The sequence below is a fragment of the Amycolatopsis eburnea genome (assembly GCF_003937945.1).
In the GTDB taxonomy this organism is placed as follows: domain Bacteria; phylum Actinomycetota; class Actinomycetes; order Mycobacteriales; family Pseudonocardiaceae; genus Amycolatopsis; species Amycolatopsis eburnea.
The window spans coordinates 113,137-169,017 of the sequence record NZ_RSEC01000039.1 but is presented as its reverse complement, the minus strand read 5'-3'; the positions used below and the strand labels follow the sequence as shown (position 1 = coordinate 169,017).

General features: G+C 71.3%; 59 protein-coding genes (2 of these 59 cut by a window edge). 47 read left to right on the top strand and 12 right to left on the bottom strand.

The genetic code is table 11. From position 1 onward, the window contains the following. On the bottom strand, window positions 1-147 hold the 5' end (the start) of the coding sequence (locus EIY87_RS19755) for a winged helix-turn-helix transcriptional regulator (RefSeq protein ID WP_225439946.1). Its footprint begins 183 nt before the window's first position; only the first 147 of its 330 coding nucleotides appear in the window; its start codon is at window positions 145-147; its stop codon lies off the left edge, out of view. Window positions 148-187: 40 nt separating this feature from the next. Here EIY87_RS19755 and EIY87_RS19750 point away from each other — a divergent pair, with 40 nt between their 5' ends. The 5 genes from EIY87_RS19750 (at window position 188) to EIY87_RS19730 (ending at window position 3,733) form a co-directional block, all read left to right on the top strand. Next, on the top strand, window positions 188-748 hold the full coding sequence (locus tag EIY87_RS19750; protein WP_125310269.1) for a carboxymuconolactone decarboxylase family protein: 561 nt from the start codon (window positions 188-190) through the stop codon (window positions 746-748). Window positions 749-930: 182 nt separating this feature from the next. Continuing rightward, complete coding sequence (locus EIY87_RS19745; protein ID WP_013222402.1) at window positions 931-1,146, top strand: helix-turn-helix domain-containing protein; 216 nt, start codon at window positions 931-933, stop codon at window positions 1,144-1,146. A 155-nt stretch (window positions 1,147-1,301) separates the two neighbouring features. Further along, complete coding sequence (locus EIY87_RS19740) at window positions 1,302-1,403, top strand: 30S ribosomal protein bS22 (protein WP_007030867.1); 102 nt, start codon at window positions 1,302-1,304, stop codon at window positions 1,401-1,403. 255 nt (window positions 1,404-1,658) lie between these two features. Next, window positions 1,659-2,702: an NAD-dependent epimerase/dehydratase family protein gene (locus tag EIY87_RS19735; RefSeq protein WP_125310267.1), complete on the top strand. Its 1,044-nt coding sequence runs from the start codon at window positions 1,659-1,661 to the stop codon at window positions 2,700-2,702. Next, a complete protein-coding gene (locus tag EIY87_RS19730) occupies window positions 2,699-3,733 on the top strand; it encodes a lysophospholipid acyltransferase family protein (RefSeq protein WP_191984184.1) in 1,035 nt (344 codons plus the stop codon). The genes EIY87_RS19735 and EIY87_RS19730 overlap by 4 nt, the downstream gene beginning before the upstream one ends. A 3-nt stretch (window positions 3,734-3,736) precedes the next feature. Here EIY87_RS19730 and EIY87_RS19725 read toward each other — a convergent pair whose 3' ends face one another. From EIY87_RS19725 to EIY87_RS19715, 3 genes are all read right to left on the bottom strand, one after another. After that, the gene (locus EIY87_RS19725; RefSeq protein WP_225439945.1) at window positions 3,737-4,624 is read right to left on the bottom strand and encodes an HAD family hydrolase; all 888 of its coding nucleotides are present in this window, start codon (window positions 4,622-4,624) and stop codon (window positions 3,737-3,739) included. Window positions 4,625-4,721: 97 nt separating this feature from the next. After that, window positions 4,722-5,792, bottom strand: a complete 1,071-nt coding sequence (locus EIY87_RS19720; protein WP_125310263.1) for a DUF5667 domain-containing protein — start codon at window positions 5,790-5,792, stop codon at window positions 4,722-4,724. Window positions 5,793-5,905: 113 nt separating this feature from the next. Beyond that, window positions 5,906-6,598 carry a sigma-70 family RNA polymerase sigma factor gene (locus tag EIY87_RS19715; RefSeq protein WP_125310261.1) on the bottom strand — a complete coding sequence of 231 codons (693 nt, stop codon included), beginning with the start codon at window positions 6,596-6,598 and terminating at the stop codon, window positions 5,906-5,908. Between the two features lie 314 nt (window positions 6,599-6,912). Here EIY87_RS19715 and EIY87_RS19710 point away from each other — a divergent pair, with 314 nt between their 5' ends. From EIY87_RS19710 to EIY87_RS19605, 22 genes are all read left to right on the top strand, one after another. Continuing rightward, window positions 6,913-8,424, top strand: coding sequence for an AMP-binding protein (locus EIY87_RS19710; RefSeq protein ID WP_125310259.1), 1,512 nt, complete (start codon window positions 6,913-6,915; stop codon window positions 8,422-8,424). A 10-nt stretch (window positions 8,425-8,434) separates the two neighbouring features. Continuing rightward, window positions 8,435-8,677 carry a glutaredoxin family protein gene (locus EIY87_RS19705; RefSeq protein ID WP_125310257.1) on the top strand — a complete coding sequence of 81 codons (243 nt, stop codon included), beginning with the start codon at window positions 8,435-8,437 and terminating at the stop codon, window positions 8,675-8,677. Between the two features lie 58 nt (window positions 8,678-8,735). Beyond that, window positions 8,736-10,313: a molybdopterin-dependent oxidoreductase gene (locus EIY87_RS19700; RefSeq protein WP_125310255.1), complete on the top strand. Its 1,578-nt coding sequence runs from the start codon at window positions 8,736-8,738 to the stop codon at window positions 10,311-10,313. A gap of 741 nt (window positions 10,314-11,054) precedes the next feature. After that, window positions 11,055-11,969 carry a redox-sensing transcriptional repressor Rex gene (locus EIY87_RS19695; protein ID WP_125310252.1) on the top strand — a complete coding sequence of 305 codons (915 nt, stop codon included), beginning with the start codon at window positions 11,055-11,057 and terminating at the stop codon, window positions 11,967-11,969. Beyond that, window positions 11,966-13,273 carry a glutamyl-tRNA reductase gene (locus EIY87_RS19690; protein WP_125310249.1) on the top strand — a complete coding sequence of 436 codons (1,308 nt, stop codon included), beginning with the start codon at window positions 11,966-11,968 and terminating at the stop codon, window positions 13,271-13,273. Before EIY87_RS19695 ends, EIY87_RS19690 begins: the two co-directional genes overlap by 4 nt. A 20-nt stretch (window positions 13,274-13,293) precedes the next feature. Beyond that, window positions 13,294-14,223: a hydroxymethylbilane synthase gene (hemC, locus tag EIY87_RS19685; RefSeq protein ID WP_125310328.1), complete on the top strand. Its 930-nt coding sequence runs from the start codon at window positions 13,294-13,296 to the stop codon at window positions 14,221-14,223. Window positions 14,224-14,299: 76 nt separating this feature from the next. After that, on the top strand, window positions 14,300-15,832 hold the full coding sequence (locus tag EIY87_RS19680; protein ID WP_125310247.1) for a bifunctional uroporphyrinogen-III C-methyltransferase/uroporphyrinogen-III synthase: 1,533 nt from the start codon (window positions 14,300-14,302) through the stop codon (window positions 15,830-15,832). 97 nt (window positions 15,833-15,929) lie between these two features. Continuing rightward, window positions 15,930-16,901, top strand: a complete 972-nt coding sequence (gene hemB / locus EIY87_RS19675; RefSeq protein WP_125310244.1) for a porphobilinogen synthase — start codon at window positions 15,930-15,932, stop codon at window positions 16,899-16,901. An 18-nt stretch (window positions 16,902-16,919) separates the two neighbouring features. Beyond that, a complete protein-coding gene (locus EIY87_RS19670; protein ID WP_125310242.1) occupies window positions 16,920-17,456 on the top strand; it encodes a hypothetical protein in 537 nt (178 codons plus the stop codon). Then, the gene (locus EIY87_RS19665; RefSeq protein WP_125310240.1) at window positions 17,453-17,899 is read left to right on the top strand and encodes a hypothetical protein; all 447 of its coding nucleotides are present in this window, start codon (window positions 17,453-17,455) and stop codon (window positions 17,897-17,899) included. The genes EIY87_RS19670 and EIY87_RS19665 overlap by 4 nt, the downstream gene beginning before the upstream one ends. A 13-nt stretch (window positions 17,900-17,912) precedes the next feature. Continuing rightward, entirely contained in the window at window positions 17,913-18,251 is a 339-nt protein-coding gene (locus EIY87_RS19660; protein WP_125310238.1) for a hypothetical protein, read from the top strand. 62 nt (window positions 18,252-18,313) lie between these two features. Then, window positions 18,314-19,609: an efflux RND transporter periplasmic adaptor subunit gene (locus EIY87_RS19655; protein ID WP_125310236.1), complete on the top strand. Its 1,296-nt coding sequence runs from the start codon at window positions 18,314-18,316 to the stop codon at window positions 19,607-19,609. Then, entirely contained in the window at window positions 19,606-20,310 is a 705-nt protein-coding gene (locus tag EIY87_RS19650) for an ABC transporter ATP-binding protein (RefSeq protein WP_125310234.1), read from the top strand. Before EIY87_RS19655 ends, EIY87_RS19650 begins: the two co-directional genes overlap by 4 nt. Beyond that, window positions 20,307-21,509 (top strand): ABC transporter permease, encoded by a 1,203-nt coding sequence (locus tag EIY87_RS19645; protein WP_125310232.1) that lies wholly within the window; start codon window positions 20,307-20,309, stop codon window positions 21,507-21,509. Before EIY87_RS19650 ends, EIY87_RS19645 begins: the two co-directional genes overlap by 4 nt. Before the next feature lie 9 nt (window positions 21,510-21,518). Continuing rightward, window positions 21,519-22,025 (top strand): hypothetical protein, encoded by a 507-nt coding sequence (locus EIY87_RS19640; protein WP_125310230.1) that lies wholly within the window; start codon window positions 21,519-21,521, stop codon window positions 22,023-22,025. A 19-nt stretch (window positions 22,026-22,044) separates the two neighbouring features. Continuing rightward, window positions 22,045-23,346, top strand: coding sequence for a glutamate-1-semialdehyde 2,1-aminomutase (gene hemL, locus EIY87_RS19635; RefSeq protein WP_125310228.1), 1,302 nt, complete (start codon window positions 22,045-22,047; stop codon window positions 23,344-23,346). Further along, window positions 23,343-23,969, top strand: a complete 627-nt coding sequence (locus EIY87_RS19630) for a histidine phosphatase family protein (RefSeq protein WP_125310226.1) — start codon at window positions 23,343-23,345, stop codon at window positions 23,967-23,969. The genes hemL and EIY87_RS19630 overlap by 4 nt, the downstream gene beginning before the upstream one ends. Beyond that, the gene (locus EIY87_RS19625; protein ID WP_125310224.1) at window positions 23,966-24,538 is read left to right on the top strand and encodes a redoxin domain-containing protein; all 573 of its coding nucleotides are present in this window, start codon (window positions 23,966-23,968) and stop codon (window positions 24,536-24,538) included. Before EIY87_RS19630 ends, EIY87_RS19625 begins: the two co-directional genes overlap by 4 nt. Before the next feature lie 209 nt (window positions 24,539-24,747). Further along, entirely contained in the window at window positions 24,748-25,521 is a 774-nt protein-coding gene (locus EIY87_RS19620) for a cytochrome c biogenesis CcdA family protein (RefSeq protein ID WP_125310222.1), read from the top strand. Beyond that, window positions 25,518-27,113: a cytochrome c biogenesis protein ResB gene (gene resB / locus EIY87_RS19615; RefSeq protein ID WP_125310220.1), complete on the top strand. Its 1,596-nt coding sequence runs from the start codon at window positions 25,518-25,520 to the stop codon at window positions 27,111-27,113. Before EIY87_RS19620 ends, resB begins: the two co-directional genes overlap by 4 nt. A gap of 3 nt (window positions 27,114-27,116) precedes the next feature. Beyond that, window positions 27,117-28,085, top strand: coding sequence for a c-type cytochrome biogenesis protein CcsB (gene ccsB / locus EIY87_RS19610; RefSeq protein ID WP_125310218.1), 969 nt, complete (start codon window positions 27,117-27,119; stop codon window positions 28,083-28,085). Between the two features lie 77 nt (window positions 28,086-28,162). Continuing rightward, the gene (locus EIY87_RS19605; RefSeq protein WP_125310216.1) at window positions 28,163-29,497 is read left to right on the top strand and encodes a MinD/ParA family ATP-binding protein; all 1,335 of its coding nucleotides are present in this window, start codon (window positions 28,163-28,165) and stop codon (window positions 29,495-29,497) included. A gap of 32 nt (window positions 29,498-29,529) precedes the next feature. On the opposite strand, the gene EIY87_RS19600 is transcribed toward EIY87_RS19605, so the two are convergent. Then, window positions 29,530-29,712, bottom strand: a complete 183-nt coding sequence (locus EIY87_RS19600; protein ID WP_086865237.1) for a hypothetical protein — start codon at window positions 29,710-29,712, stop codon at window positions 29,530-29,532. 151 nt (window positions 29,713-29,863) lie between these two features. Next, complete coding sequence (locus EIY87_RS19595) at window positions 29,864-30,076, bottom strand: BldC family transcriptional regulator (protein ID WP_003081896.1); 213 nt, start codon at window positions 30,074-30,076, stop codon at window positions 29,864-29,866. A 280-nt stretch (window positions 30,077-30,356) separates the two neighbouring features. On the opposite strand from EIY87_RS19595, the gene EIY87_RS19590 reads away from it, so the two are divergent. Genes EIY87_RS19590 through EIY87_RS19580 form a run of 3 tightly spaced genes read left to right on the top strand, consistent with a single transcriptional unit; the run spans window position 30,357 to window position 32,205 of the window. Then, window positions 30,357-30,830, top strand: a complete 474-nt coding sequence (locus EIY87_RS19590; RefSeq protein ID WP_191984181.1) for an Lrp/AsnC family transcriptional regulator — start codon at window positions 30,357-30,359, stop codon at window positions 30,828-30,830. Between the two features lie 11 nt (window positions 30,831-30,841). Continuing rightward, window positions 30,842-31,129, top strand: a complete 288-nt coding sequence (locus EIY87_RS19585) for a DUF4229 domain-containing protein (protein ID WP_125310214.1) — start codon at window positions 30,842-30,844, stop codon at window positions 31,127-31,129. After that, window positions 31,126-32,205: an L-cysteine desulfhydrase Cds1 gene (locus EIY87_RS19580; protein ID WP_125310211.1), complete on the top strand. Its 1,080-nt coding sequence runs from the start codon at window positions 31,126-31,128 to the stop codon at window positions 32,203-32,205. The genes EIY87_RS19585 and EIY87_RS19580 overlap by 4 nt, the downstream gene beginning before the upstream one ends. Here EIY87_RS19580 and EIY87_RS19575 read toward each other — a convergent pair. From EIY87_RS19575 to EIY87_RS19565, 4 genes are all read right to left on the bottom strand, one after another. Next, on the bottom strand, window positions 32,202-33,071 hold the full coding sequence (locus EIY87_RS19575) for a 1,4-dihydroxy-2-naphthoate polyprenyltransferase (protein WP_191984180.1): 870 nt from the start codon (window positions 33,069-33,071) through the stop codon (window positions 32,202-32,204). The two genes, EIY87_RS19580 and EIY87_RS19575, sit on opposite strands and share 4 nt — an antisense overlap. A 155-nt stretch (window positions 33,072-33,226) precedes the next feature. Then, window positions 33,227-33,370 carry a hypothetical protein gene (locus tag EIY87_RS48075; protein WP_166640064.1) on the bottom strand — a complete coding sequence of 48 codons (144 nt, stop codon included), beginning with the start codon at window positions 33,368-33,370 and terminating at the stop codon, window positions 33,227-33,229. A 51-nt stretch (window positions 33,371-33,421) separates the two neighbouring features. Next, a complete protein-coding gene (gene menE / locus EIY87_RS19570) occupies window positions 33,422-34,546 on the bottom strand; it encodes an o-succinylbenzoate--CoA ligase (protein ID WP_191984190.1) in 1,125 nt (374 codons plus the stop codon). A gap of 1 nt (window position 34,547) precedes the next feature. Next, complete coding sequence (locus EIY87_RS19565; RefSeq protein ID WP_125310207.1) at window positions 34,548-35,471, bottom strand: 1,4-dihydroxy-2-naphthoyl-CoA synthase; 924 nt, start codon at window positions 35,469-35,471, stop codon at window positions 34,548-34,550. 96 nt (window positions 35,472-35,567) lie between these two features. On the opposite strand from EIY87_RS19565, the gene menD reads away from it, so the two are divergent. The 3 genes from menD to EIY87_RS19550 all read left to right on the top strand — a co-directional run bounded on the left by menD (window position 35,568) and on the right by EIY87_RS19550 (window position 39,336). Beyond that, on the top strand, window positions 35,568-37,244 hold the full coding sequence (gene menD, locus EIY87_RS19560) for a 2-succinyl-5-enolpyruvyl-6-hydroxy-3-cyclohexene-1-carboxylic-acid synthase (RefSeq protein ID WP_191984179.1): 1,677 nt from the start codon (window positions 35,568-35,570) through the stop codon (window positions 37,242-37,244). Between the two features lie 117 nt (window positions 37,245-37,361). Beyond that, window positions 37,362-38,873: a M1 family metallopeptidase gene (locus EIY87_RS19555; RefSeq protein WP_125310205.1), complete on the top strand. Its 1,512-nt coding sequence runs from the start codon at window positions 37,362-37,364 to the stop codon at window positions 38,871-38,873. Between the two features lie 22 nt (window positions 38,874-38,895). Next, a complete protein-coding gene (locus tag EIY87_RS19550) occupies window positions 38,896-39,336 on the top strand; it encodes a DUF3592 domain-containing protein (protein ID WP_125310203.1) in 441 nt (146 codons plus the stop codon). 255 nt (window positions 39,337-39,591) lie between these two features. Here the strand turns inward: EIY87_RS19550 and EIY87_RS19545 are convergent, their stop codons facing one another. Beyond that, entirely contained in the window at window positions 39,592-40,428 is an 837-nt protein-coding gene (locus EIY87_RS19545) for an inositol monophosphatase family protein (protein ID WP_125310201.1), read from the bottom strand. A gap of 177 nt (window positions 40,429-40,605) precedes the next feature. Between EIY87_RS19545 and EIY87_RS19540 the strand changes: the two genes are divergently transcribed. Continuing rightward, on the top strand, window positions 40,606-41,676 hold the full coding sequence (locus EIY87_RS19540) for a glycosyltransferase family 4 protein (protein ID WP_318531895.1): 1,071 nt from the start codon (window positions 40,606-40,608) through the stop codon (window positions 41,674-41,676). Window position 41,677: 1 nt separating this feature from the next. Continuing rightward, window positions 41,678-42,781, top strand: a complete 1,104-nt coding sequence (locus EIY87_RS19535) for a glycosyltransferase (RefSeq protein WP_125310198.1) — start codon at window positions 41,678-41,680, stop codon at window positions 42,779-42,781. 3 nt (window positions 42,782-42,784) lie between these two features. On the opposite strand, the gene EIY87_RS19530 is transcribed toward EIY87_RS19535, so the two are convergent. Continuing rightward, the gene (locus EIY87_RS19530; protein WP_125310196.1) at window positions 42,785-43,237 is read right to left on the bottom strand and encodes a MarR family winged helix-turn-helix transcriptional regulator; all 453 of its coding nucleotides are present in this window, start codon (window positions 43,235-43,237) and stop codon (window positions 42,785-42,787) included. A gap of 53 nt (window positions 43,238-43,290) precedes the next feature. On the opposite strand from EIY87_RS19530, the gene EIY87_RS19525 reads away from it, so the two are divergent. The 12 genes from EIY87_RS19525 to nuoI form a co-directional block, all read left to right on the top strand. Further along, on the top strand, window positions 43,291-43,890 hold the full coding sequence (locus EIY87_RS19525; RefSeq protein ID WP_125310194.1) for a DUF4386 domain-containing protein: 600 nt from the start codon (window positions 43,291-43,293) through the stop codon (window positions 43,888-43,890). Between the two features lie 9 nt (window positions 43,891-43,899). Next, on the top strand, window positions 43,900-44,589 hold the full coding sequence (locus tag EIY87_RS19520) for a demethylmenaquinone methyltransferase (protein WP_125310192.1): 690 nt from the start codon (window positions 43,900-43,902) through the stop codon (window positions 44,587-44,589). 10 nt (window positions 44,590-44,599) lie between these two features. Continuing rightward, window positions 44,600-45,886, top strand: a complete 1,287-nt coding sequence (locus EIY87_RS19515) for a geranylgeranyl reductase family protein (RefSeq protein WP_191984177.1) — start codon at window positions 44,600-44,602, stop codon at window positions 45,884-45,886. A gap of 468 nt (window positions 45,887-46,354) precedes the next feature. Next, a complete protein-coding gene (locus tag EIY87_RS19510) occupies window positions 46,355-46,774 on the top strand; it encodes an NADH-quinone oxidoreductase subunit A (protein WP_125310189.1) in 420 nt (139 codons plus the stop codon). Between the two features lie 4 nt (window positions 46,775-46,778). Continuing rightward, complete coding sequence (locus EIY87_RS19505) at window positions 46,779-47,327, top strand: NuoB/complex I 20 kDa subunit family protein (protein WP_086678877.1); 549 nt, start codon at window positions 46,779-46,781, stop codon at window positions 47,325-47,327. A 3-nt stretch (window positions 47,328-47,330) separates the two neighbouring features. Then, a complete protein-coding gene (locus EIY87_RS19500) occupies window positions 47,331-48,080 on the top strand; it encodes an NADH-quinone oxidoreductase subunit C (RefSeq protein WP_125310186.1) in 750 nt (249 codons plus the stop codon). Further along, window positions 48,077-49,447, top strand: a complete 1,371-nt coding sequence (locus EIY87_RS19495) for an NADH-quinone oxidoreductase subunit D (RefSeq protein ID WP_125310184.1) — start codon at window positions 48,077-48,079, stop codon at window positions 49,445-49,447. The genes EIY87_RS19500 and EIY87_RS19495 overlap by 4 nt, the downstream gene beginning before the upstream one ends. Next, window positions 49,444-50,301, top strand: coding sequence for an NADH-quinone oxidoreductase subunit NuoE (nuoE, locus tag EIY87_RS19490; protein WP_125310181.1), 858 nt, complete (start codon window positions 49,444-49,446; stop codon window positions 50,299-50,301). The genes EIY87_RS19495 and nuoE overlap by 4 nt, the downstream gene beginning before the upstream one ends. Then, the gene (nuoF, locus tag EIY87_RS19485; RefSeq protein ID WP_125310178.1) at window positions 50,301-51,581 is read left to right on the top strand and encodes an NADH-quinone oxidoreductase subunit NuoF; all 1,281 of its coding nucleotides are present in this window, start codon (window positions 50,301-50,303) and stop codon (window positions 51,579-51,581) included. Before nuoE ends, nuoF begins: the two co-directional genes overlap by 1 nt. After that, on the top strand, window positions 51,578-54,049 hold the full coding sequence (locus EIY87_RS19480) for an NADH-quinone oxidoreductase subunit G (RefSeq protein ID WP_125310175.1): 2,472 nt from the start codon (window positions 51,578-51,580) through the stop codon (window positions 54,047-54,049). Before nuoF ends, EIY87_RS19480 begins: the two co-directional genes overlap by 4 nt. Continuing rightward, on the top strand, window positions 54,046-55,395 hold the full coding sequence (nuoH, locus tag EIY87_RS19475) for an NADH-quinone oxidoreductase subunit NuoH (RefSeq protein WP_125310173.1): 1,350 nt from the start codon (window positions 54,046-54,048) through the stop codon (window positions 55,393-55,395). Before EIY87_RS19480 ends, nuoH begins: the two co-directional genes overlap by 4 nt. After that, window positions 55,382-55,881, top strand: partial view of an NADH-quinone oxidoreductase subunit NuoI gene (nuoI, locus tag EIY87_RS19470; protein WP_125310171.1) — the 5' portion only. 25 nt of this gene lie beyond the right edge of the window; 500 of the gene's 525 nt are visible here — the first part of the coding sequence; the start codon lies at window positions 55,382-55,384; the stop codon falls past the right edge of the window. The genes nuoH and nuoI overlap by 14 nt, the downstream gene beginning before the upstream one ends.

Below are 55,881 nucleotides of genomic sequence, written 5' to 3'. Positions count from 1 at the left end.
GAGCACGCGGAACGTCAACGGCTCGTCGTCGCGCAGTTCCCAGAGGATCCGCAGCGTCCACCGCCTGCCGAGCAGGTCGAGCAGCGCCATGATCGGGCGGCCGGTCGTGGACCCGCGGACCGGGCGGCCGGGGAGGGGCGTCGTCAATTGCTTTCCTTTCCGAAGCGCCGATGTTAGCGTGCCGGACATGCCTCTGAAATCGAAGCAGCCGCGGATCGCGCCGCTCGAGCCGCCGTTCGACGCCGGAACGGCCGAGGTGCTCGACCGGCTCGGGCCGCCGATCGGGCTCTTCCGCGTGTGGGCCCGCCGTCCGGCGCTGGCCAGGGGCGTCGCGGACTGGGGGCGGTACTACTTCTCGCGGCAGTCGGCGCTGACCGTCCGGCAACGCGAGCTGGTCATCGACCGCACGACCGCGCTCTGCGGCGCCGCTTACGAATGGGGCGTCCACCTCGCCACCTTCGCCGAGAAGGCCGGCCTCCGGGACGACCAGATCCGCTCGCTCGCCGCCGGTGGCCCGGCCGACGAGTGCTGGGACGCGAGCGACCGCGCGGTCCTGAAAGCCGTCGACGAACTCCACGCCACCCACGACCTCGCGGACGGCACCTGGGCGGACCTGACGAACGCCGTCGGCGACGACGGCGCGCTCGACGTGCTGCTCGTCTGCGGTTGGTACCACGCGATTTCGTTCACCGTGCGGGCGCTGCGGCTGCCCCTCGAACCGGGCACGACGGGTCCGAATTCGCCGTAATGGGCGATTCCCGAGGTCTTGCACGCGCGGGTGCTTGTGCGTTAGCGCTGGTAGGGGCCCATCTCGGTGACAGGCGTCGCATTAGTCCCACCAGTCCCGCTACTCTCGATAGAGCACGTGCGTGTCGATACCACAGGTGGGGAAGCCTCGTGGCGCGACACGTGTCGAAGGACGCGGTAAACATGTCGCCGAACAAGAAGGAGGATCTGCCGGCAGTCGGGCAGGTCCAGTTCCTGACGGTCGCCGAGGTCGCCACGCTGATGCGGGTCTCCAAGATGACCGTCTACCGTCTCGTGCACTCGGGTGAGCTGCCCGCCGTCAGGGTCGGGAAGTCCTTCCGGGTGCCGGAAAAAGCAGTGCACGAGTACCTCCAGGGCGCGTACTACGACGTGGGGTGAACCCCCTCGCGGCCGGCGGCACGTCGCCTTACGACGTGCCCGCCGACCGGCCCGCACCGGGTGCCGGGTAACCTGGAAAACCGCTCGTGCCTGTGCGCTCCACCCGTTGGACGCTGCGCCGGGCAGCGTGACCGACGACGACCTAAGGAGCGCCCATGGGCTCTGTGATCAAGAAGCGCCGCAAGCGCATGTCGAAGAAGAAGCACCGCAAGCTGCTTCGCCGTACGCGCGTTCAGCGTCGTAAGGCCGGCAAGTAATCCTGCCGAGCGTGACCGTGGCCCGTCCAGTCCCTGGACGGGCCACGTCCATGTGGTGGGCCGGTTCCCCCCGTTCGAGTGAGGCCTTCGTCGCTTTCCGGGGAATGGCGGTTAATAGCACGTAAGACACCCGGGAGCTACCACTGAAGAGCGGTAACATCTCAAGGGTGTCCGCGCGATGCTTCCAGTGAGTGCAGGCCCGCGCACTTCGGGTGATCGTCCACCCCCACCACGCCCTACGCCGCAGGGAGTCGCATGCCGTCGAAGATCGTGCTCGTCACCGGGGTCGCCGGCGAACTGGGCGGGAAACTGCTCGCCCGGCTGGGCAACAACCCCGATTTCGAGCGGGTCATCGGTGTCGACACGGTTCCCCCGGACAAGACCGTCCTGCAGCGCATGGGCCACGCGGAGTTCGTCCGCGCGGACATCCGGAACCCGTTGATCGCCAAGGTGATCAGTACCGCCAAGGTCGACACGGTGGTGCACGCCTCCTGCACCGCGCACCCGGCCGGGCCGGGCCGCCGCACGGCGATCAAGGAAGTCAACGTCATCGGCACGATGCGGCTGCTCGCCGCGTGCCAGCGCTCGCCCCTGGTCCGCAAGCTCGTGGTGAAGTCGACGGCGGCGGTCTACGGCGCCGGCGCCCGCTCGCAGGCGGTGTTCACCGAGGACTCCGAGCTCATCCCGACGTCGACCAGCGGGTACGCGAAGGACGCGGTCGAGATGGAGGGCTACGTGCGCGGCCTCGTCCGCCGCCGCCCGGACATCACCACGACGCTGTTCCGCTTCGCCAACATCATCGGGCCGTCGACCGACACCGTCCTTTCGCGCTACTTCGCCCTCCCGGTGGTGCCGACGGTCTTCGGTTACGACGCCCGGATCCAGCTGCTGCACTCTTCGGACGCGCTGGCCGTGCTCGAACGCGCGAGCCTGACCGACCAGCCCGGCGTTTTCAACGTCGGTTCGGAGGGGGTGCTCACGCTGTCGCAGGCGATCCGGCGCGCGGGCCGGGTCGAGCTGCCGATGCCGCGGAGCGTGGTGCCGTCGGTCGGCAAGGTCCTGCGCGGCGCGCGCGTCGTCGACTTCTCCGCCGACCAGGTCCGGCTGCTGAACTTCGGCCGGGTCGTCGACATCACCAAGCTGAAGAACGAGTTCGGGTACACCCCGCGGTGGACCACGCGAGAGGCGTTCGACGACTACATCACCGGACGCGGGCTCCGGCCGGTGCTCGACGGCGGCAAGCTGGCGGGCCTGGCGGGGAAGGTGCTCGTCGCCGCCGCGACGGGCCAGAGCCGATGAGCAGACCGCACGACTTGGACGACTTGGGAAGCGAGGCGGAGACGGTGGGCGGTGCCGAAGCGCAGGTCATCCCACTGCACGGACCGGGCCGGGAGAAGCCGGAAGCCGAACGAGACCTCCGCGAGGAGGACGCCGCCCGGGCGGACGCGCCGGTCGTCGCGTTCCCGGGAGCGGAGAAGGAGACCCCGGACGAGCCCCTCTCGGCGGCCGCGCGCTCGGCGCTCGGCTTCCTCCGCGACCGGCTGACCGGCGACTACACCGTCGACGAGTTCGGCTTCGACGCCGAGCTGACCGACGCGGTCTTCCTGCCGCCGCTGCGCGCGCTGTACAAGAAGTGGTTCCGCGTCGAGACCCACGGCGTCGAGCACCTCCCGGCGTCGGGCGGCGCGCTGCTGGTGTCGAACCACTCGGGCACGATCCCGCTCGACTCGCTGATGACGGCGGTCGCGGTGCACGACGAGACCGGCGGCAGGCACCTGCGTGGCCTCGGCGCCGACCTGGTGTTCCAGGTGCCGCTGGTGGGGTCGTTCGCGCGCAAGTCCGGCCAGACGCTGGCGTGCCACGCGGACGCGGAACGCCTGCTGCGCAAGGGCGAGCTGGTCGGCGTGTGGCCGGAGGGCTTCAAGGGCGTCGGCAAGCCGTTCTCGTCCCGCTACAAGCTCCAGCGCTTCGGCCGCGGCGGCTTCGTGTCGGCCGCGCTGAAGGCCGGCGTGCCGATCATCCCGGTGTCGGTGATCGGCGCCGAGGAGATCTACCCGAAGCTCGGCGACATCAAGGTGCTGGCCCGGATGCTGGGCCTGCCGTACTTCCCGGTGACGCCGTTCTTCCCGCACTTCGGCCTGCTGGGCGCGGTCCCGCTGCCGACGAAGTGGAGCATCGAGTTCGGCGAGCCGATCCGCACCGACGAGTTCGACCCGGACGCGGTGGACGACCCGATGCTGGTGTTCCAGCTGACCGACCAGGTCCGCGAGTCGATCCAGCAGACCCTGTACCAGCGGCTTTCCCAGCGGAAGTCGGTCTTTCGGGGCTGAGCCTCAGCGGCGGCGGTAGGCCATCCCGGCCGCCACCGCGCCCGCCAGCGCGCCCGCGCCCAGCACCGACGGCACGCCGATCTTCGCCGCCTTGCGGCCGGTGCGGAAGTCGCGGATCTCCCAGCCGCGGGCGCGGGCGACGTCGCGCAGGCCGCCGTCCGGGTTGACCGCCACCGCCGTGCCGACCGCGGACAGCATCGGGATGTCGTTGGCCGAGTCCGAATAAGCCGTGCAGCGCTTGAGGTTCAGCCCTTCGCGGGACGCGAGCGCGCGCACCGCGTGCGCCTTCGCGCGGCCGTGCAGCAGGTCGCCCACCAGGCGGCCGGTGTACACGCCGTCCCGGGTCTCGGCGACCGTGCCGAGCGCGCCGGTGAGGCCCAGCCGGCGCGAGATGATCGCCGCCAGCTCGATCGGGGTCGCCGTCACCAGCCAGACGCGCTGGCCCGCGTCGAGGTGCATCTGAGCCAGCGCGCGCGTGCCGGACCAGATCTTGTCCGCCATCAGCTCGTCGTAGATCTCTTCGCTGATCGACGTCAGCTCCGCCACCGTGCGGCCGGCCACAAAGGACAGTGCGCGCTCGCGGTGGGTCTTGATGTCCTCTTTGTTCTCGCGGCCGCCGAGCCGGAACTTGATCTGGCCCCAGACGAACCCGGCCAGGTCCGACGAGGTGAAGAACTTGCGCGCGGCGAGCCCGCGGGCGAAGTAGAAGATCGACGCGCCCATCATCATCGTGTTGTCGACGTCGAAGAACGCCGCCGCCGTCAGGTCCGGTGGCGCGGGCGGCGCGGGGGGCTCGGAAAGGGCGTGGGCGGCCTCGGCCGACGCCTCGCCCGCGAGCGTGGCGAGCCGTTCCAGCTCCTGACTCTTATCCCTGCCACGCCACGCTGACACGCACACCGCCTCCACGTCTGCCCACGTCCGGCACGTCTTGGTCCTTCGCACAGCGTAGCGAGCCGCCCACCGCCTCGTCGCAGGTGTGGCCGGGACCTCAGCCGATCACGATCGGCGGCAGACCCGGCAGCAACGGCGGGAGCGAAACCAGCGGCGGCGGGGACGTCGTCGGGATCGTCGTCGTCGGCGGCCGGGTGGTCGTCGGCGGCTGGCCGTACACCGGCGGGGGCGTCACGCCGCCGGTCGGCGCCGGGATGCCCGGGGTGGCTGCCGCGTCCGAGGGCGGCAGCTGCGTGCCGGTCGCCACCGGCGCGGTGCTTTCGCCCGGGGTCGACGAACTCGGCGGGGGCGTCTGCTGCTCGCCCGCGGCCGGCGCCGGCCGGGCCGTGCACTCGCCGGTCGCCGGGACCACGCCCAGTTCGTCGGACGTGCCGGTGGTGATCTCGTAGCAGTTCAGCCGGGCCACCAGGCCGCTCGTGCGTTCCTGGACCTTGCCCAGCAGGTCGCGGACGTCGCCGAACACCGGTGCCGCGTCGGCCGGTTGCGGCTGCGTCGCCAGCCGCGCAGCCTGGTTGCGCGCCCACAGCCGGACGTCGGCCAGGGCCTGCGCCCCGCCGCTGTCGCTCGTGGCCACCGCGGCCAGCTGGGCGACGCCCGCCTTCAGGTCGGCGGCGAAGTCGTCGTACGCGGTTTGGTAGTCGGCCTGGCTCGCGCCTTCTTCGGCCAGCTCGCCGAGCTCGGTGATCCGGTTGGTGGCGAACTCCAGGTGCTTCTTCGCCTTCGCCTGGTCGCCGAACGTCAGGCTCAGCGCCGTCGACTCCCCGGCGCGCTTCACGCTGTACAGCGCGTCACCCGGCAACGCGTTCCTGGACAGCACCAGCGTCAGGCCCGAGAGCACCAGGACGAGGAAGAGCGCGGCGGCCACCAGGTCGGCGGTCCGCGGCCGCCACCTCCGACGCGGGAGGGCCGCCGCCGTCTCCAGGCGGCCCGCGATCTCCGCGCGGATCCGCTGCCGGGTCGCCAGGTCCGGCGCCCCGGCATCGCCGAGGTCACGCAGGGCGCCGACGAGAGCCAGCTCGTCGGCGAACTCGCCGTCCCGGCGTACCGGGGACGGCTCCAGGGCACGCGCGAACCGGTCGATCTCGGCTCGCTCACGCGCAAACCTCACCGCAGTGCTCCATCTCGGGCCGTGGCCGGTCCTGACACCGGTCTGGCAGGAGTAACGATCCAGAAGCCGCCAGGGTTACCGGTTCCGGTCGATGGGCCGAAAAGTTCGCGGGATCAGCGCAATCCCGTGGGCAGAAGTTGTGCCAATCGGCGTACCGCGCGGTGCTGGAGCGCCTTGATCGCCCCTTCGTTGCGGTTCATGATCTCGGCCGTCTCCGCCACCGACAGGCCCTGCAGGAACCGCAGGATGATGCATTCCCGCTGGTCGTCGCCCAGTTCCGCGACGCAGCGCAGCAGCTCGGCGCGGGTCGCGCGGGTGATGGCTTCCTGCTCGGGGCCCGCCTGGGCGGTCGCGCCGACGCTGAACGGCGCCGAGCCCGGCTCGGTCACCTCGTCGGTGACCACTTCGAGCTTGAACCGGCTCGACTTCACGTGGTCGAGCACGAGGTTGCGGGCGATGGTGACGAACCAGGCGCCGACGTCACGCCCCTGGTAGCTCACCGACGTGATCCGGCGCAGCGCGCGCAGGAACGTCTCGCTGGTGACGTCCTCGGCCAGGTCGCGGTCGCCGAGCCGGAACAGGACGTACCGGTAGACGACGTCGACGTAGCGGTCGTAGAGGCGGCCGAAGGCGGACGAGTCGCCGTCCTGGGCGGCGCGCACGAGCTCCCACGCCTCGGCCTTCGCGGCTTCGGCGCGCTCGTCGTCGGACGCCTGCCGGCTCACGGGCACGGCCGAAGAGCGGCCGAACACGCGCTCGGCGAACATGAAGACGGGCCCGCGGCTCACGGCGGTCGGCACGGTCATCGGGCGGCACCTCCGGCGGCGAAGCTGGCCCCGCGGGCCACTGGACCCCCGGAACCCGGACGAGCAGGGGCCTGCCGGCTCGCGTGCCCCACGACTTCGTGGGCAAGCAAGTTCGTCACGGCGACTCCCTCTCTCCGGTCGCGGTGGTGATCAACACCACCCCGCGACGCAGTGCAGCATACGTGTAGTTACCGCGAAGTAGGTAGTGGCTCCGGGGTTGCGAAGAAGCGACGCTCGCGGTCAGCACCCATGACGTCGCTCCGAATGACAGACTTGCAACGCTTTGGCCGGGATCGGAGAAAGGCGGGCCGCGGGTGAGTGCTCCAGAGGGGACGACGTCGGGGGTCGGCGGGCTGCTTTCCCGGGCCGCGGCCACGTGGCCGGACCACCCGGCCGTGCTCGAGACCGGCAGCGGCCGCGGGCTGACCTGCGGGCAGCTCGAAGCCGCCGCCCAGGCCCAGGCCCAGGCCCTCGCGGACGCCGGGGTGGTGCCCGGCGACCCGGTCGCGCTGCGGCTGCCGACCTCGGTCGATTTCGCGGTCGGCTTCTTCGGCGCCCTGCGCGCCGGTGCGGTCGTCGTGCCGCTGTCGCCGCAGGTACCCGGCCCGGAGCTCGAGCGCCTGCTCGCGCACAGCGGTGCCAAGGTTGTCATCCAGCGGGACGCGGACGCCGAACTGCCGGCCGGGGTGAGCGGGCTCACTCCGCGAAGCGACCCGGATGGAGTAGTCGAATTCGTCGACGCCGGGCGCGCCGGGGAGGACATCGCGGTCGTTTCCTACACCTCCGGGACGACCGGCCCGCCGCGCGGCGTGATGCTCTCGCACCGCGCGCTGCTGGCGAACCTGGAACAGCTCGGCCAGGTCGAAGGCGCCCTCGAGCACGACGACCGCGTGCTGCTCACCATCCCGCTCTTCCACGTCTACGGCCTCGGGCCCGGCCTGCTGCACGCCATCGCCGTCGGCGCGACCGCCGTCCTCTCGGAGCGCTTCGAGCCGCAGCGCACGCTGGACGACTGCGCGAAGCACGGCGTCACCACGATCACCGGCGTCCCGACCATGTACGCCGAGTTCGCCGCGCTCGGCGCCGACGAGCTGCGCCGCGGCCTGGCCACCGTGCGCCGGATGACGTCGGGCGCCGCGCCGCTGCACCCGAAGGTGCTGACGGCGATCCGGGAGGCCGCCGGCGTCGACGTCTACGAGGGCTACGGCCTGACCGAATGCGCGCCGGTGGTGACGTCGACGCTGGTCACGGGCTACCCGAAGCCCGGTTCGGTCGGGCGCCCGCTGCCCGGGATCGAGCTGCGGCTGGTCGACAGCGACGGCACCGACCAGGCCGTGCCGCTCGACCCGGACGACGTCGACGACGTCTTCGAGGCCGAGGGCGAGACCGGGCTGGTGTCGATCCGCGGCGCGAACCTCTTCTCCGGCTACTGGCCCGACGGCGAGCACGGGCCGGACGACGAGGGCTGGTTCCGCACCGGCGACGTCGGCTACCTCGACGTCGACGGCGACCTGCACCTGGTCGACCGGGCCAACGACCTGATCATCGTCAACGGCTTCAACGTCTTCCCGCGGGAGGTGGAGGAGGTCATCGGGCAGCTGCCCGGGGTGGCCGAGGCCGCCGTCGTCGGGGTCGTGGACGAGCGAAGCGGCGAAGCGGTGAAGGCGTTCGTGGTGCCGGCGGCCGGGGCGGCGCTGTCCGAGCAGCAGGTCGTCGACCACTGCACGGCCCACCTGGCCGGGTACAAGGTGCCGCACCTGGTCGAGTTCGCCGAGTCGCTGCCGCACTCGGCCACCGGGAAGCTGCGCCGCCTGCGGCTGCGGTAGGAAGGACGCCATGGCGCACGAAGTGACGGTCATGGGCCGCGAGGGCTGCCACCTCTGCGAGGTCGCGGAGGCCGAGGTCGCGCGGATCTGCGGGGAGCTCGGCGTCGCGTGGAAGGCCGAGGACGTCGACACCGACCCGGAGTGGCGCGCGGAGTACGGCGACCGCGTCCCGGTGATCCTGGTCGACGGCGCCGAGCACGGCTACTGGCGCGTCGAAGAGGACCGGCTGCGGCGCGCGCTGGCCCAGCCGTAACACGTCCGTAAGCGGTATCCGGCAGCCTGTTCACGCTCCGCCTGGCGAAGATGGAGGCGTGACCACTCTGCAAGACGCGCCGCCGCGGCGGCTTTCGCTGCCGGTCGCGGCCCTGGTCGGCGTCCTCGCGCTGGCCGCCGCCCTCGGCGTGGGGCACCTGGTCGCGGGCTTCGTCGGGTACACGGCTTCGCCGTTCATCGCGGTGGCGAACTACGTGGTCGACCACAGCCCGACGGCCGTCGTGAAGTGGGCCGAGCGGACGCTGGGCACCTGGGACAAGCCGGTGCTGAAGGTCGGGCTGGCCGTGGTGCTGGTGCTGTTCGCGCTGCTGGCCGGGCAGCTTTCGCGCCGGACGCCGCGGGCCGGGCAGATCCTGGTCGTCCTGCTCGGCGCCGCCGGGGTCGCCGCGGTGTACGCGCGTTCCGACCTCGGTCAGGTGTCGCTGCTGGCGCCGATCGCGGCCCTGGTCGCCGGCCTCGCCGCGTTCACCTCGCTGCACCGGCTCGCACTTTCACGTGAAAGTGCCGACCAGGGGGCCGCACTTTCACGTGAAAGTGCGGCATCCGGGGCGTCGCGGCGGAAGTTCCTGCGCGCCGGGGTTGGTGTCGTGGCGGGTTCCGGGGTCGCGGCGGTGGTCGGCCAAGTGGCCGGGACCAGCTCGAACGCCGAGGACTCCCGGGCCACCGTCGGCCCGCTGGTGCCCGCGCGGACCGCGCCGCCGCTGCCCGCGGACGCCGACTTCGCGAAGCTGGGCTCACCGCCGTTCATCACGCCGAACGGCGACTTCTACCGCATCGACACCGCGCTGGTCGTGCCGCAGATCCGGACCGAGGACTGGAGCCTGAAGATCCACGGGCTGGTCGACCGCGAGGTGACGTTCTCCTACGCCGACATCCGGAACCGGCCGCTGGTCGAACGCCGGGTGACGCTGACGTGCGTGTCCAACGAGGTCGGCGGCCCGCTGATCTCCAACGCCAGCTGGATCGGCGTGGACCTGGTGGACCTGCTCGACGAAGCCGGCGTGCAGGCGGGCGCGGAGCAGATGTTCGCCACCAGCGTCGACGGCTGGACGTGCGGCACCCCCGCGAACGTCGCCCTCGACCCCCAGCGCGGCGCGATGCTGGCGATCGGCATGAACGGCGAACCCCTCCCGGTCGAGCACGGCTTCCCGGCCCGGATCGTGATCCCCGGGCTGTACGGGTACGTGTCGGCGACGAAGTGGGTCCAGTCGCTGGAGTTCACGAAGTGGAGCGACCGGCAGGCGTACTGGCTCAGCCGCGGCTGGGGCGAGCAGGCGCCGATCAAGACCGAGTCGCGCATCGACACCCCGTCCGGCTTCGCCCGCGTCCCGGCGGGCAAGGTCCGCCTGGCGGGGACGGCGTGGGCCCAGCACACCGGCATCGCGAAGGTCGAGGTCCGGCTGGACCAGGGCCCGTGGCAGCTGGCGACGCTGTCGGCGGAGGTGAGCAAGGACACCTGGCGCATGTGGTGGGCCGAGCTGGACGTGCCGAAGGGGACGCACCAGGCGTTCGTCCGGGCGACGGACCAGGACGGCTACACGCAGACGGAGAACCGCGCGGACCCGGTCCCGGACGGGGCGACGGGCTGGCACTCGGTGAGCCTCGACGCGAGCTGAGTGCGCATGGCCCTGGCGGCGTGCCAAAGGTCTTGAATGAGTCATTCAGGACCTCCGACGACCTGAATGACTCATTCAAGACACCGGGGTGCGCGACCCGAGCCGTTCAGCGCGTCCGACGGGCCGCTCGCCGCGTCGTGAGGACGGCACTCGGTGAGCCTCGACGCGAGCTGAGTGCCGGAAGTGCCTGCCCGGTGGGACCGGCGGAGACGCCTGAATGACTCATTCATCTCCACAGACGATGCTGTGCGACTTCGGGGTTCGCGCCGACCGAAGCGGCCAACATGCCGACCGGAACGGCCAACACAACGACCGGAAGGGCCAACACGTGCGGGTCTCCGGTGTGTTGGCCACTCCGGTCGCCGAACTGGCCGTTCCGGGCGATCCGCCCCGCACCTGAGCGACACCGGTGGCACGGCCACGCAAGCGACTTTGCCGGAACCCTGTCGTCGGACGAGGTGAACGACTCGTTCATGTCGTCCCGGCGCCGGTTCGCCGAGTGCCGGAAGTGCCTGGCGGGCAAGGATTCTGACGCCGTGTCATGATCGCGCGCCCGGTTCCAGCCCCTGGGAACCGCCTCCGACCAGTGACTTTGTGCGTGCGTTCACAAGTGGTCTACCGTAGGGCCATCGCCCCCGGGCGGTCCGGCATCGAACCGGACTCCGCGTCCTGGGTCAAGACACAGTTCGGCACGGCCGTGGCGATGGCCGCCGGGTGCACAGCGGGCAGGAGACTACGGGCGTGGTGACACAGCGGGGGAGGCGCGACGCGGCGGACTCCCCGGGCCGGGCGCCGCGACGGGCCCGCCGCTCGACCGCACCGGACGCCGACAACGCCCCCACCGCCGAGATGCCCGCCGTACCCGCCGACGCCGACGGGCGCAACGGGGATGCTCCCGAGGCCGTCCGGGCGAAGTCGATCCCCGAAGCGGCCGTCGCGCGGCTCGCCGTCTACCTGCGGGTGCTGTCCGGTCTGCGCGACCAGGGCGCCACGACGGTGTCGAGCGAAGAGCTGTCGCAGGCCGCAGGCGTGAATTCCGCGAAACTGCGCAAGGACCTCTCCTACCTCGGTTCGTACGGCACCCGCGGCGTCGGCTACGAAGTCAGCGTCCTGGTGAGCCAGATCGAGCGCATCCTCGGCCTGACCCGGCAGCACAAGGTCGCCGTGGTCGGGATCGGCAACCTGGGCCACGCGCTGGCGAACTACGGCGGCTTCCCGGGGCGCGGCTTCCCGGTCGAGGCCCTGTTCGACCTGGACCCGGACCTGATCGGCGTGCCCGTCGGCGGGCTCCCGGTGTCGCACATGGACGACATCCCGCGGATCTGCGCCGAGCGCGGCATCTCCATCGGCGTCATCGCCACCCCGCCGACCGCCGCGCAGTCGGTGTGTGACCGGCTGGTCGCGGGCGGTGTCCAGTGCATCCTCAACTTCGCCCCGGTCGTGTTGCAGGTTCCTGCTCACATCGAGGTCCGCAAAGTGGATTTGGCCGTCGAGCTGCAGATACTCTCGTTCCATGTAGCCCGCCGCGCGGATGACGCCGCCGCGGATCAGGGCAATTCCGGATTACGCGCCCCCGGTGCGCCGTCCGAGAATGGGAACGGCAGGCGGAACGGTTCGGGTCCGGACGGCGGACGGGAAATGGTGGTGCGCTCATGAGCGTTTTGGCGGTCGGTCTTTCGCACCGGAGTGCGGAGCTGAGCACGCTCGAGCGCGCCGCGATCCCCGCGCCCGAGGTCGGCAAGGTGCTCGACGAGCTGCAGCAGGCCCAGCACGTCAGCGAGGTCATGCTCGTCTCGACGTGCAACCGGATCGAGGTCTACGCCGTCGTCGAGACCTTCCACGGCGGCCTCAACGACGTCTCCGACGTGCTTGCCCGCCAGGCCGGGATGGAACCCGCCGAGCTCTACGACAGCCTGTACGTCCACTACGCCGGCGCCGCCGTCGAGCACCTCTTCTCGGTCACCTCGGGCCTCGACTCGATGGTCGTCGGCGAGACGCAGATCCTCGGCCAGATCCGGTCCGCGTACGCCACCGCGCGCGAGGCCGGCACCGTCGGCCGCACGCTGCACGAGCTGATCCAGACCACGCTGCGCGTCGGCAAGCGCGTCCACACCGAGACCGGGCTCGACCAGCTCGGCGCGTCGGTCGTGTCCGAAGCGCTCGCCGCGGCCGGGGACGTCACCGGCAAGCACGCCGTCATCGTCGGCGCCGGCTCGATGGGCGCGCTGAGCGCGTCGCAGCTGCGCAAGGCGGGCATCGGCGAGATCACCGTCGCCAACCGCACCGACGCCCGCGCGCGACGGCTCGCCGCGAACGTCACCGAGCAGGGCGTGCCGGCCCGCGCGGTCCCGCTGTCCGGGGTCGCCGACGCCGTTCGCGACGCCGACATCGTGATCTGCTGCACCGGCGCGCAGGACGCCGTCTTCACGCCGGAGCACGTGCTGCCCCGCGGTGGCCGCGCCCTCGTCGTCTGCGACCTCGGCCTGCCGCGCGACGTCGACCCGGCGGTCGGCGAGCTGGCCGACGTCCGGGTCGTCGACCTGGCCACCATCCAGCGCCGGATGCGCGAAGCGGGCACCCCGACCACCGAGCGCCAGACCGCCAAGGCGACCGGGATCGTCCTCGACGAGGTCCGCGACTACCTCGCCGGGCAGCGCAGCGCCGAGGTGACCCCGACCGTGACGGCGTTGCGCAAGCGCGCGGCCGAGGTCGTCGACGCCGAGCTGCTGCGGCTGGACAACCGGCTCCCGGAGCTCGACGCCGGGGTCCGCGAAGAGGTCGGCCGCACGGTTCGCCGGGTGGTCGACAAGCTGCTCCACGCGCCGACGGTGCGGGTCAAGCAGCTGGCCGCCGAGACGGCCGACACCGACTACGCGAACGCGTTGCGCGAACTGTTCTGCCTCGACCCGCAGGCACCGGCCGCCGTGGCGAGCCCGAAGCCCCCAGCAGAGAAGAAGTAGTAGTGACCAGAGTCATTCGCATGGGCACGCGCGGCTCCAAGCTCGCGCTCGCCCAGACCGGGACCGTCGCCGACGCCCTGCGCGCCACCGGCGCCGAGGTCGAGATCGTCAAGGTGACCACGCCCGGTGACCAGTCTTCCGCGCCGATTCCCACGATCGGGGTCGGCGTCTTCACGTCGGCGTTGCGGGAAGCCTTGCTGCGCAACGAAGTCGACGTCATCGTCCACTCGTACAAGGACCTGCCGACCACGCCGGAGCCGGGCATCACCCTGGCCGCCGTGCCGCCGCGCGAGGACCCGCGGGACGCGCTCATCGCGCGCGACGGGCTCACGCTGGGCGAGCTGCTGCCCGGGGCCACGGTGGGCACCGGCTCGCCGCGGCGCACCGCGCAGCTGCGCGCGCTGGGTCTCGGTTTGGAAATCGTGCCGATTCGCGGCAATATCGACACCCGCATGCGCAAGGTGACCGACGGCGAGCTCGACGCCGTGGTGCTCGCGCGTGCCGGACTGGCCAGGGTCGGACTGGCCGAGGCGATCACCGAGACCCTCGACCCGATCCAGATGCTGCCCGCGCCCGCACAGGGCGCGCTGGCGGTGGAGTGCCGGTCCGCCGACGTGGAACTGGAGCAGCTGCTCACCTCCACTTTGGACGACGAGGGCACGCGGGCCGCGGTGACGGCCGAGCGGGCCCTGCTGGCCGCGCTCGAGGCGGGGTGCAGCGCGCCGGTGGGCGCGCTCGCCGAGATCGTCGAAGATCTCGACGCCGAAGGCAAGGTCGTGGAACGGATCTCGCTGCGCGGCACCGCCGCGGCCGAGGGCGAGAACGGCGCGGTGGACATGGTCCGGGCCATCGCGCTGGCCGACAAGGACCAGGCCGCCCAGCTGGGCAAGGACCTGGCCGCCGAGCTGCTGGACCTCGGAGCCGGAGCCCTCTCCGGCCCCGCCCAGTAGCGCTCTCGCGAGCGCTTCGAAGACGTAGGAGACCTGTGGCAGTGCGATCGCGCACGGCCGCCGCAAGAGGAGAGAAATGACCCCCGCGCGAAAGACCACCGGGCGCGTAGCGTTCGTGGGCTCCGGGCCCGGCGACGCCGGCCTGCTCACGGTCCGTGCCCAGGAGCTGCTGACCAAGGCCGAGGTCGTGGTGACCGACCCCGACGTGCCCCAGGCCGTGCTGGCCATGGCCGCCGAAGGCGCCGAGGTCCGGCCCGCCGTCGGCGAGGCCGCCGAGGTCGCCAAGGACCTCACCGCCGAAGCCAAGGCCGGCCGGCTGGTGCTGCGGCTGGTCGCGGGCGACCCGCTGACCACCCCGGCCGTGGTGGCCGAGGTCCAGGCCGTCGCGCGCACGAGCGCCGTGTTCGACGTCATCCCGGGCGTCTCCCCGGGCGCGGCCGTCCCGGCGTACGCGGGTGTCGCGCTCGGCGGCACGCACGTCGAGGTCGACGTCCGCGGCGACGTCGACTGGGCGGCGCTGGCCGCCGCGCCCGGCCCGCTGGTGCTGCACGCGACGTCGGCGCACCTGGCCGAGGCCGCGTCGGCGCTGACCGGCAACGGCCTCCCGGCGTCGACCCCGGTCGCGGTCACCGCGAACGGCACCATCAACACCCAGCGCACCCTCGACACCACGCTCGAGAAGGTCGCCAACGACGCCGGCGAGCTCGTCGGGCCGCTGATCGTCACGATCGGCCAGGCCGCCGGGCAGCGCTCGAAGCTGTCGTGGTGGGAGTCGCGCGCGCTGTACGGCTGGAAGGTCCTGGTGCCGCGCACCAAGGAGCAGGCGGGCGAGATGGCCGAGCGCCTGCGCGGCCACGGCGCGACGTCCCACGAGGTCCCGACCATCTCGGTCGAGCCGCCCCGCAGCCCGGCGCAGATGGAGCGCTCGGTCAAGGGCCTGGTCGACGGCCGCTACCAGTGGATCGTCTTCACCTCCACCAACGCCGTGCGCGCGGTGTGGGAGAAGTTCGAGGAGTTCGGGCTCGACGCCCGCGCGTTCTCCGGCGTGAAGATCGCCTGCGTCGGCGAGTCGACCGCGGCGAAGGTGCGCTCGTTCGGCATCATCCCGGAGCTGGTCCCGTCGGGCGAGCAGTCCTCCGAGGGCCTGCTGGCCGAGTTCCCGCCGTACGACGACGTCCTCGACCCGGTCGACCGCGTGCTGCTGCCGCGGGCGGACATCGCCACCGAGACCCTGTCGGCCGGCCTGCGCGAGCGCGGCTGGGAGATCGACGACGTGACGGCCTACCGGACCGTCCGGGCCGCCCCGCCGCCCGCCGAGACCCGCGAGATGATCAAGACCGGCGGTTTCGACGCGGTCTGCTTCACCTCGTCTTCGACCGTGCGGAACCTGGTCGGCATCGCCGGCAAGCCGCACACCCGCACGCTGGTCGCGTGCATCGGCCCGAAGACCGCGGAAACCGCGGTGGAATTCGGGCTCCGGGTCGACGTCCAGCCGGAGAAGGCGGACGTCCCGCACCTGGTGGACGCGCTGGCCGAGCACGCCGCTCGCCTGCGCGCCGAAGGCGCCCTGCCGCCGCCGCGCAAGGCGAAGCGGGCCCGCCGCTCCTGAGGTTCGCGTAGTCCGTGAAGGCCTCCTTACCGGCTTTTATGACCGGGAAGGAGGCCTTCACGGCTTTTCGGGAACGGGCGGGAGTACCTTGGTAGGAGTGTTCCCTGAGCATCGTCCCCGCAGGCTTCGCACCACCCCGGCCATGCGCAGGCTGGTGGGCGAAACGACGCTGCGGCCACGCCAGCTGATTCTCCCCATGTTCGTCGCCGAAGGCCTCGACGCGCCACGGCCGATCTCGAGCATGCCGGGCGTCGTCCAGCACACCCGCGACACGCTGCGGAAGGCCGCCGTCGACGCGGTCAACGCCGGGGTCGGCGGGCTGATGCTGTTCGGCATCCCGAAGACGCGGGACGCCGAAGGCACCGGAGCCGTCGACGAAAACGGCATCCTCAACGTCGCCCTGCGCGACCTGCGGCACGAACTCGGCGACGCCACCGTGCTGATGGCCGACACCTGCCTCGACGAGTTCACCGACCACGGCCACTGCGGCGTCCTGGACGCCGACGGCGCGGTCGACAACGACGCCACCCTGCGCATCTACGCCGAGATGGCCGTCGCGCAGGCCGAAGCCGGGGCGCACGTGCTCGGGCCGTCCGGGATGATGGACGGCCAGATCGGCGTCATCCGCCGGGCGCTCGACGAGGTCGGCCACAGCGACAAGGCCATCCTCGCCTACTCCGCGAAGTACGCCAGCGCGTTCTACGGCCCGTTCCGCGAGGCCGTCGACTCGCAGCTCAAGGGCGACCGCAAGACCTACCAGCAGGACCCGGGCAACGGCCGTGAGGCGCTGCGCGAGATCGAGCTGGACCTCGCCGAGGGCGCGGACATGATCATGGTCAAGCCGGCGCTCGCCTACCTCGACGTGATCAAGGCGGCCGCGGACATCTCCCCGGTGCCGGTGGCGGCGTACAACATCTCGGGCGAGTACGCGATGGTCGAAGCCGCCGCGGCGAACGGCTGGCTGGACCGCGAACGGACCGTGCTCGAGGTCCTCACGTCGATCCGCCGCGCGGGCGCCGACATGATCCTCACGTACTGGGCCGCGGAAGCCGCTGCCTGGCTGGACTGACCCGTTAGAGTCCACGCCGTGGAAGACAAAGAGGACCTCACCGGTCTGACCGACGACGAACGCCGCAAGAAGGGCCGCTCGCCGGACCCGGTGCTGCCGGGGCAGAAAGCGCCCAAGGCGACGCCGCCGCGTCCGGTGGCCGTGTCGTTCTGGCTGTGGCTCGCCGGTGGCGTGGTGCTCATCCTCAGCTACGTCCAGCTGCTGAGCAGCAAGTCGGCCGTCATCGACCAGTTCGTGAAGGCGACCACCGACCCGAAGTACACGCCGCAGATGATCGCGGACGGCGTCACGACGCTGCTGTGGTACCTGCTCGGCGGCGCGGTCGTGTTCGTGCTGCTGTTCCTGCTCTTCGCGTACAAGGCCCGCGAAGGCACGCGCTCGGCCCGGACGGTGCTGACCATCCTGCCGATCGTGATGCTGCTGCTGATCATGACGATCGCGCCGATCATCAACTACCTGACGCTGGTTTCGGTGCTGCTGTTCGTGATCGCGCTGGTCCTGATGTACCTGCCGTCGGTGGCGGGCTACTTCCCTAAGGCCGGCCGCAAGCCGTGAGCGACCGGCTCTACGCCGAGTCCGGCGTGAGCTGGGGCGCCGTCGTGTGGGGCCCGGTGTTCGCGGTGTTCGGCGCGCTGTTCGAGCTGGTCACCGGCGGCCCGGTGCACGTCGTGGGCTGGCTGCTGGTCGGCGTGGGGCTGTGCGCGATCACGGTGCCGTGGGTGTACGCGCGGCGCCGGTTCCTCTCGCTCGAGGTGACGACGAAGCAGCTGCGCCAGGGCCGCGAGAAGGTCCCGGCGGACCAGCTCGCCTCGGTGACGGACGTCGGTGCCCCGGTCGGGACCCGCGTCCTCGGCGGCGGCTGGTCGGTGCCGCGGAAGTACGACTCGCTGCCGGTGAAGCTCGCGGACGGCAGCGTGGTGCTGGCGTGGGCGAAGGACGTCGAGGCCCTGCGGGACGCGCTCGACCGGCTCGTCCGGGCGACACGGAAGGAAGCATGAGAAAATCCCCGCTGTGATCGACCTTCCGCAGCCCACCGGGGCCGAGCTCTGGCCGCCGGCAGAACCCGGCCCGCAGGCACGGCTGAACCAGCCGTGGCGGCTGCTCGTCGCCGTCGTGGAAGTCGTGCTGGCCGTGGCCGCCGGGTGGGGGGCCTACGCGCTCTGGCAGTCCGGTGCCGCCACGGTCGTCACGCGGACCGACGACGGCGCCGTGCTCGAGTCGCACCGGTACTTCGGCGGGTCGCTCGCCGCCGCCATCGGGCTCGGGACCGTGGCCGCGCTGCTGCTGGTCGACGCGGTGCGTCAGCTGCTGCTCGCGATGCGTGCGCGGCAGCTCAAGCGCAAGGACTGATACACAGCTCCCGCACAGGGAACCCCCAGTCAATTGCTAAGCGGCGGTCCCAAGGTTGCCGCATGACGCGGGTGCGTGCCTCGAAGGCATGGGTGATCAACGGTGCTCTGGTCGTACTGCTGGCCGGAGCGGGTTTCGGGATATACCAGGCATTCAGCCCCGAACCGAACACGGCGCAGGCGCAGACGCGCAGCACACCGGTGCGCCGCGCGACGGTCACCGAGACCATCTCCGCCGCCGGAACCCTCGCCAGCAGCTACACCGGCGCGGCGAACTTCGCGACGGCCGGCAAGGTCACCTCGATCGACGTCAAGGTCGGGGACGTCGTCAGCGCCGGTCAGAAGCTCGCGACGGTCGACAGCACGCAGGCGGCGAAACAGCTCCAGGTCGCGAAGGCGAACCTCGCGGTCGCCCAGGACAACCTGGACACCGCCGAGGACGCCGAGGCCACCCCGGCGACCGGGCAGAACGGCCAGAACAGCACGCAGTCGGCGGCCAACAGCGTCACGTCGGCGCAGGCCAAGCTCGACCAGGCCCAGCTGGACGTCCAGACCGCGCAGGAAGCCCTCGACAACACGACGCTCTACGCGCCCGGCGCCGGCACGGTCACCGCCGTCAACGGCACCGTCGGCCAGCAGTCCTCCAGCGGCTCGGCCGGCAGCTCCCAGTCGTCGAGCAGCAGCAGCGGCAGCGGCCAGGGCGGGCAGGGCTCGTCGAACAGCACCGCGTCGAGCAGCAGCTCCAGCTCCAGCAGCGGCTTCATCACCATCACCAACCTGACCGGCCTGGTCGTGAACACCTCGGTCGCTGAGATCGACGTCAGCAAGGTCAAGACCGGTCAGAAGGCCACGGTGACGCTCAACGCGCTGCCGGACAAGCCGATCCAGGCCACCGTGTCGAGCGTCAACCTGACCCCGACCACGAGCGGCAGTGTCGTCTCCTACGGCGCCCAGCTCGCGCTGACCGCACCGCCGGACGGGCTGCGGCCCGGCCAGTCGGCGAGCGTCGTGATCACCGTCGCCTCCGCCGACAACGCGCTGAGCGTGCCGGCCGCGGCCGTGACGACCGCCGGGAACACCAACGTCGTCACCGTGCAGGAGAACGGCCAGAACGTGACGCGCCAGGTGCAGGTCGGCATCCGCGGCGAGTCGACCGTGCAGATCACGTCCGGGCTGACCGAGGGCGAGAGCGTCGTGCTCACCGGCGCCTCCGCGGCCACTGGGACCGGCCGGACCGGCACCGGGACCGGCGGCACCGGTGGCTTCCCCGGCGGCGGGACCGGCGGGTTCCCCGGCGGCGGCCAGCGCGGCACGGGGACGGGCACCGGCGCCGGCGGCGGATTCGGCGGCCGCGGGTGAAGCCCGTGATCGCGGTTTCCGCGCTGCGCAAGACCTACGGCGAAGGCGAGACGGCGGTGCACGCGCTGCGCGGCGTCGAACTGACCGTCTGGCCGGGCGAGTACGTCGCCATCATGGGTGCGTCCGGCTCGGGGAAGTCGACGCTGCTGAACATGCTGGGCTGCCTCGACGTCCCGACGTCCGGCCAGTACCTCCTCGACGGCTTCGGCGTCGGCAAGCTGAACGAACGGCAATTGGCGTTGCTGCGCAACCGGAAGATCGGCTTCATCTTCCAGTCGTTCAACCTCGTGCCGCGAACGTCGGCGTTGTCCAATGTGGAGCTACCGCTCGTCTACAGTGGACTGAAGCGGTCGGAGCGGCGGCGGCGCGCGCTGGCGGCGCTGGAGATGGTCGGCCTGTCCGACCGGGCCAAGCACCTGCCGAGCGAGCTGTCGGGCGGGCAGATCCAGCGCGTCGCCGTGGCGCGGGCGCTGGTCACCGGCCCGGCGATGCTGCTGGCCGACGAGCCGACCGGCAACCTCGACCGCCGCAGCACCGAAGACGTCCTCGGCGTGTTCGACCGGCTCAACGCCCTCGGCCGCACCATCGTCGTCATCACGCACGAGGACGAGGTCGCCGCGCACGCGCACCGCGTAGTGCGGGTAGACGACGGGCTCATCGTGTCGGACGAAGTGACCCGCGCGGTCGGAGCGGTCTCGTGAACCTCCTCGAAATCCTGCGCTTCGCGGTCCGCGGGCTCACCGCGAACAAGCTGCGCTCGGCGCTCACCACGCTCGGCATCACCATCGGCGTCGCCGCGGTGATCCTGCTCGTCGCGGTCGGCAACGGCGCGTCCGCGGCCATCGCGGCCAGCATCCAGGGCCTCGGCACCAACGTGGTCAACGTCTCCCCGGCGCGCGGCGGCGGGCAGGGCGCGTCGGCGCGGCCGCTGACCGTCCAGGACGCGCACGCGCTCGTCGACCCCGTCGGCGCGCCGGACGTCAAAGCCGCGTCACCGGTGGTGAACACCACGGCGACCGCGACCTACGGGCAGACGTCGTACGACATCTCCAGCGTCGCCGGCACCGAACCCGCGTACTTCACGACCACCAACCGCGAGCTCGCGCAGGGCCAACTGTTCACCGCGGAGGACGTCACGGCCGCGCGGAAGGTCGTCGTGCTCGGCCCGACGACCGCGGAGTCGATCTTCGGCACGGCGGACCCGGTCGGCAAGAACGTGCTGCTCAACAGCATCCAGTTCACCGTGGTCGGCGTGCTGCAGGCGAAGGGCAGCACCGGGCTGCAGAACGCCGACGACGTCGCCATCGCGCCGATCTCCGCCGTCCAGAACTCCCTGGCCGGGTACGGCAGCCTCAGCCAGATCGCGGTCCAGGCCACCAGCGCGGACTCGGTGTCGCTGGCCCAGTCCGAGATCACCGCGATCCTCAACGCCCGCCACGGCATCCGGCTCGGCGGCACCGCCGACTACCAGATCCAGAACTCCGAGCAGCTCCTGGCGACCCGGACGTCGGCGACCGAGACGTTCACCGTGCTGCTGGCGGCGGTCGCGGCGATCTCGCTGCTGGTCGGCGGCATCGGGGTCACGAACATCATGCTCGTCACGGTGACGGAGCGGATCCGCGAAATCGGCATCCGCAAGGCCATCGGCGCCCCGCGCGCGGCCATCCTCGGCCAGTTCCTCGCCGAAGCGACCATGCTCAGCCTGTTCGGCGGGCTGCTCGGCGTCGCGATCGGGCTGGTCGGCAGCCGGTTCACCATCTCCGGGATCAAACCCGTCGTGGTGCCGTCGTCGATCCTGCTCGCCTTCGCGGTCTCCGCCCTGATCGGGCTGTTCTTCGGCAGCTTCCCGGCGAACCGGGCCGCCAAGCTCCGGCCCATCGACGCCCTGCGGCACGAATAAGGAGTTCCGATGTCTTCCCCCACGACCCCGCCGAGCGCGGAGGAGATCGTCGCGACCCCGGCGGTCGACGGCGACCTGAACGCCGAGATGCGCCGGGCGGCCAAGCCGTTCTCGCGCGCGACGCTGGTACTGGCCGGTCTCGTCGTCCTCGCGGTCGCGTTCGGCGGCGGCGCCTGGACGCACGCGGCGTTCGGCTCGACGTCCTCGTCGACCCCCACCCGCCCGGCCGCCACGCAGGGCACCCAAGGCACCCAAGGCGGCCAGCAGGCCGGTGGGTTCCGCGGCGGCCGCGGCACCACGGGCACGGTCGACCGCGTCGAGGGCACCACGGTGTACGTCAAGACCGCGCAGGGCACCGAGGTCAAGGTGTCCACATCGGACTCGACCACGGTCGGCGTGACCCAGCAGGCCAAGCTGTCCGACCTCAAGCCGGGCTCGACCGTCGTCGTCCAGGGCCAGGCGGGCGAAGACGGCTCGGTCACCGCCCAGGCCATCACCCAAGAGGCTGCTCGCTAGCGTTTGCGAGACTGAAGGGGTGAGCACTGGAACCGAGCAGTCCAAGGCATGGTTCGAACGCGCGAAGGCGGCCATCCCGGGTGGGGTGAACTCGCCGGTCCGGGCGTTCAACTCCGTCGGCGGCACCCCGCGGTTCATGGTCCGCGGCGAAGGCCCGCACCTGTGGGACGCCGACGGCAACCGCTACGTCGACCTGGTCTCCTCGTGGGGCCCGATGATCCTCGGCCACGCGCACCCGGCGGTCGTCGAGGCGGCGCGTGCGGCGGCGACGTCCGGGCTGTCGTTCGGCACCCCGACGATCGGCGAGGTCGAGCTGGCCGAGGAGATCATCGGCCGGGTCGGGCCGGTCGAGCGGGTGCGCCTGGTCAACTCGGGCACCGAGGCCACGATGAGCGCGATCCGGCTGGCCCGCGGGTTCACCGGCCGCTCGAAGATCGTGAAGTTCGCCGGGTGTTACCACGGTCACGTCGACGCGCTGCTCGCGCAGGCCGGCTCCGGCGTCGCCACGCTGGGGCTGCCGACGTCGCCGGGGGTCACCGGCGCCCAGGCCGCGGACACGCTGGTGCTGCCGTACAACGACCTCGACGCGGTCCGGAAGTCCTTTGCGGACAACCCGGGCGAGATCGCCGCGGTGATCACCGAGGCCGCGGCCGGCAACATGGGCGCGGTCGCGCCGGACGAGGGCTTCAACGCGGCCCTGCGTGACATCGCCCACGAGCACGGCGCGCTGCTCATCATGGACGAGGTGATGACCGGGTTCCGCGTCTCGCGCGCGGGCTGGTTCGGCCTCGAAGGCGTGGCGGGCGACCTCTACACGTTCGGCAAGGTGATGTCCGGCGGCCTGCCGGCGGCGGCCTTCGGCGGCCGCGCCGACGTGATGGCCAAGCTCGCCCCGGGTGGGCCGGTCTACCAGGCCGGGACGCTGTCGGGGAACCCCGTCGCGGTCGCCACGGGCCTGGCGACGCTGCGCGCGGCCGACGACGCCGTCTACGCGGCTCTAGACGCCAACGCGAAGCGCCTCGGCTCGCTCTTCGACGCAGCGCTGAGCGAAGCGGGGGTTGCGCACAACGTCCAGTACGCGGGCAACCTGGTGAGCGTGTTCTTCGGCGAGAAGCAGGTACGCGACTACGCGGGCGCGCAGGCATCCGAGACGTGGCGGTTCCCGCCGTTCTTCCACGCGTTGCTCGACGGAGGCGTGTACGCGCCCCCGAGCGCGTACGAGGCCTGGTTCGTCAACGCGGCCATGGACGACGAAGCGTTCTCGGTGATCGAAGCGGCCCTGCCCGCGGCGGCGCGCGCGGCGGCCGGAGCCGTCCAGTGACCACCGTCGTCCACCTGCTGCGGCACGGCGAAGTGCACAACCCGGAGAAGATCCTCTACGGCCGGCTGCCGGGCTACCGGCTGTCCGAGCGCGGGCAGCGCCAGGCGCTGACGGTCGCCGAGGCCGTCGCGGGCCACGACCTCGCGTACGTCGTCGCGTCGCCGCTGCAGCGCGCGCAGGAGACGGCGGGCCCGATCGCCGCGGCGCACCGGCTCGACATCGCGACCGACGAGGACCTGATCGAAGCGGGCAACCAGTTCGAGGGCCTGCAGGTGGCGGTCGGCGACGGCGCGCTGCGGGAGCCTCGCCACTGGCCCAAGCTGGTCAACCCGTTCAAGCCGTCGTGGGGCGAGCCGTACCTCGAAATCGCGCACCGGATGCTCGGCGCGGTCCACCGGGCCCGCGAGGCGGCGGAGGGGCACGAGGCTCTCTGCGTGTCGCACCAGCTGCCGATCTGGACGCTCCGGCGGTTCCTCGAGGGCAAGAAGCTGTGGCACGACCCCCGCCGCCGCCAGTGCTCGCTGGCGTCGCTGACGTCACTGGTCTTCGACGGCGACGCGCTGCGGGAGATCGTCTACAGCGAGCCGGCGGGGACCACCGACCCGAAGGTGACCGGGGCATGAAGCGGCTGGTCATCGGGGCCGTGGCGGTGCTGGCGCTGGCCGGCTGCAGCGCGGGCAAGGACGCGGTGGTGCAGGGGAGCAGCTTCAGCTTCGTCTCCCCGGGCGGCAAGGTCGACATCACCTACGACACCGCCCAGCGCCAGACCGCGCCGGTGCTGGCGGGTGACGACCTGATGCACGAGGGCAAGCAGCTGTCGCTGGCGGACTTCCCCGGCAAGGTCGTGGTGCTCAACCTGTGGGGCCAGTGGTGCGGGCCGTGCCGCACGGAGGTGCCGGAGCTGGAGTCGCTGGCTCGCCAGGCCCCGGGCATCCAGGTGGTGGGCATCGACGTCCGCGACCCCGCGCGCGAGGTGGCCCAGGACTTCGTCCGCGACCGGCAGCTGACGTACCCCTCGATCTACGACCCGGACGGCCGCGTGCTGCTCAAGCTGAGCGGCTACCCGCGCAACATCATCCCGTCGACGATCGTCCTGGACAAACAGCATCGAGTGGCGGCGGTCTTCCTGCGTCCGGTGCTGGCCCAGGACCTCCTCCCGGTGACCCAGCGCCTGGAGGCCGAGGCGGCCTGACCCGCTACGCCCCAAGCGCCCCAATGTGGCGTTGGTTGCGTCCAGCGCACCGAACGCCACATTGGGTGCGTCTGACGCACCGAACGCCACATTGGGGCGCTCCGGTGCGAGCCGTACGGGCGGGACCAAGGTCCTGAACTGCTGTGACCGAGGTCCTGTGAAGCGGCCCCGGCGTTCTCACCCGGACCTCACTCCCTACCCTCAACGGGGTGAACTCCGTTACCGAGCTGGCGATCTCCGGACCGCTGCTGCTCGCCGCGGGCGTCGCGCTGCTGGCCGGCACCATCTCCTTCGCCTCGCCGTGCGTGGTGCCGCTCGTGCCGGGGTACCTCGCGTACCTCGCCGCGCTCGTCGGGGCGGACGCCCCCGCGGTCAGCGCCGACGAAGAGCGCAAGAAGGGCCGGTGGGCCGTGCTCGGCGCCGCGCTGCTCTTCGTGCTCGGGTTCACCGTCGTGTTCGTCGCCACCCTCGGCACGCTCGTCTGGCTGGCCGACACGCTCGTGCTCAACCAGGACATCCTCCAGCGCATCGGCGGGGTCCTGACCATCGCCATGGCGCTGGTCTTCCTCGGCTGGATCCCCGGCCTGCAGCGCGAGGTCCGCTCGCACCACGTCCCGCGCGGCGGGGTCTGGGGCGCCCCGCTGCTCGGCGCGATCTTCGGGCTCGGCTGGACGCCCTGCATCGGCCCGACGCTCTCCGCCGTCACCACGCTGGCCAGCGCCACCGGCGGGGCCGAGGCCCGCGGCTACCTGCTGATCGCCGTCTACTGCCTCGGCCTCGGGCTGCCGTTCCTGCTCATCGCGCTCGGCGCGCGCTGGGCCGTGCGCGCCACCGACTGGGTGCGCCGCCACGGCCGCCAGGTGCAGGTCTTCGGCGGCGTGCTGCTGATGGTCGTCGGCATCCTGCTGGTCACCGGCGTCTGGGGGGACCTGATGGGCTGGCTCCGCAACGAGCTCGCGGGCAACCTGGAGCTGCCGCTGTGACGACCACCGAAGCGCCTCCCAAGACCCCGCAGGGCCCGACGCCCGCGAAGCGCACCTTCGCCTTCATCCGCAACACCTGGCGCGGCCTGACGTCGATGCGCACCGCGCTCGTCCTGCTGTTCCTGCTCGCGCTGGCCGCCCTGCCGGGCGCGCTCCTGCCGCAGCGGAAGCTCAACGCCCCCAAGGTCGACGAGTACATCAGCGCGCACGGCTGGTGGGGCACCCTGCTCGACAAGCTCGAGTTCTACGACGTCTACTCCAGCATCTGGTTCTCGGCCATCTACCTGCTGCTGATGATCTCGCTGGTCGGCTGCCTGACGCCGCGCAGCTTCGAGTACGTCAAGGCGATGCGCGCCAAGCCGGTGCTGACCCCGCGCAACCTGGCCCGGATGCCGCACTACCGGCTGGGCCGCGGCAAGTCCGACGTCGCCGCCGAGATCGCGGCCGTCCACAAGCACCTGTCGGGCTGGCGCCGGATCGAGCGCGAGGAAGCCGACGGCGTCCGCACGATCTCCGCCGAACGCGGGTTCCTGCGCGAGACCGGCAACCTCGTCTTCCACTTCAGCATGCTCGGCCTGATCGTGTTCTTCGCGCTGGGCAAGATGTTCGGCTACGAGGGCCAGGTCATCGTCCAGGCCGACGGCGACAGCTTCTGCAACTCCGGCATCTACAACTACGACTCCTTCAACGCCGGCCTGCGCGTCGACGGCACCGACCTCGACCCGTTCTGCGTGAAGGTGAACGACTTCACCGTGCGCTACACCCCGGCCGGCGAGCCGGAGTACTACCACGCGAACATCCAGTACCAGTCCGGCGAAGACCTCGAAACGAACACCTGGCGCCCGTACGGCCTCGAGGTCAACTCGCCGCTGCGGACCGCGGGCGACCGCGTCTACCTGCTCGGCCAGGGGTACTCGCCGCAGTTCACCGTCACCTTCCCGGACGGCACCCAGCGCACCCAGAATACCCAGTGGCGCACGGTCGACCCGACCACGATGCTCGCCGAGGGCGCGACGAAGTTCGACCAGCCCGGCGTCACCGACGAGGTGCAGCGGCGGACCCGGCAGCTGGCCATCACCGGCCTGTTCGCCCCGACGGCCTTCCTGCACGGCAACGTCCTGACGTCGTCGGCGCCGGAGCTGAACAACCCGTCCGTGGCGGTGGACATCATGCGCGGCGACCTCGGCCTCGACGCCGGGCGCGGGCAGTCGGTGTTCGAGATCGACCAGTCACTGGTGGACGACGGCAGGCTGAAGAAGGTCGCCCGCGAGAACCTCAAGGTCGGCCAGGAGATCAAGCTCGACGACGGCACGAAGGTCCGCTTCGACGGCGTCAACCACTGGGTTTCCCTGCAGGTCTCCCACGACCCGACGCAGGGGTTCGTGCTCGGCTTCGCCATCGCGATGTTCCTCGGTCTCGGCGCGTCGTTGCTGGTCAAGCGGCGGCGGCTGTGGGTGCGGGTGAAGCCGGGAACCGAAGACGAGCCGGGTACCGTGATCGAGGTCGCCGGGCTGGCCCGCACCGACCAGGCCGGGTACGGCGAAGAGTTCCACCGGATCAGTGAACGCCTGATCAGTGGTCAGAAGGGCTGAGGCATGCCGATCAACGAGACGCTGTCGACCTACAGCGACTGGCTCTACACCACCGCCGCGGCGATCTACGTCGTCGCGCTGATGATGACGCTGATCGAGCAGGGCTTCGGCGCCAAGGGCAGGCTCGCCACCGAGCGGGCGAAGCTCCGCGCGCGCGAGCTCGTCGGCGCCGGCGGGCCGCCGACCGAAGAGGTCCAGGCCGAGCAGCGCACGTCCGGCCGTCCCGAGCGGATCGGCAAGATGGGCGCGTCGCTGCTCGTGCTCGGCGCGCTGCTGCAGCTGTCGGCGATCGTGCTGCGCGGGCTCGCCGTGCACCGCGCGCCGTGGGGCAACATGTACGAGTACGGCATGGCGGTCACCTTCATCACGGTGGTCACCTGGATCCTCGTGATGTGGAAGTTCCCGGTCCGGCACCTCACCGGCTTCCTGCTGCTGCCCGTCGTGATCCTGATGTTCATCAACGGCACGCTGCTGTACACGATCGCGGCGCCGGTCCAGCCCGCGCTGCAGTCGTACTGGCTGGTCATCCACGTCTCGGCGGCCATCATCGGCTCGGGCGTGTTCCTGGTGCCGGGCGTGGCGAGCGTGCTCTACCTGTTCCGCGCGGCCTACGAGAAGGACGAGACCAAGTACGCCCGGTTCGCCTCGAAGCTGCCGGCGGCCGACGTCCTCGACCGGATCGCCTACCGGACCACCATCTTCGCCTTCCCGGTGTTCACCTTCGGCGTGCTCTGCGGCGCCGTCTGGGCCGAGTCGGCGTGGGGCCGGTTCTGGGGCTGGGACCCCAAGGAGACCGTCGCGTTCATCGCCTGGGTGGTCTACGCGGCGTACCTGCACTCGCGGGCGACCGCGGGCTGGCGCGGGGCCCGGGCCGCGGCCATCAACATCGTCGGGTTCGCCGCGATCATCTTCAACCTGTTCTTCGTGAACCTCGTCACGGCGGGCTTGCACTCCTACGCCGGGGTGGGCTGAGCGTCCCGCGAGGACTCCGACTACCGTCGTGACCGGGGGAGTGCGATGTCGGGCGGAGTGCGCGGAGGTTTACACCGGTGACCGGACCCAGCGAAGAATCGGCTCCTGGCCACCCCGAACAGGCTGAACCGGCCGCTGCCCCGCAGCAACCGGGCCTGTTCGCCGAGGATCGGACGGACTCCCACCCGCACCCGGAGACGTCCGGGGCCTACGACGTGCAGCCCACGCAGGCCGTCCCGCCGCCGCCCAACCCGGCGACGTCCGGCCCGCACCAGGTCAACCCGGCCGTCTCGGGGCCGCACCAGGTGCCCCAGGGGCAGCCGTACGGCTACGACCAGAACCTGCCGCCGCTGCAGCCGCAGTACGGCGACCCGGCGCAGCAGTACGCCCAGGCCCAGTACCCGCAGCAGCCGTCCGGCTTGCCGCAGCCCCAGGGCGGGCGGCACGCGGCGCCGCCGCCGCAGCAGCACCCGGGTCATGGCCACGACCTGTCCACGGCGCACCTGGTCAAGCAGGTCAAGCGGCCCCCGCAGTCCGGCTGGCGCAAGGCCCTCTACGTCGGCAGCGGCAAGCTGGTCAACCCGGGCGAGAGCCCGGCGGACACCCGCCGCCGCGAGCTGATCGCGCGCGTCAACCAGCCCCTGCGCGGCTGCTACAAGATCGCGATGCTGTCGCTGAAGGGCGGCGTCGGCAAGACCACGGTGACGACGACGCTGGGCGCGACGTTCGCCTCCCTGCGCGGTGACCGGGTGGTCGCCGTGGACGCCAACCCGGACCGCGGCACGCTGTCGCAGAAGCTCCCGCTGGAGACCACGGCGACGGTCCGCCACCTCCTGCGCGACGCGGCCCGCATCACGCGCTACAGCGACGTCCGGTCGTACACGTCCCAGGGCTCCAGCCGCCTGGAAATCCTCGCCAGCGAGCAGGACCCGGCCGTCTCCGAGGCCTTCTCCGAGGACGACTACCGGCGGACGGTCAACCTGCTGGAGCACTTCTACAACATCGTGCTCACCGACTGCGGCACCGGACTGATGCACTCGGCGATGAAGGGCGTCCTGGACGTCGCGGACGCGCTGGTGGTGGTCTCGTCCGGCTCGGTCGACGGCGCCCGCAGCGCCTCGGCGACGCTGGACTGGCTCGAAGCCCACGGCTACGGCGAGCTGGTCAAGCGTTCGGTCGCGGTGATCAACTCGGTCCGCCCCAAGGGCGGCTCGGTCGACCTCGACAAGCTGTCGGCCCACTTCGGCGCGAAGGTCCGGGCGGTCTGCAAGGTGCCGTTCGACCCGCACCTGGAGGAAGGCGCGGAGATCGAGCTGGACCGGCTCACCGGCGACACGCGCTTGGCGCTGCTGGAGCTGGCGGCGACGGTCGCCGACGGCTTCGCGACCCCGCTTTCGCAGGGTTACCGCTGAGCCGCTCGCCCACCCGGTCGTGAAAGCCTCGCTCAGCCCTCTTCGTCCCGGCGCTTGCGCTGCTGTTCGGCCAGCTGGCGCAGGAAGTCGGGGTCGTCGTCCGGGGCGAGCGGGGCGCGGCGCGGGGTCGAGGGCACCATCCGCTGGCCGGCGAACGACCGCCACAGGAGCAGGGCGACGACCAGCGCGCCGACCGCCGCGAGCAGAGCGAGCATGCCGGATCCTTCCGTGTGGGTCCCCCGAGGTTAGCCTCTTCGGCCGGGTTTCGGCTGCCGCGGCGTCACCCGGGTGACGCGGCGAACGAAAAGGGGCCGCGCGGGACGGGGTGCTTCCCTGTACCCGACACGGCCCCGCGCCGGAGCTGGTTCAGGCGTTGCGCGCCGGTTCGCTGGCGTCGGTGGTCAGCTCGGCCAGGAGCTCGTTCACCTCGGACTCCCGGAACCGCCGGTGCCCGCCCGGGGTCCGGATGGAGCCGATGCGGCCCGCCGTCGCCCACCGCGTCACCGTCTTGGGGTCAACCCGGAACAGCGCTGCCACCTCTCCTGGGGTGAGCAGGCGTCCGCCCATCGTCGCGGTCATTTTCCGCCTCCTTAACGAACTCACTGCTATACCGGAGGCATCCGGGCCCTTCTGCCCGTCGCGCCGGGGTAGCCAACACGGCAATCGTTGCACTTCACCCGTCAGGTACTCGAACGGTTGTCCAAGAGTAAAGAGCCCTTAAAGGTCAAAACGGACAGTTTGTTTACGGTCTGCAACTTATTGTTCCGTGACGCGACGTGCGGAAACGCCGTCGCTGCCGGTCACCGGCGGCGAGGTGTGGTGCCAATGGGGGATTGTCCAACCGCATAGAGTGATCCCCGTGGATCAGTTGGACCGGAAGATCATCGCGGCGTTGCGCATCAACGGACGGGCCACCTACGCCGACCTCGGGCGGGCCGTCGGGCTGTCCGCGTCATCGGTGCACGAGCGGGTGGGCAAGCTGGAAGCCGCCGGCGTGATCACCGGCTACCACGCGGTCGTCGACCCGAGCTCGGTCGGGCTCGGCGTCACCGCCCTCGTCGGCATCCATCCCACCGACACCGCGACCGAGGACGACGTCGCCCAGGCGCTCGGCGAGCTCGACGAGGTCGAGAGCTGCTACGCCGTCGCGGGTGACGAGGCGTTCGTCGTCAAGGTGCGCGTGCCGACCGTCGACGAGCTGGAGCGGACCCTGGGCCGGCTCCGCCGCATCCCCGGCGTCGGGCGGACGAACACCACGGTCGTGCTCTCGACGCGGTTCGAGGGCCGCCCGAACAACGCGGGCCTGCAGAAGGACCGGTCCGGCGGGGCGTAGCCTGCTTCGGTGTGAGCGACGAGAAGGCCGGAAACCTGCCGCGTGACCTGACGCTGTACCTGCTGGCGCGGTTCGTGCTGGTCGGCGTGATCGCCTGGGGCCTGTCCCTGGCCGGCGTGCCGCTGCTGGTGGCGCTGCTCATCGGCCTGGTCGTCGGGCTCCCGCTGGGCCTGCTGCTGTTCCGCGGCCTCAACGCCCGGGTCACGGCCGGCCTGGCGAAGCGCAACGAGAAGCGCGCCCGGGCCCGTGCCCAGCTGCGTGCGCAGCTCCGCGGCGACTCGGCCGGGCAGCCGGAATGAGCCACAGCCGCAGCTGGGTCCGCGAAGCCGTCCGGATCATCGAAGCCGACGCCAACCGCAGCGCCGACACGCACCTGCACGTCTTCCCGCTGCCCCCGGAGTGGGGCATCGACCTCTACCTCAAGGACGAGTCCGTCCACCCGACCGGCTCGCTGAAGCATCGGCTGGCCCGGTCGCTGTTCCTGTACGGGCTGGTCAACGGCCAGATCGGGCCGGACACCGTGCTGGTCGAGGCCTCCAGCGGCTCGACCGCGGTGTCCGAGGCCTACTTCGCCCGGATGCTCGGGCTGCGCTTCATCACGGTCGTGCCGCGGCGCACGTCCCGGGAGAAGATCGCGCTGATCGAGTTCTACGGCGGCGAGTGCCACTACGTCGACGAAGCCCCGGCCATGTACCCCGAGGCCGAGCGCCTCGCGGCCGAGTGCGGCGGGCACTACCTCGACCAGTTCACCTACGCCGAGCGCGCGACGGACTGGCGCGGCAACAACAACATCGCCGAGTCGGTGTTCGCGCAGATGCGCTCGGAACGCCACCCGGTGCCGGCGTGGATCGTGGTCGGCGCGGGCACCGGCGGCACGAGCGCGACCTTCGGCCGGTACGTCCGCTACAAGCGCCACACCACGAAGATCTGCGTGGTCGACCCGGAGAACTCGTCGTTCTACGGCGCCTGGGAAACCGGCGCGCTCGACTACGCCACCGGCATGCCGTCGCGGATCGAAGGCATCGGGCGCCCGCGCTGCGAGCCGTCGTTCGTGCCCGGCGTCATCGACGAGATGTTCCGGATCCCCGACGCGGGCTCCCTGGCGGCCATCCGCCTGCTGCGCGAGCGCACCGGCCACTGGGCGGGCGGCTCGACCGGCACCAACCTCTACGGCGCCTTCCGGCTCATCTCGCGGATGGTCGAGGACGGCCAGGCGGGCAGCGTCGTGACGCTCCTCTGCGACGGCGGCGAGCGGTACGCGCACACGTACTACAACGACGAGTGGCTGGACCGGCAGGGCCTGGACCTGGCGCCGCACACGGCGTTGTTCGAGGAGTTCCTGACGACCGGGAAGTTCTTCGTCCCGGAGGGTTAGAAGCCCAGCGCCACGGCGGCGAGCACGGCCCAGGCGAGCATCGCCAGGCCGGTGTCCCGCAGCGCGGGGATCAGCGCCCGCCCCCGCTGCCCGCCGCCCACCGCGCGGACCGACTTCAGCAGCAGGGGCGCGGTCACGAGCGTGATCAGCAGCAGCGGGTGGAAGATCCCCAGTACCACGCTCAGCACGTACGGCACCGTGATCAGCACCAGGTACAGCCGCCGGGTGCCGCCGTCGCCGAGGCGGGTGGCCAGGGTGCGCTTGCCGGACTCGATGTCGGTCGGGATGTCGCGCAGGTTGTTGGCCGTCAGGACCGCCGTCGAGAACGACCCGACCGCCACCGCGCACGCCAGCGCGGCCCAGCTGACCCGGCCCGCCTGGACGTACACCGTGCCGAGCACGCCGGCCAGCCCGAAGAACACGAACACGGCGATCTCGCCGAAGCCGTAGTAGCCGTAGGGCTTCTTGCCACCGGTGTAGAACCAGGCGCCGAGGATGCACAGCGCGCCCATCACCAGCAGCCACCAGTGCCCACTGGTGACCACCAGCACGAGCCCCAGCACCCCGGCCAGGCCCAGCGAGACCAGCGCGGCGGTCAGCACGGCCTTCGGCGCGGCCACCCCCGAGCCGACCAGCCGCAGCGGCCCGACGCGGTTCTCGTCCGTGCCGCGGATGCCGTCGGAGTAGTCGTTGGCGTAGTTGACGCCGACGATCAGCGAGAGCGAGACCAGCAGCGCCAGCACCGAACGCCACCACGAAAACGCCTCCAGCGCGATCGCCGCGCCGACCCCCGCCACCACCGGCGCCACCGCGTTGGGCAGCGTCCGCGGGCGGGCCCCCTCGATCCACTCGCTCACTGAAGCCATGGCGCCATTCAACGCCATGTCGATCAGTGACCGGCGAGAACCCGGTCAAGCCCTGCGCAAGGTTCGCGCAAGGTGGCGGGAGCACGGTGGACTCAGCCCGGCGGGACCCGCGCCATCGAGGGGTTGGCGCGGTGCCCGCCGGGCGGACCCGGGGCTCAGTCGGTCGGGGGCAGCTGCCAGGTGAGCTGGCCGCTGTTCGGGTCCACGGCGGGGCCGTCGGCCAGCGCCGCGCCCGCGGGAAGGAGGACCCCCAGGGCGACGGCGGTGCTGATCAGAGCGGTACGAAACCAGCGCGTCATGGTGGGTAGCCAAGCGTGCGCAGGCCGTGAATGTCAACGAAGTGCCGCCATTCAGCCGTGCGAACCCGGCTGGAGCCGGGTCTTCACCGCCGCCCGGTCGATCTTTCCCGGCCCGCGCAGGGGCAGCTCGGCGCCGAATTCGATGCGTTTGGGGGTCGAGGCGGGCCCGAGTTCCGCGCGGACCGCCGCACGCAGGTCACCCGGCTCACCTGCCGGGACGACCAGCGCGACCACGGCCTCGCCCCACTCCGGGTCCGCCACGCCGACCACGCAGGCGTCGCGGACGCCGGGCTGCGCGCACAGCACGCGTTCGATCGCGTTCGCCGAGACCTTCACGCCGCCGGTGTTGATCATGTCGTCGGCGCGGCCGAGAACTTCGATCCGGCCGTCGTCGTGGCGGATCCCGCGGTCGGAGGTGGTGAACCAGCCGTCGGCGAACGCGTCCGCGGTGAGGTCGGGGCGGAGCCGGTAGCCGTGGGCGAGGACGGCACCGGCGATGCGGATCCGCCCGTCGGCGAGGTCGACGTGGACGCCGTCGAGGGGGACGCCGTCGTAGACGCAGCCGCTGGCGGTCTCGCTCATCCCGTAGGCGGGCACGATCCGGACCCCGGCCTCGGCGGCGCGTTCCCGCAGTGCCGGCGTGGTCGCGGCCGCACCCAGGACGATCGCGTCGAAGGTGCGGGCCGCGGCGAGCCCGGCGCCGCCGTCGTCGAGGAGGCGGACCAGCTGGGTGGGGACCAGCGCGGTGTAGCGGGGGCCGCCGGTGAGCTGCGCGGCCGCGGCGGCGAAGTCGTCCGGGCGGAAGCCGGTGCCGGTCAGGAACACCGGGGTGGTGCCCGCCAGCATGGACCTGACCAGGACTTGGAGCCCGCCGATGTAGTGGGCGGGGGTGGCCAGCAGCCACTGGCCGGGGCCGCCGAGCCTTGCGTGGGTGGCCTCGGCGGACGCGGTCAGCGCGCGGGCCGAGAGCAGCACGCCCTTCGGCGCGCCGGTCGAGCCGGAGGTGGCGATGACCACGGCCGTCTCCGGCTCGGCGGGCTCACCCGGGGCCATCGCGTCCCGCAGCGCCCGGTCGGTGTACGGCAGCACGGCCGGGCCGCCGTCGAGGGCGTCCGCGACCGCGCGCCGCAGGGTCTCGAGGGCCTCGGGGGAGCCGTCGAGGGGGATCGGGAGCAGCTCAGTAGTAATAGGGGACGTCCTTGAAGTCGGGGTCGCGCTTCTGCAGGAACGCGTCGCGGCCTTCGACGGCTTCGTCCTGCATGTAGGCCAGACGGGTGGTCTCGCCGGCGAACAGCTGCTGGCCGACCATGCCGTCGTCGGTGAGGTTGAACGCGTACTTGAGCATCCGCTGCGCCGTCGGCGACTTGCCGACGATCGTCCACGCCCAGTCCAGTGCCTCTTTTTCGAGGTCGGCGTGCGGGACGACGGCGTTGACCGCGCCCATGTGGTGCATCTGCTCGGCGGAGTACTCGCGGCCGAGGAAGAAGATCTCGCGGGCGAACTTCTGCCCGACCATCTTGGCCAGGTAGGCCGAGCCGTAGCCGGCGTCGAACGAGCCGACGTCGGCGTCGGTCTGCTTGAACTTGGCGTGCTCGGCGGAGGCGAGGGTGAGATCGCACACCACGTGCAGGGAGTGCCCGCCGCCCGCGGCCCAGCCGGGGACGACCGCGATCACGGGTTTCGGCAGGAACCGGATCAGCCGCTGGACCTCGAGGATGTGCAGCCGGCCTGCCTGCGCGGGGTCCACCGTGTCGGAGGTCTCGCCGCTCGCGTACTGATAGCCGGAGCGTCCGCGAATACGCTGGTCACCACCGGAGCAGAACGCCCACCCGCCGTCCTTGGGCGAGGGGCCGTTGCCGGTGAGCAGGACGCAGCCGACGTCCGAGCTCATCCGGGCGTGGTCGAGCGCCCGGTAGAGCTCGTCGACGGTGTGCGGGCGGAAGGCGTTGCGGACCTCCGGGCGGTCGAACGCGACGCGTACGACGCGTTTGCCGCCGCGGCTCTCAGCGGAGCGGTGGTAGGTGATGTCGGTGAAGGCGAAACCTTCGACCTCGGTCCACGCGGCGGGGTCGAACAGCTCGGAAACTCGGGCGTCATCCACGTTTGGGAGAATAGGACCTGTGGACACATCTACCGCCGACGTACTCCCTCCCGCGGAGGCGGCATTGAACACAGTCGATGGATGCGAGGCCTGCCGGTGAACCCTTCCACCGCGCAGGCCAGGGTGATCGTCGACGAACTCGTCCGCAACACCGTTTCGCACGTCGTCCTCTGCCCGGGCTCCCGCAACGCGCCGCTGTCCATCGCGCTGTACGACGCGGCGGCGGCCGGGAAGCTGCAGCTCCACGTCCGCATCGACGAGCGCGGCGCCGCGTTCCTCGCCCTCGGCATCGCCGCCCGCACCGGCCGCCCGGTGGCCGTGCTCTGCACGTCCGGGACCGCGGCCGCGAACTTCCACCCGGCGGTCCTGGAGGCCGACCGCGCGGGTGTCCCGCTGATCGTGCTGACCGCCGACCGGCCGCCGGAGCTGCGCGCGGCGGGGGCGTCGCAGGTCATCGACCAGCACCAGCTCTACGGCGACGCCGTCCGGTACTTCGACGAGCTGGCCGTGGCCGAACGGCGGGCCGGGCAGAACTCGTACTGGCGCAGCCAGATCTGCCGGGCGTGGAACGCCGCCTACGGCGAGTGGCGCTGCGGGCCGGTGCACCTGAACATCCCGTTCCGCGAGCCGCTGGTGCCCGACGTGGACGACGACGGCGAGTGGTACGAGTCCCTGGACGGCCGTCCCGACGGCTCCCGGTGGACCGAGCTGCCGGACTTCGGCGCGTTGCCGTCGTTCGTGGTGCCGTCGGCGCGGCACGGCCTGGTGATCGCGTGCGACACCGGCGTCCAGGCGGCCAGTGAGTGGGCCGAGCAGCACGGCTGGCCGGTGATTTCGGAGACCGGCGGGATCGGGCTGTCCGGCGGCACGGCGATCTCGTCCGGCGCGTGGCTGCTGGGCGTGGAGGAGTTCATTTCGCGGCACAAGCCGGAGCAGGTGCTCTGCCTCGGCCGCCCGACGGTGTTCCGGCAGATCCAGAAGGTCCTCTCGGACGCGTCGGTGGAGGTGCTGCTGGTCCGGCCGGATTCGGACTGGCCGGCGCCCGCGCACAACGTCCGGCAGGTCGGGCAGTGGTTCGACGAGCCGACCAAGCCCGCCGACCCGGAGTGGCTGGCGAGCTGGCGCCGCGCCGACGAGGCGGCCGCGTCCGCCGTGGCCGCGACGCTGGCCGAGGAGCCGTGGCCGAGCGGGCTGCGCGTGGCGACCGAGCTGGTGGACGCGCTGCCGCCGGACTCGCTGCTGGTCGTGGGCTCGTCCAACCCGACCCGGGACGTGGCGCTGGCGGGCCGGCTGCGCCCGGACGTCCTGGTGCACCGCAACCGCGGCGTCGCGGGCATCGACGGCACGGTGTCCACCGCGATCGGCGCCGCGTACGTCCACCGCGGCCCGTCGTACGCGCTGCTGGGCGACCTGACGTTCCTGCACGACGCGTCCGGCCTGCTGACCGGGCCGGCCGAGCAGCGCCCGGACCTGACGATCGTGGTGCTCAACGACGACGGCGGCGGCATCTTCTCGCTGCTGGAGCAGGGCGCGCCGGAGCACTCGGCGAGCTTCGAGCGCGTCTTCGGCACCCCGCACGGCGCCGACCTGGGCGCCCTGTGCGCCGGCTACCGGGTCCCGCACGTCGTGGCGGAGACGCTCACGGAGTTCCGGGCCGCGCTGGCCCCCGCGCCGGGCCTGCGGGTCGTCGAGGTGCGGGTCGACCGGGCCCGGCACCGCGACCTGCACGCCCGCCTGCGCGCGGCCGTGTCCGCGGCGGTTTCCCCGGCCTGAGTCAACCGGTTTCCGGGCCCGGTCCCAGGAGGTAAGAACCTTCCTTCGCCGGTACCTGGCACCCCGTTGGCTGGCTACGTTCGAGCGCGCTGAACCTCACCCGTTGGAGGGATTCGAATGCGTGCAAGAACTCGCACCGGCCTCGGTGTGCTCGCGGCCGGGGTCGCCTCGGTGCTGCTCGCCGGTACCGCCAGTGCGGCCCCGTCACCCGGTGCCCCCGGCGTCGGTGACGCGTACTACCCGAACGCCGGCAACGGCGGCACGGACGTGCTCCACTACGACATCCGCCTGAGCTACCAGCCCGCGACCGACGTGCTGGCCGGCACCACCACGCTGCTGCTCACCGCGACGCAGGACCTCTCGCGGTTCGACCTCGACTTCGCGCTGAAGGCGTCGAGCGTGCGCGTGAACAACCGCCCGGCGCAGTTCACGAACCAGACCGGCAACGGCGAGCTCGTCGTCACCCCGGCGCAGCCGCTGCTCAAGGGCCAGACCGCCACCGTCGTCGTGGCGTACTCGGACACGCCCTCGACCGAAAAGGTGGACGGCCTCAACGCCTGGAAGAAGGGGGCGTTCGGCGCGCTGGGCATCGACGAGCCGCAGAGTTCGGCGTGGTGGTTCCCGGCCAACGACCACCCGACCGACAAGGCGACCTACGACGTCTCGATCGAAGCCCCGGACGACAACGTTGCCATCTCCAACGGCTCGCTCGTGCGCACCACGAAGAGCCGGGCCGGCTGGACCCGCTGGCAGTGGCGCAGCACCAAGCCGCAGGCGACCTACCTGACGTCGTTCATCGTCGGCAAGTACGAGCTGGTCCAGTCCACGACGCCGGACGGTAAGCCGTTCGTCACCGCGTACGGCGCCGACCTCGGCGACTCGCTGTACGCGGCGAAGGCGAGCGTCGAGCGGACGCCGGAGATCAACGAGTTCCTGGCCACCCAGTTCGGCCCGTACCCGTTCGAGGCCGAGGGCGGCGTCGTCACCAGCGGCATCACGTTCTCCCTGGAGAACCAGACCCGGCCGACCTACGGCGCCCGCAACTTCCGCGCGGGTTCCAACACGACGCTGATCGCGCACGAGAACGCGCACCAGTGGTTCGGCGACAACGTCTCCCTCGGCCGCTGGAGCGACATCTGGCTGAACGAGGGCTTCGCGTCCTACGCCGAGTGGCTGTGGTCGGAGCACGAGGGCGAGGGCACGGTCGCCGAGCTGGCGCAGTACACCTACGACTCCAACGCAGCCGACGCCGACCTGTGGAAGCTCGTCCCGGCCGACCCGGGCGCGGACAACCAGTTCGACAACGCCGTGTACGACCGCGGCGCGCTGACGCTGCAGGCGCTGCGGACCGCGGTCGGCGACGAGGCGTTCTTCGCCATTTTGAAGGCGTGGCAGGTCCAGCGGGGCGGGTCGGACGGGCGGATCCTCGACTTCATCGCGCTGGCGGAGAAGATCTCGGGCAAGCCGCTGCACGACCTGTTCCAGACGTGGCTGTACACGGCTGGGAAGCCTGCGGTGGGCCCGAACGGCGCGGCCGCGGTTTCCCGCTTCGCTGCTCCGGCGAAGCCCCGGTCGTACGACCAGATCCAGGCGAACCACCGGATTCTCGCCGCCGAACACGCGCACTGAGCGGGACCGCTACGCTCGCGGCGTGAGCACGAGAGGTGAGCGGGCGAGGCGCGTCGGGTGGTGGGCCACCCTCGGCGTCGCCTCGCTGCTCACCGTGATGTGCGTCTGCTTGCTGTTCGCGGCGATCCGGAACGACGGTGCGATCTCCGCTCAGCTAGGTACGGCGACGGCGACGGTCGACTCGGTGGCGTTCGATCGGACGATCATCCACTTCGAGACGCCGGATGGGATTGTGCACAGTCCGGCCAATGGGGTGTTGTACCCGGACGGGCTGGCGGCGGGGCAGCTGGTTCGGATCGAGTACGACGCGTCTGATCCGGAGCTGGCTCGGGTGGCTGGGCGGTCGGCTGCGTTGACGTTGCTGCCGTTGGGGAGTTTTGTGTTTTTCACTTGGTTGGTGGCGGGGCCGTTGCTTTGGTGGATTCGGCGGGTGGGGAAGCGGGCCGCTGTTCCCGCTGCCTGAGATCTTCCCGGCTCCTCGGGCTCCGGTGCTGACTGCGGCTGGGACGAGGGGCGGGGGAGGTCTAGGGCGGGTGTCGCTTTCACGTGAAAGCTACGCCTGATCGGTTCGACTTGTGGTGTCTTGAATGAGTCATTCAGGACCTCCGAAGACCTGAATGAGTCATTCAGGACGTCGGCGGAGCCGCTGCCGGGCTGCCGGTGTAATGAACGACCCTTTCATGTCGTCTGATGACATGAAAGGGTCGTTCATTACGTCTCAGCCTGCGTGGGCGGTCTCCTGCCACCAGCCCAGCACCTCGTCCGCTACCCCCGGTGCCGCCACCAGGAGGCCGTCCGTCGGCAACGCCGTGTCCTCGCCGTGCTTGTCCAGCACCACCGCGCCCGCCTCGATCGCCATCGCGACCGAGCCCGCCACGTCCCACTCGTGGTAGCTGTGCAACACCGCCGCTGCCGCGTGGCCCAGGGCCACCTGGGCGATCGACAGCGCTGCCGAGCCCAGGACCCGGACGCCCGCGTGGGCTGCCGCGGCTCGCTCGATGAAGCCGCCCATGCCCGGCCACGGGCCCTTCCTCGCGAACTCCGTACAGACCAGCGCGCCCGCCGTCACGCAGCGGTCCGTGAGGCGGACCGGTTTGCCGTTCGCGCGGGCCCCTCGTCCGCGCGCCGCGGCGTAGATCTGGGCGCGGTACGGGTCCGCGACCACCCCCACCACCGGTCCGGCCTCGTCCACCAGCGCCAGGCTGTACGCGCACCAGGGCACGCCGGCCACGTAGTTCGCCGTCCCGTCGACCGAGTCGACCACCCAGCGGTACTCCGCGACGTCCGCCCCGTGGTCCGCGCCGAACTCGTGGCCGACCACCGGGATGCCCGGGAACTCCGCCGTCAGGACGCGGCGCGTGTGGCGCTCCAGGATGCGGTCGGTGTCGGTGACCCAGTCGAACGGCGAGTCCAGCGTCGACGGGTGGGCGCCGCGGCCGGCGGTCGCGGTGATCACGTCGGTGGCGTCGTTGGCCAGCCGTCCGGCCACTTCGAGCGCCCTCGACAGCAGGCCGGGCTCGACGGGCCGCGGCGGCCGGGAGGACAAGAGGGTCATGCCTGCTTAGTCTGGGCCCCCGTGGTTTCCAGGACACGACCTTGAGATGACATGTCGTAGCCGATCTGTTCCGGCAGCGTTGGCCGCCGTGTCACGCGGTCGCCAGTATCGGGTGCGATCGTCCAAGACGTGCGAGTCGCCATAGTCACCGAAAGTTTCCTGCCCCAGGTGAACGGCGTGACCAACTCCGTCCTGCGGGTCGTCGAGCACCTGCGCGAACGCGCGCACGACGTGCTGATCATCGCGCCCGGGCCCGGCCCGGACTCCTACCGCGGCGCCCCGGTCGTCCGGATCCCCGCGCTGGACTTCCCCGGGGTCAGCTCCCTGCCGATCGGCGTGCCGACGCGCACCGTGCTGAACGCGCTCAGCGCGTTCGGGCCGGACGTCGTGCACCTGGCGTCGCCGTTCGTCGTCGGCGCTAGAGGGCTCGCGGCGGCGCGGCGGCTGCGCGTGCCGTCGATCGCCGTCTACCAGACCGACATCGCCGGGTTCGCCGCCGCGTACGGCTTCGGCATCGCCGCGCGCGCCGCCTGGCGGTGGGTGCGGCGGCTGCACTCGCGGGCCGACCGGACCCTCGCGCCGTCCAGCGACTCGGTCGCGCAGCTGGAGCTGCACGGCGTCCCGCGCGTGCACCGGTGGGCGCGGGGCGTCGACATCGACCGCTTCTCGCCGTCGCACGCCGACCCGGCGCTGCGGACCGAGCTGGCGCCGGACGGCGAGCTGCTCGTCGGGTTCGTCGGCAGGCTGGCACCCGAAAAGGAGGTCGACCGGCTGGCCGCGCTGGCCGGGGTGCCGGGCATCCGCGTGGTCGTCGTCGGCGACGGACCCGAACTCGAAAACCTGAAAGAACAGCTGCCCGGCGCCGCCTTCCTCGGCGCGAAGTACGGCGACGACCTCTCCAAGGCGTACGCGAGCTTCGACGTCTTCGTCCACACGGGACCGCACGAGACGTTCTGCCAGGCGGTGCAGGAGGCGATGGCGTCCGGCCTGCCCGTGCTCGCCCCGGACGCGGGCGGCCCGAAGGACCTCGTCCTGCCCGGCCGCACCGGCTACCTGCTGCCCGCCGACCGCGAGGGTTTCGGCCCGGCGCTGGTCGAGAAGGTCGACGCGCTGCGGGACGCGGCGCTGCGGGCGAGGCTCGGCGAGAAGGCGCGCAAGGTCGTGCTCGGCCGGACCTGGCCCGCCGTCTGCCACGAGCTCGTGGGGCACTACGAAGCCGTGCGGGGCCGGGCCGTCCGCGCGGCCTGACATGCACATCGTCCAGCTCGCGAACTTCTACGGGCCGCGCTCGGGCGGCCTCCGCACGGCGCTGCACCACCTCGGCGCGGGATACGTCGCGAGCGGCCACGAGGTGACGCTCGTCGTGCCCGGCACCCGGTACGCCGACGAGGTCCTGCCGACCGGCGTGCGGCGGTTTTCCCTGCCCGCGCCCAGGATCCCGGGCACCGGCGGGTATCGCGCGGTCGACCCGCACCGCGTCCGGGCGGTGCTGCGAAGACTCGAGCCGGACCGGCTGGAGGTGTCGGACCGGCTGACGCTGCGCGGGATGGGTGGCTGGGCGCGGCGGCACGGCGTCCCCAGCACGGTCATCTCGCACGAGCGCCTCGACCGGCTGCTGGAGCAGTTCCTGCTGCCCGAGCCGGTCGCGCGCCGCGTCGCCGACGTCGCGAACCGGCGGATGGCCGAAAGCTACGACGCGGTGGTCTGCACGACGGCGTTCGCGCGTGCGGAGTTCGACCGGATCCACGCCCCGAACGTCCACCGGGTGCCGCTCGGCGTCGACCTCGCGACGTTCCGGCCCGCCATGCGCGACGACGGCTGGCGCACCGACCTGGCGGACGGCGCGGACGCCCTGCTCGTCCACTGTGGACGGCTGTCGCCGGAGAAGCACGTGGAGCGCAGCGTGGACACCGTCGCTTCGCTGACCGAAGCCGGCGTGAAGGTGCGGCTGGTGGTGGCCGGTGACGGCCCCCGCCGTCGGGCGCTGGAACGCCGGGCGCGCGGTCTGCCGGTGACGTTCCTGGGGTTCCTGTCCGGCCGCGGCGACGTCGCGCGGCTGCTGGCCAGCGCGGACGTCTCCCTGGCGCCCGGCCCGCACGAGACGTTCGGGCTGGCGGCGCTGGAGGCGCTGGCGTCCGGGACGCCGGTGGTGGTGTCGGCGTCGTCGGCGCTGCGGGAGATCGTCGGCCCGGGCTGCGGCGCGGCGGTCGACGACCACGCGCCCGCGTTCGCTTCGGCCGTCACGAACCTCCTCGACAGCCCCGAAGAACTGCGCCGGGCGGCGGCCCGCGCCCGCGCGGAGCAGTTCACCTGGCCCGCCGCGGTGGCCGGCATGCTCGCCGCCTTCCGCTGACCCTCATGGCTTCGCGTAGCCGGGGTGGACGCCGGGGGTGAGGCCCTGGTCGGTGGCGATCTTGGTCAGGAGGGCGTGGAGGGTCGCGCGTTCGCCGTCCGACAGCGCCGCGGTGAGCGCGCGGTCGTGGGCGGCCGCGGCCTGGGCGACGCGGCCCATGAACGCGCGGCCGTCCTCGGTCAGCTCGACCGCGTAGAGGCGCCGGTCGTCGGGGTTGCGGCGGCGCTCGATCAGCCCGCGCTTCTCCAGGCCGTCGACCAGCGCGACCAGCCGCGTCGCCGGTGTGCCGAGCTGGGCCGCGATCGCCTGCTGGCTCTGCCCCGGCCGCGCCGCGACCAGCCGCAGCAGCCCGGCCTGCGGCGGCGTCAGGTCCAGCTCGCCGATGCGTTCGGTGAACCGCTGCGCCGCGTGCGCGCCCACCTGGGCCAGCAGGAACGCGCTGCCGAAACCGTTCATGTCCGGAACCGTAGCGGTTGACAATCGATTACACCAGTGTAATCGTTTATGGCATGAAACGAATCGCGATCACCGCCTACGCCCTGTTCACCGTCGCCGGGGGAGTCCTCGGCGCCACCGGCACCCGCCCGGACTCGTCCGCGGCCGAGGTCACCGCCTACGACGCCGCCCACCAGGGGCTCGTCCAGCTGCTGGCGCTCGTCGTCTTCGGCGCCGGGCTGTCCCTCGCGACGTGGACGGCAGCGGCCGGCCCGCCGCGACTCGGCTACGCGGGCGGCCTGCTCGCATCGGGCTCGCTCCTGCTGAGCGGCCTCGCCACCTGGACGGCCGCGCAGAACCCGGACGTCGCCCGCCCGTTCACCTCGCTGGCCTTCGCCGCGGGCGCGTTCGGGTTCGCGGTGCCGCTCGCGCTTCTGATCGCCGGGGTACCGGCCAACACGCCGAAGTGGCTCGCGGTCACCGGCTACGTCGTCGCCGCGCTGGCCGGGCTCTCGGCGCTGAGCATGCTGACCGACGTGCTGTACCCGTTGATCCCGGTCGCGCGCTTCGGCGGGCTCGTCTGGCTGGTGCTCGCGACCTTCGTCAAGCGCCGCGACTACCCAGACCCCGCCCCGCCGCCACCCTCAACGGACGGGCTTCGCCCGACTGTCTAGATTCGAGTCATGTCACGCGCAAGCCTGGACAAGGACCCGCACGAAGTCGCCGCGATGTTCGACGGCGTCGCGTCCGGGTACGACCGGGCGAACTCGTTCATGACCTTCGGTTTCGACCGGCGCTGGCGCACCACCACCGCCCGCGTGCTCGACGCCCGCCGCGGCGAGAAGGTCCTGGACCTGGCCGCCGGCACCGGGGTCTCCACCGTCGAGTACGCCCGCGGTGGCGCCTGGTGCCTGGCGGCGGACTTCTCGTTCGGTATGCTCCGCGCGGGCAAGCACCGCAACGTGCCGATGGTCGCGGCCGACGCGCTCAACCTGCCGTTCGCCGACGACAGCTTCGACGCCGTGACGATCTCCCTGGCGCTGCGCAACTTCGTCGACACGAAGGCCGCGCTCACGGAGATCGCCCGCGTGGTCAAGCCGGGCGGCCGCCTGGTGATCTGCGAGGTCTCGACGCCGCCGTTCGCGCCGATCCGGTTCATCCACCGGCGGTTCATGCTGAAGCTGCTGACCTGGGTCGGCAAGCGCACGTCGTCCAACCCCGAGGCCTACTCCTACCTGGCCGAATCGATGCTGGCGTGGCCGGACCAGCGCACGCTCGGCGAGATCATCGCGAGCGCGGGCTGGGCCGACGTCGAGTGGTTGAACCTCACATTCGGGGTCGTGGCGATCCACCGCGCCCGCAAGCCTGCCTAAACTCGCGTTCATGAGTCGTCGCACCGCAGACCAGGACGCCGAAGTCATCGTCGTCGGCGCCGGGCCCGCCGGATCCACCGTGGCCACCTACCTGGCGCGCGCGGGCGTCGACGTCCTGCTGCTGGAGAAGACCGAATTCCCGCGCGAGAAGGTCTGCGGCGACGGCCTGACCCCGCGCGGCGTCAAGCAGCTCATCGACCTGGGCATCGACACCAGCGAGGACGCCGGCTGGGTGCACAGCCGCGGCCTGCGGATCCTCACCGGCGACCTCACTCTGGAGCTGGACTGGCCGGACCTCACGAGCTACCCGCCGTACGGCGTTTCCCGCACCCGTCACGACTTCGACGACCTGCTCGCAAAGCTCGCGGTCAAGGCGGGCGCGCGCCTCTACGAGCGCACCACCGTGACCAGCGCGATCACGAACGCGAGCGGGCGTGTGATCGGCGTCGAGGCGAAGGTCGGCCCGGAGAAGACGCCGGTGCACTACCGCGCGCCGCTGGTCCTGGCCTGCGACGGCGTCTCCGCGCGGCTCGCGTTGAGCGTCGGGATCCAGAAGAACGAGAAGCGCCCGATGGGCGTCGCCGTGCGCCAGTACTACAAGAGCCCGCGCCACGACGACCCGTTCATCGAGGGCCACCTCGAGCTGTGGGACCGCTCCGACCCGCGCGACCCGAAGCTGCTGCCGGGCTACGGCTGGGCGTTCCCGCTCGGCGACGGCACGGTGAACGTCGGCCTCGGCATGCTCTCGACGTCGGCCTCGTTCCGGAACACCGACTACCGCGCGCTGCTGCGCCAGTGGCTGGACGGGACGCCGGAGGAGTGGGGCTACCGCGAGGAGAACGCGATCGGCAAGGTCGGCGGCGCCGGCCTCCCGATGGGTTTCAACCGCACCCCGCACTACCGCGATGGGCTCCTGCTCCTCGGCGACGCGGGCGGCATGGTCAGCCCGTTCAACGGCGAAGGCATCTCGGCGGCGATGGAGTCCGCGCAGATCGCGGCGGAGGTCGTCGTGCAAGCGCTTGCGCGGCGCGAAGGCCCCTCCCGTGAGCGTGCTCTGGAGGCCTACCCGCGCGCGGTGCGCGAGCTGATGGGCGGGTACTACCAGCTGGGCAACGTCTTCGCGAAGATCATCGGCAAGCCGAAGATCATGCACGCCTGCACGAAGTACGGGCTGCGCATCAACAAGCTGCTGCCGCTGGTCTACAAGGGCCTGTCCGGCTGCTACGACGCCAAAGGCGGCGACGGCGTCGACCGCCTGATCGCGGCCCTCGCGAAGGCCGCTCCCAGCCCCCGCTGACTACCGTTTCCGAAGCGTCGCTTTCACGTGAAAGCGACGCTTGTGCGCGCGCGGACACACGAGTGGCCTAGCAAGTTGGCCGTGCGGTCAGTGGGATAGCTCACACGCCGACGTCCGGATTGTCCGGCCGTGAAGCGATCTTGGAGCGCCTAAGCGCAGGTCGCGCGGGCGACGTCATCGCGTCGTGACAACGATGGCGGCGGAACTTAGGGCACCCTTATAACACGGGGGCCTAGGGACAAGAGTGTGAGTCGCGTCCTAGACTCCCCCCATGCTTTGTGAATCCCTTCACATCCACGACGAGTGGCTTGTGAACTATTTCACAAGCACATCCCGGTCCAGCCACGGGCCGTAAGGAGACCCTGACCCTCGGCGGTGTGACCCAGGTCCCTTAGGGTGCCGACGAGGCCAAGCGGTTCCCCACCACAAGCACAACCGCAGCGGCGCGGAAAGGATGGCGAAGACCCCGTGCTGACGTTGCTGACCCGGACCGAAACGGTGCAGCTGGCGCAAGAGGCCCCGAGCCTGAAGCCCTACCTGCCCATCGTGATCTTGTTCGTCCTGGCCCTGGCGTTCGCCGTGCTGTCGGTCCTGCTGGGCCCGCTCGTCGGCCCCAGCCGCTACAACAAGGCCAAGCTCTCCGCCTACGAGTGCGGCATCGAGCCGTCGCCGCAGCCGCTCGTCGGCGCCGGGCGGATGCCGGTGGCCTACTACATCACCGCGATGCTGTTCATCCTGTTCGACATCGAGATGGTCTTCCTCTACCCGTTCGCCGTGCAGGCGGACGCGCTGGGCACGTTCGGCCTGGTGGAGATCCTGCTGTTCATCGCGACGGTCGGCTTCGCGTACGCCTACGTGTGGCGGCGCGGCGGCCTGGATTGGAACTAGACCCATGGGCCTCGAAGAGAAACTCCCCAACGGCATCCTGCTGGCCAGCCTCGAAGGCCTCGTCAACTGGGCGCGCAAGAACTCGCTGTGGCCCGCGACCTTCGGCCTCGCGTGCTGCGCGATCGAGATGATGACGGTCGGCGGTTCCCGCTACGACATCGCCCGCTTCGGCATGGAGCGCTTCAGCGCGACGCCGCGGCAGGCCGACCTGATGATCGTCGCCGGGCGCGTCACGCAGAAGATGGCCCCGGTCCTGCGCCAGATCTACGACCAGATGGCCGAGCCGCGCTGGGTGCTCGCCATGGGCGTCTGCGCCTCCTCCGGCGGCATGTTCAACAACTACGCCGTGGTCCAGGGCGTCGACCACATCGTGCCGGTCGACATGTACCTGCCCGGCTGCCCGCCGCGGCCGGAGATGCTGCTGGACGCGATCCTCAAGCTGCACGCCAAGATCCAGGACGAGCCGATCAACGCCCGCCGCGCCGCCATCCGCGCCGCCAGCGGGGCGCGCACCGAGCTCGTCGCGTCGTCGATCAAGTACGCGAAGAAGTAAGCGATGACTGAAACTCCTGAGACCGGCGGCGAGCAGTCCAGCGCCGACCGTCCCGAAGGCGGCCTCGAGCCCCAGGGCGCCCGCCCCGCCGAACCCGTCGTCACCGGCCGCGAACGCCAGGGCATGTTCGGCGTCCACGGCACCGGCGACACCTCCGGCTACGGCGGCGTCCGGCTCCCGGCCTACAGCCCGGCGCCGGCCGAGCGCCCGTACGGCGGCTGGTTCGACCAGTTCGCCGACGAGTTCTACGCGGCGCTGGCCGAGCGCAAGATCCCCGCCGAGTCGATCCTGCAGACGACGGTCGACCGCGGCGAGATCACCTTCTACGTCGACCGCGAGAAGCTGGTCGAGATCGCCAAGACGCTGCGCGACGACGGCGGCCTCCGCTTCGAACTGCTGTCCTCGGTGTCCGGCGTGGACTACGGCGTCGACGTCCCGCAGCGGCTGCACGCGGTCTACCACTTCACGTCGCTGACCTACCGCCGCCGGATCCGCCTCGAGGTCACCCTCGACGTCGAGGACCCGCACGTGCCGTCGCTGGTCGGGGTCTACCCGACGGCGGACTGGCAGGAGCGCGAGACCTGGGACATGTTCGGCATCGTCTTCGACGGCCACCCGGCACTGACCCGCATCCTCATGCCGGACGACTGGGACGGCCACCCCCAGCGCAAGGACTACCCGCTCGGCGGGATCCCGGTCGAATACAAGGGCGCGGAGATCCCGCCGCCGGACCAGCGGAGGTCGTACTCGTGAGCACCGAGAACCTGTCCGACGTCACGACCGGCACCGACACTTCCCCCGAAGGCTCGGACAGCGTCGAATACGCCGATTCCCGCGACACCACCGAAGGCCGCGTCTACACGGTCTCCGGCGGCGACTGGGACGACGTCGTCGCCGACGCCCAGCACGACGAGCGCATGGTCATCAACATGGGCCCGCAGCACCCGTCGACGCACGGCGTGCTCCGGCTCGTGCTGGAGATGGAGGGCGAGACCGTCACGCAGCTGCGGTCGGTCATCGGCTACCTGCACACCGGCATCGAGAAGAACTGCGAGTACCGGACCTGGACCCAGGGCGTCACCTTCGTGACGCGCATGGACTACCTGGCCCCGCTCTCGACGGAAATGGCGTACTGCCTCGGCGTCGAGAAGCTGCTGCAGATCGAGGCCCCGCGCCGCGCGCAGCTGCTGCGCGTGATGCTGCTGGAGATCAACCGCATTGGCTCGCACCTGGTCTACATCGCCACCGGCGGTATGGAGCTGGGCGCCACCACCGCGATGACGCTCGGCTTCCGCGAGCGCGAAGAGGTGCTGCACCTGCTGGAGCACCTGACCGGCCTGCGGATGAACCACGCGTTCATCCGCCCCGGCGGCCTCGCGCAGGACATGCCGGCCGACTACCACGAGAAGGTCAGCGAGTTCATCAAGACGATGAAGAAGCGCCTTCCGCTGTACGACAAGCTCTTCACCGGCCAGCCGATCTGGCGCAACCGGCTCAAGGGCGTCGGGTACCTGCCGGTCGACGCGTGCCTCGCGCTGGGTGTCACCGGCCCGGTGCTGCGGTCCGCGGGCCTGCCGTGGGACCTGCGCAAGACCGAGCCGTACTCCTGCTACGACGAGTTCGACTTCGACGTGCCGGTGGACAACGGTGCCGACTGCTGGTCGCGCTACCTGATCCGCGTCCACGAGATGCACGAGAGCCTCAAGATCATCGAGCAGTGCCTCGAGAAGCTCGAGCCGGGCCCGGTCATGGTCGAGGACAAGAAGATCGCGTGGCCCGCGCAGCTGTCGATCGGCAGCGACGGCATGGGCAACTCGCTCGAGCACGTCAAGAAGATCATGGGCCAGTCGATGGAGTCCCTGATCCACCACTTCAAGCTGGTCACCGAGGGCTTCAAGGTGCCGGCCGGGCAGGTCTACGCGGCGGTCGAGTCGCCCCGCGGCGAGCTGGGCGCGCACCTGGTCTCCGACGGCGGCACCCGGCCGCTGCGGGTCCACGTGCGCGAACCGAGCTTCGTGAACCTGCAGTCGATGCCCGCAATGGCCGAAGGCGGCCTGGTCGCGGACGTGATCGCCGCGATCGCCTCGATCGACCCCGTCATGGGGGGAGTGGACCGATGAGCACAGCAGTTCCCGAACCCGGCCCGAAGGACGCCGTGACGACGCACGCGGCGGCCGGGCCGGACGTCGACGTGGTCGCCATCGCGCCGGACCCCGAGGTGGCCGCCGGGATCATCGAAGACACGCCGCTCGAGGACATCTTCGACGCCGGCACCACGGCACAGGCGCAGGAGATCATCTCCCGCTACCCGATGTCCCGCTCGGCGCTGCTGCCGATGCTGCACCTCGTGCAGTCCGTGCAGGGCTACGTCAGCCAGGAGGGCATCGCGTTCTGCGCGAAGCAGCTCGACCTGTCCGACGCCGAGGTCAGCGCGGTCGCGACGTTCTACACGATGTACAAGCGCAAGCCGTGCGGCGAGCACCTCGTGAGCGTCTGCACCAACACGCTGTGCGCGGCCATGGGCGGCGACGCGATCTACAAGCGGCTCCAGACCCACCTCGGGTCCGAGGAGGAACCGCTGGGGCACAACGAAACCGCGGGCACGCCGAACGAGCCGGGCTCGATCACCCTCGAGCACGCCGAGTGCCTCGCGGCCTGCGACCTCGCGCCGGTCATCCAGGTCAACTACGAGTACTTCGACAACCAGACCGAGGACAAGGCCGTCGCGCTGGTCGATGCGCTGCGGGCGGGCAAGAAGCCGGCGCCGACGCGCGGCGCGCCGCTGTCCACGTTCAAGGGCGCCGAACTGCAGCTCGCCGGGTTCTTCCCGGAGGACGAGGCGGCCTACCGCCGGGACGTCGACGGGCCGTCGCAGGCCGTCGAGACGCTGCGGGGCGCGAAGCTCGCGCAGGAGCGCGGCTGGGTCGCCCCGGTCGCCCAGGATGTCCCGCTTCCTGAAGTGGAGAAGAAGTAATGGCCGATCCCATTACCCCGGTCCTCACGAAGCGCTGGCTGTCGCCGAACTCCTGGCAGATCGGGACGTACGAAGCACTCGAGGGCTACACCGCCGTCCGCAAGGCGCTCGCCGGGACACCGGAGCAGCTCGTCCAGGTGGTCAAGGACTCCGGCCTGCGCGGCCGCGGCGGCGCGGGCTTCCCGGCCGGCATCAAGTGGTCGTTCATGCCGCCGAACTTCGACAAGCCGCACTACCTGGTGATCAACGCCGACGAGGGCGAACCCGGGACCTGCAAGGACATCCCGCTGATGATGGCGGACCCGCACTCGCTCATCGAGGGCTGCATCATCGCCTCGTACGCGATGCGGTCCAACCACTGCTTCATCTACGTCCGCGGCGAGGCGCTGCACTGCATCCGCCGCCTCAACGCGGCCGTGCGCGAAGCCGAAGCGGCGGGCTACCTGGGCGAGAACATCCTCGGCTCGGGCTTCGACCTCAAGATCACCGTGCACGCGGGCGCGGGCGCGTACATCTGCGGCGAGGAGACGGCGCTGCTGGACTCGCTGGAAGGCCGTCGTGGCCAGCCGCGGCTCAAGCCGCCGTTCCCCGCGGCCGCCGGTCTGTACGCCGCGCCGACCACGGTCAACAACGTCGAGACCATCGCGAGCGCGCCGTTCATCGTCAACGGCGGGTCCAGCTGGTTCCGCGAGATGGGCCGCGAGAAGTCGCCCGGCCCGAAGATCTACTCGATCTCCGGCCACGTCGAGAAGCCCGGCCAGTACGAGTGCCCGCTGGGGACGACCCTGCGCGAGCTGCTGGACATGGCGGGCGGCATGAAGGACGGCATCCCGCTCAAGTTCTGGACCCCGGGCGGCTCGTCCACCCCGATGTTCACCGCCGAGCACCTCGACGTTCCGCTGGACTTCGAAGGCGCGGCGGAAGCCGGGTCGATGCTGGGCACCACCGCCGTCCAGGTCTTCAACGAGACCGTGTCGGTGCCGTGGGCCGTGATGAAGTGGACCCAGTTCTACGAGCACGAGTCCTGCGGCAAGTGCACGCCGTGCCGCGAAGGCACGTACTGGCTGGCGCAGATCCTCGAGCGGATGGTCGAGGGCCACGGCACCGAGGAGGACATCGACACCCTCCTCGACGTCTGCGACAACATCCTCGGCCGGTCGTTCTGCGCCCTCGGCGACGGCGCGGTCTCGCCGATCCAGAGCGGCATCAAGTACTTCAGGGACGAGTTCCTCGCCCTGTGTGAAGCGAACAAGCGTGAACTGGTGGGAGCGCAGGCATGACGATCGCGCCCGACAAGCCCGAGACCACCGAGACGCCGGTCCCCGAAGGCCACGTCAAGCTGGTCATCGACGGCGAAGAGGTCATCGCCCCCAAGGGCGAGCTGCTCATCCGCACGGCCGAGCGCCTCGGCACCGTCATCCCGCGGTTCTGCGACCACCCGCTCCTCGACCCGGCAGGCGCCTGCCGCCAGTGCCTGGTCGAGGTCGAGATGGGCGGCCGTCCGATGCCGAAGCCGCAGGCGTCCTGCACGATGACCGTCGCCGACGGCATGGTCGTCAAGACGCAGCTGACGTCGCCGGTTGCGGACAAGGCCCAGCAGGGCGTGATGGAGCTGCTGCTCATCAACCACCCGCTGGACTGCCCGATCTGCGACAAGGGCGGTGAGTGCCCGCTGCAGAACCAGGCGATGGCGCACGGGCGTCCCGAGTCGCGGTTCGTCGACACGAAGCGGACGTTCCCGAAGCCGCTGCCGATCTCCACGCAGGTGCTGCTGGACCGCGAGCGCTGCGTGCTCTGCCAGCGCTGCACCCGGTTCTCCCGCGAGATCGCCGGCGACCCGTTCATCGAGCTGCTCGAACGCGGCGCGCACCAGCAGATCGGCACCGCCGAGACGGCGGACGTGCTCGACCTGGCGTCGCGGACGACGTCCGGCCAGCCGTTCCAGAGCTACTTCTCCGGCAACGTCATCCAGATCTGCCCGGTCGGGGCCCTGACCAGCGCGGCCTACCGCTTCCGGTCGCGGCCGTTCGACCTGGTGTCCTCGCCGAGCGTCTGCGAGCACTGCTCGTCCGGCTGCGCCGAGCGGACCGACTTCCGGCGCGGCAAGGTCCAGCGCAAGCTGGCCGGCGACGACCCCGAGGTCAACGAGGAGTGGCTCTGCGACAAGGGCCGCTTCGCCTTCCGCTACACCTCGGCCGACGACCGCATCCGGCGTCCGCTCGTCCGGAACAAGACGACCGGTGAGCTGGAGGAGGCCTCCTGGACCGACGCCCTGCGCGTCGCCGCGGAAGGCCTCACCGCGGCCCGCTCGAACGGTGGCGTCGGCGTCCTGCCCGGTGGCCGGCTGACCGTCGAGGACGCCTACGCGTACTCGAAGTTCGCCCGGGTCGCCCTGCACACCAACGACGTCGACTTCCGCGCCCGCCCGCACTCGGCCGAGGAGCTGGCGTTCCTCACCTCCCGGGTCGTGGGCGTGACGGCGGAGTCCGGCGTCACCTTCGGCGAGATCGAGCGGGCCCGCACGGTCCTGTGCGTCGCCTTCGAGCCCGAGGACGAGGCGCCGATCGTGTTCCTGCGGCTGCGCAAGGCGGCCCGCAAGAACCGCACCCGCGTCGTCCACTTGGGACAGTGGACGACCTCGTCGGTGCGCAAGACCTTCGGCGAGCTGCTCGCCTGCGTCCCCGGCCAGGAAGCCGCCGCCATCGACGGCATCGCCAAGCACGCGCCGGACCTCGACGAGGCCCTGCGCGGCGAGGGTTCGGTCGTCCTGGTCGGCGAGCGCGCCGCGCAGGTGCCCGGCCTCTTCTCCGCGCTGCAGGACCTGGTGGAGCGCACCGGTGTCCGGCTCGCGTGGATCCCGCGCCGGGCAGGCGACCGCGGCGCGCTGCAGGCCGGCTGCGTCCCGACGCTGCTGCCGGGCGGCCGCCGCGTCACCGACGACGCCGCCCGCGTCGCCGTCGAAAACGCTTGGGGCGTCCCGGTTCCGGCCACGCCGGGCCGCGACACCACCGGCATCCTCGAGGCCGCGTCCAGCCAGGAGCTGGGCGGCCTGGTCGTCGGCGGCGTCGACCCGTACGACCTGCCGGACCCGGACCTCGCACTGCGGGCGCTCGACAACGCGGGCTTCGTCGTCAGCCTCGAACTCCGCCACAGCGCGGTGACCGAGCGCGCGGACGTCGTGCTCCCGGTGGCGGCGTCGGACGAGAAGGCGGGCAGCTACCTCAACTGGGAGGGCCGCACCCGCCCGTTCGACGTCACCCTCGAAGGCACCGGCGCCCTGCCGGACTGCCGGGTGCTCGACACCCTCGCCGTCGAGATGGACGCCGACCTGTTCACGCAGACCCCGGCCGCCGCCCGCGGTGACTTCGAGAAGCTCGGCAAGGCCTCGGCGCTGAACTGGGCCCACGTCGCCGTCGAGGCGCCGGCCCCGGTGACCCCGGCCGCCGGGCAGGCGATCCTGTCGACCTGGCGCCAGCTGATCGACAACGGGTCCCTGCAGGACGGCGAGCCGCACCTCAAGGGCACCCAGCGCACGCCGGTCGCGCGGCTGTCCGCGAAGACCGCGGAAGGGCTGGGCGGCACCGTCAAGGTGAGCACCGAACGCGGCGCGATCACGCTGCCGGTGGAGATCGCGGACCTGCCCGACGGCGTCGTGTGGCTGCCGGGCAACTCCGACGGCTCCGCCGTGTTCAAGACGCTCGGCGCCGGTCATGGCGCCGTGGTGAACCTCGCTGGAGGTGGGCAATGACCCCGCTGCTGACCGAAGCCGCCGTCGGGAGCGTTCCCGACGCGGCGACGCGGGCGGCGCTGCTGGCCGACGACCCGTTGTGGCTGATCCTGCTCAAGTGCGTGGTCATCCTGCTGATCGGCCCGATCATGACGATCTTCCTGATCGTCTGGGAGCGCAAGGCGGTCGGCCGGATGCAGAACCGGCCCGGCCCCAACCGGGTCGGCCCGGGCGGCTACCTGCAGTCCCTCGCGGACGCGATCAAGCTGCCGTTCAAGGAACAGATCATCCCGGACACCGCCGACCGCAAGGTGTACTTCCTCGCGCCGGTCATGTGCGTGGTGCCGTCGCTGATCGCGCTGTCGGCGATCCCGTTCGGCCCGGTGGTGTCGATCTTCGGCGAGCGGACCGTGCTGCAGCTGCTCGACCTGCCGGTCAGCGCGCTGGTGATCCTGGCCTGCTCCTCGATCGGCGTCTACGGCATCGTGCTCGCCGGCTGGGCGTCCGGCTCGCCGTACCCGCTGCTCGGCGGCATGCGCAGCGCGGCGCAGGTGATCTCCTACGAGATCGCGATGGGGCTCTCGATCGTCGCGGTGATCCTGCAGGCCGGCTCGCTCGACCTGGCCGACATCGTCTCGAAGCAGCAGCCGGCCTGGTTCCTCTACCTGGTCCCGAGCTTCGTGATCTACCTGATCTCGATGGTCGGCGAGACCAACCGCGCCCCGTTCGACCTCCCCGAGGCCGAGTCGGAGCTGGTCGGCGGCTTCCACACCGAGTACAGCTCGATGAAGTTCGCGATGTTCTTCCTCGCCGAGTACGTCAACATGGTGATCGTCTCGGCGTTCGCGACCACGCTGTTCCTTGGTGGCTGGATGGCCCCGTGGCCGCTGTCGCTGATCGGGAACAACGTGCTCAACACCGGCTGGTGGCCGGTGCTGTGGTTCTTCGCGAAGATGTTCATCCTGCTCTTCGGGTTCATCTGGCTGCGCGGCACGCTGCCCCGCCTGCGCTACGACCAGTTCATGCGGCTGGGCTGGAAGGTCCTGGTCCCGCTGAACCTGGTGTGGATCATCATGGTGACCTTCGCGAAGGTCATCGCCTGGAACACCGCGTCCATCATCATCGCCGCGGTCGCCATCTTCATCGTCGTCGCCCTGTTCTTCTACGTCCGCGCGGCGGGCCGCGAAGAGGAGAGCGAGACGATCCCGGTGACCGGCGGCGGTTTCCCGGTCCCGCCGCTGGACCTCAAGGTCCCGCAGACCACCCCGCGTCAGAAGGCCCTGGCCAAGGCCGAGGCGAAGGCGGCCCGCCGCAAGCCGGCAGCCGTCGGTACCGCAAAGGAAGGAGCGCAAGATGGGGTTTCTTGATCCCGTCAAGGGCTTCGGCGTCACCTTCGGGATGATGTTCAAGAAGGTCGCCACCGAGGAGTACCCGGAGGCGGGCGCGCCCGCCGCGCCGCGGTACCACGGGCGCCACCAGCTGAACCGCCACCCGGACGGCCTCGAGAAGTGCGTCGGCTGCGAGCTGTGCGCGTGGGCGTGCCCGGCGGACGCGATCTTCGTCGAGGGCGGTGACAACACCGAGGAGGCCCGGTACTCGCCGGGCGAGCGGTACGGCGCGGACTACCAGATCAACTACCTGCGCTGCATCGGCTGCGGCCTCTGCATCGAGGCGTGCCCGACGCGGTCGCTGACGATGATCAACTTCTACGAGCTGGCCGACGACGACCGCCAGCGGCTGATCTACACGAAGGAGGACCTGCTCGCCCCGCTGCTGCCCGGCATGGAGCAGCCGCCGCACCCGATGCGGCTCGGCGACAACGAGCAGGACTACTACGTGAACGGCCCCGAGCT

Coding starts and splice junctions, on each gene's coding strand:
- EIY87_RS19580 (WP_125310211.1), top strand. CDS start 31,126: ATGAGCCACAGCCGCAGCTGGGTCCGCGAAGCCGTCCGGATCATCGAA.
- EIY87_RS19535 (WP_125310198.1), top strand. CDS start 41,678: ATGCACATCGTCCAGCTCGCGAACTTCTACGGGCCGCGCTCGGGCGGC.
- EIY87_RS48075 (WP_166640064.1), bottom strand. CDS start 33,370: ATGACGCGCTGGTTTCGTACCGCTCTGATCAGCACCGCCGTCGCCCTG.
- EIY87_RS19625 (WP_125310224.1), top strand. CDS start 23,966: ATGAAGCGGCTGGTCATCGGGGCCGTGGCGGTGCTGGCGCTGGCCGGC.
- EIY87_RS19505 (WP_086678877.1), top strand. CDS start 46,779: ATGGGCCTCGAAGAGAAACTCCCCAACGGCATCCTGCTGGCCAGCCTC.
- EIY87_RS19640 (WP_125310230.1), top strand. CDS start 21,519: ATGTCTTCCCCCACGACCCCGCCGAGCGCGGAGGAGATCGTCGCGACC.
- nuoH (WP_125310173.1), top strand. CDS start 54,046: ATGACCCCGCTGCTGACCGAAGCCGCCGTCGGGAGCGTTCCCGACGCG.
- EIY87_RS19515 (WP_191984177.1), top strand. CDS start 44,600: ATGAGTCGTCGCACCGCAGACCAGGACGCCGAAGTCATCGTCGTCGGC.
- hemC (WP_125310328.1), top strand. CDS start 13,294: ATGGGCACGCGCGGCTCCAAGCTCGCGCTCGCCCAGACCGGGACCGTC.
- EIY87_RS19575 (WP_191984180.1), bottom strand. CDS start 33,071: ATGGCTTCAGTGAGCGAGTGGATCGAGGGGGCCCGCCCGCGGACGCTG.
- EIY87_RS19740 (WP_007030867.1), top strand. CDS start 1,302: ATGGGCTCTGTGATCAAGAAGCGCCGCAAGCGCATGTCGAAGAAGAAG.
- EIY87_RS19545 (WP_125310201.1), bottom strand. CDS start 40,428: ATGACCCTCTTGTCCTCCCGGCCGCCGCGGCCCGTCGAGCCCGGCCTG.
- EIY87_RS19525 (WP_125310194.1), top strand. CDS start 43,291: ATGAAACGAATCGCGATCACCGCCTACGCCCTGTTCACCGTCGCCGGG.
- EIY87_RS19690 (WP_125310249.1), top strand. CDS start 11,966: ATGAGCGTTTTGGCGGTCGGTCTTTCGCACCGGAGTGCGGAGCTGAGC.
- EIY87_RS19655 (WP_125310236.1), top strand. CDS start 18,314: ATGACGCGGGTGCGTGCCTCGAAGGCATGGGTGATCAACGGTGCTCTG.
- EIY87_RS19745 (WP_013222402.1), top strand. CDS start 931: ATGTCGCCGAACAAGAAGGAGGATCTGCCGGCAGTCGGGCAGGTCCAG.
- nuoF (WP_125310178.1), top strand. CDS start 50,301: ATGGCCGATCCCATTACCCCGGTCCTCACGAAGCGCTGGCTGTCGCCG.
- EIY87_RS19600 (WP_086865237.1), bottom strand. CDS start 29,712: ATGCTCGCTCTGCTCGCGGCGGTCGGCGCGCTGGTCGTCGCCCTGCTC.
- ccsB (WP_125310218.1), top strand. CDS start 27,117: ATGCCGATCAACGAGACGCTGTCGACCTACAGCGACTGGCTCTACACC.
- EIY87_RS19735 (WP_125310267.1), top strand. CDS start 1,659: ATGCCGTCGAAGATCGTGCTCGTCACCGGGGTCGCCGGCGAACTGGGC.
- EIY87_RS19500 (WP_125310186.1), top strand. CDS start 47,331: ATGACTGAAACTCCTGAGACCGGCGGCGAGCAGTCCAGCGCCGACCGT.
- EIY87_RS19730 (WP_191984184.1), top strand. CDS start 2,699: ATGAGCAGACCGCACGACTTGGACGACTTGGGAAGCGAGGCGGAGACG.
- EIY87_RS19520 (WP_125310192.1), top strand. CDS start 43,900: ATGTCACGCGCAAGCCTGGACAAGGACCCGCACGAAGTCGCCGCGATG.
- EIY87_RS19715 (WP_125310261.1), bottom strand. CDS start 6,598: ATGACCGTGCCGACCGCCGTGAGCCGCGGGCCCGTCTTCATGTTCGCC.
- nuoE (WP_125310181.1), top strand. CDS start 49,444: ATGAGCACAGCAGTTCCCGAACCCGGCCCGAAGGACGCCGTGACGACG.
- EIY87_RS19555 (WP_125310205.1), top strand. CDS start 37,362: ATGCGTGCAAGAACTCGCACCGGCCTCGGTGTGCTCGCGGCCGGGGTC.
- EIY87_RS19705 (WP_125310257.1), top strand. CDS start 8,435: ATGGCGCACGAAGTGACGGTCATGGGCCGCGAGGGCTGCCACCTCTGC.
- EIY87_RS19530 (WP_125310196.1), bottom strand. CDS start 43,237: ATGAACGGTTTCGGCAGCGCGTTCCTGCTGGCCCAGGTGGGCGCGCAC.
- EIY87_RS19680 (WP_125310247.1), top strand. CDS start 14,300: ATGACCCCCGCGCGAAAGACCACCGGGCGCGTAGCGTTCGTGGGCTCC.
- EIY87_RS19595 (WP_003081896.1), bottom strand. CDS start 30,076: ATGACCGCGACGATGGGCGGACGCCTGCTCACCCCAGGAGAGGTGGCA.
- EIY87_RS19750 (WP_125310269.1), top strand. CDS start 188: ATGCCTCTGAAATCGAAGCAGCCGCGGATCGCGCCGCTCGAGCCGCCG.
- EIY87_RS19480 (WP_125310175.1), top strand. CDS start 51,578: ATGACGATCGCGCCCGACAAGCCCGAGACCACCGAGACGCCGGTCCCC.